Genomic DNA, 56073 nt, shown 5'->3' on the forward strand with positions numbered 1-56073 from the left:
CCGCGCATATCAGTCTGACAGCGCCGTCGACAATGACGCGCCGGCCCCCGGACCAGGCAGGAAACGGACACAAAAGAGCGGTCCAAGACAAACCAGCCTTGGACCGCTCACCCTTGCCCTCTTGACAAGCAACAACTACATATCAGCTGGGCCAGCCCTCCGGGCCGGGGGTCCCGGCAGGATATTCCTCCAGCGGGACGTTCCCGGCAGCCCAGGACTTCAGCACGGGATCCAGGATGCGCCAGCAGTCTTCCGCAGTATCCGCCCGCACGGACAGCAGCGGATCGCCGGTCAGTACCCCTTCCAGGACTTCGCCGTAGGGCAGGAGCTCGGAGGCGCTCAGCTCGGCCTTCAGAGTGGCCCGGTCCAGGCCCAGGACATTGCCCGGGCCGTTCACGTCGACGTCGAACTGCAGCGTGTCCGGGCCGAAGCCGATCTTGAGCTTGTTGGGGGAGTCCACCCCGGTGAACCCCTTCGGGAGGTGCGGCACGGGCCGGAAGGTCACAACGGCCTCCTTGCGCTTGCTGCCCAGCGCCTTGCCCGAGCGCAGGATGAACGGAACGCCCTGCCAGCGCCAGTTGTCGATGTCCACCTGCACCTCGGCCAGGGTCTCGGTTTCCCGGCCGGCATCAACGCCGTCCTCCTTGGCGTAGTCCGGTACCTTCCGGCCATCGATGGAACCTGCCGTGTACCGTGCGCGGCGGGTGCTCTTGCGGTACGGGGCCTTGATGCTGCTGGCGCGCAGGACAGTGGCCACGGCATCCCGGAGGTCCCGCTCGTCCACGGACGCCGGGGGCTCGATCGCCATCAGGGCCATGATCTCGAGCAGGTGGCTCTGGATCATGTCGCGGAGGGCGCCGGCGCCGTCGTAATAGCGGGCGCGTCCCTCCAAGGCGAGGTCCTCATCGAAGACGATCTCCACCTTTTCGATGTACTGCCGGTTCCACACCGGTTCCAGGAAGGTGTTCGCGAAGCGCAGTCCCAGGATGTTCAGGACGGTGGCCTTGCCCAGGAAATGGTCCACCCGGTGGATGTGGTCTTCGGGGACGAGCGCGCCCAGGGTCCGGTTCAGGTGGCGCGCGGACTCCTCGCCCGAGCCGAACGGCTTCTCCATCACCAGCCGGGTCCCGGCAGGCACCTCGTCCGGAGCCAGCGCCTCACACGCCAGCTGGCTGATGCGCGGCGGGAGCGCGAAGTAGACGGCCACGGGCCCCTCCAGCTGCGCCAGCAGGCCTGCGAGCTGGCCGGCGGCCGTAACGTCGAGCTGGTGGTAGCTCGTGGTCGCCCGGATCCGCTTCAGCTCCCGCTTGCCGTACGCGTCCGCCTGCGAGTTCTCGTCGGCAAAAGATTCCCCGATGCGCCCCAGCCACTGTTCCGGCGTCCAGAAGTCCGATCCCGCACCCACCAAGGTCAGGCCGTCGGCGCGCCCCCGGGCCACGAGCCGGGCCAGGCCGGGCAGCAGGAGCCTGCCGGTGAGGTCGCCTGAGGCGCCGAGGATGAGCAGGGTCTTTACAGTTGTTTGGCTGGTCACCTAAGCCAGCATGCCATCTTCAAGGCTCGTCTTGGTACCCTAGATAGTCGAGTCCCGTTGTCGAGGCGGTTCGTTCAGGCGAACATCAGCCGCGACGCTGGCGTGCCGGACCGGCCGCCATCTGTAGATCCACTGAAAGAAGTGCACGGCGCGTGTTCAATTCACTCTCTGACCGGTTGACAGCAACCTTCAAGAACCTCCGTGGCAAAGGCCGCCTGACCGAGGCCGACGTTGACGGCACGGTCCGCGAAATCCGGCGCGCCCTCCTGGACGCCGATGTCGCAGTCCCTGTCGTCCGGGAATTCACCGGGCGCGTGCGCGAGCGTGCCCTCGGCGCCGAGGTCAACGCCGCGCTAAACCCGGGCCAGCAGATCGTGAAGATCGTCAACGAGGAACTCGTCGAGATCCTCGGCGGCGAAACCCGCAGGATCCGCCTGGCCAAGACCGGCCCCACCATCATCATGCTCGCGGGCCTCCAGGGTGCCGGCAAGACCACCCTCGCCGGCAAGCTCGCCAAGTACCTCAAGGCCCAGGGCCACAGCCCCATGCTGGTCGCTTCGGACCTGCAGCGCCCCAACGCCGTCAACCAGCTGCAGATCGTCGGCCAGCGCGCGGGCGTGCCGGTGTTCGCCCCGCACCCGGGCGCAACGTCCGCCGAGCTTGAGCACCCCGCCGGCGACCCGGTCGCCGTCGCCCGCGACGGCGTCGAGGAAGCCCGCCGCACGCTGCACGACGTCGTGATCGTGGACACCGCCGGCCGTACCGGCATCGACGCCGAGATGATGGAGCAGGCCCGCCAGATCCGCCGGGCGATCGTCCCCAACGAAGTCCTCTTCGTCATCGACTCCATGATCGGCCAGGACGCCGTCAACACGGCGCTCGCTTTCGATGAAGGCGTCAACTTCACCGGCGTCGTGCTCTCCAAGCTCGACGGCGACGCCCGCGGCGGTGCCGCGCTCTCAGTCGCCTCTGTGACCGGCAAGCCCGTCATGTTCGCGTCCACCGGCGAAGGCCTCGACGACTTCGAGCTCTTCCACCCGGACCGCATGGCCTCCCGCATCCTTGACCTCGGCGACGTGCTCACCCTGATCGAGCAGGCCGAAAGATCCTGGGACAAGGACGAAGCCGCACGGATGGCGAAGAAGTTCGCCGACCAGGAAGACTTCACCCTGGACGACTTCCTGGCCCAGATGCAGCAGATCCGCAACATGGGCTCCATGAAGAAGATGCTCATGATGATGCCGGGCGCGCAGAACATCCGGCAGCAGCTTGAGCAGTTCGACGAACGCGAGATCGACCGCGTCGAGGCCATTGTCCGGTCCATGACGCCGCACGAGCGCGTCGCGCCCAAGATCATCAACGGCTCCCGCCGCGCCCGTATCGCCCGCGGCTCCGGCGTGCACGTCTCCGAGGTCAACGGCCTCCTGGAGCGCTTCGCCCAGGCCCAGAAGATGATGAAGAAGATGGCTGCCGGCGGCGGGATGCCCGGTATGCCGGGAATGCCCGGCATGGGCGGCGGAGGGGCGCGCAAGGGAGCCAAGAACGCCCCCAAGAAGAAGGCCCGCTCCGGCAACCCGGCCAAGGCCGCGCAGGAACTCCGTGACGCCGAGGCCCGGCGTGCGGCAGGGCCCAACACCGTGCCCACCGGCGCGTCCTTCGGGCAGCAGGGCGGGGACTTCGATCCCTCCCAGCTGAACCTGCCCAAGGGCTTCGATAAGTTCCTCGGCGGCAGCAAGTAACCGGCAGCCCGCAGCTATGTCGCAGGCCCCCTTGCGGGACCGGTGCCCTAGGGTTAGATCATGTTCAAGCAGCGCGTAGTCTTCGTCCACGGGGCAGGCAGCTTCGGGGCCTCCGCGTGGCCAAAGCAGCACGGGATGGCGCTGGGCTATGACGCCCTGTTCCTGCGCCGCCACGGCTTCGACGCCGTCGCTGAACCGCTCGAATCCGACTTCGCCGCCGACGCAGCCATCGTGCTGGGCGCGCTCGCCGACGACGGACGCGGCGCGGCCGGCGGCCACGTCGTGGCGCACTCCCAGGGCGCCATCTCCGCGATGATGGCCGCCGTCGAATGGCCAGACCTCGTCCAGTCCCTCACCCTGGTGGAACCGGGCTGCCTCTCCCTGACGGCGGAACTGCCGGCTACGGCCGCGCACCGGACCCTGATGCAGCCGCTGTTCGACGTCCGCCACCATCTGAGCGACGACGATTTCCACAGGGAACTTGTGCGCCGCGCGTTTTCGGCGGAGGCTCCCGGCGCCACCACCCCGGAGGCACGCCGCGCCGCCCGGCGGCTCAGGCTGCAGGCACCTGCCTGGGAGGCGCCCCTGCAGATCGTGCCCGGGGTCCCCACCCTGGTGCTCACCGGCGGCTGGGAACCGCTCTACGAGGAAATCGCAGGCTACCTGCGTGAAACCGGCGCCCTGCACCGCGTCGCCGCGGGAGGACACCGGCCCCAGGACTCAGCGGACGGAGACCGGATCATCCGCTCGTTCATTGCGGATGTCAGCCGGCGCCAGCACGCAGAAGCGTCGTAGCCGGGTACACCTAGGACGCCGGGGGTGCGCCGACGGCAGGCTCCGGCAGGTAGACCTTGCCGCCCGAGGCAAGGAACTCGTTGCTCTTGGCCTGCATTCCGGCCGCCAGCTGTGCCAGGGCGGCCTGGGAATCCGCTGATCCGTATTCGTCCCGGATGTCCTGGCTGATCCGCATGGAACAGAACTTCGGCCCGCACATCGAGCAGAAGTGCGCAGTCTTGGCCGGTTCGGCCGGCAACGTCTCGTCGTGGAAAGCCTCTGCGGTGACCGGATCCAGGGAAAGGGCGAACTGGTCCCGCCAGCGGAACTCGAACCGTGCCTTGGACAGGGCGTCATCGCGTTCGTGGGCGCCCGGGTGGCCCTTGGCCAGGTCGGCCGCGTGCGCTGCGATCTTGTACGTGATCACTCCCGTTTTGACGTCGTCCTTGTTCGGCAGCCCGAGGTGCTCCTTGGGTGTGACATAGCAGAGCATCGCGGTGCCGTACCGGGCGATCTCCGTGGCGCCGATGGCCGAGGTGATGTGGTCATAGCCCGGCGCGATATCCGTGACCAGCGGCCCGAGCGTGTAGAACGGTGCGCCCTGGCAGAGCTCCTGCTGGCGCTCCACGTTTTCACGGACCAGATGGAACGGCACATGGCCCGGCCCCTCCACCATGACCTGGACATCGAACTCCCAGGCACGCTTCGTCAGCTCGGCCAGGGTATCCAGCTCGGCGAACTGCGCGGCGTCGTTGGCGTCCGCCGTCGCGCCGGGCCGCAGTCCGTCGCCCAGCGAGAACGCGACATCGTATTTGGCGAAGATCGCGCAGAGCTCGTCAAAGTGCGTGTAGAGGAAGTTTTCCTGGTGGTGCGCGAGGCACCAGCCGGCCATGATCGACCCTCCGCGCGAGACGATGCCCGTGACCCGGTTGGCGGTCAGCGGCACATAGCGCAGCAGCACTCCGGCGTGGATGGTCATGTAGTCGACCCCCTGCTCGCACTGCTCGATCACGGTGTCCCGGAAGATTTCCCAGGTCAGGGCGTTCGCCTCGCCGTTGACTTTTTCGAGCGCCTGGTAGATCGGAACCGTGCCGATCGGGACGGGGGAGTTGCGGATGATCCACTCGCGGGTGGTGTGGATGTCATCGCCGGTGGAGAGGTCCATGACAGTGTCGGCACCCCACTGCGTGGCCCACTGCAGTTTGTCCACCTCCTCCGCGATGGAGCTGGTCACGGCAGAGTTGCCGATGTTGGCATTGATCTTCACCAGGAAGGCCTTGCCGATGATCATGGGCTCGGATTCGGGGTGGTTGATGTTGTTCGGGATGATGGCCCGGCCTGCCGCCACCTCGCTGCGGACCAGTTCGACGCCGCAGTTTTCGCGCAAGGCGACGAACCGCATCTCCGGCGTGATCACACCTTGCCGTGCGTAGTGCATCTGGGTCACCGTCCGGCCGGCGACGGCGCGGCGGGGCACAGGCCGGGCGCCTTTCCACTCGGCGGACGCGGCACCGCGGCGCACGGCCGACCTGCCGTCGTCGAGCAGGTTCCGTTCCCGCCCGCTGTACGGCTCGGTATCGGCCCTGGCCGCAATCCACGGTGCGCGGAGCGGTTCCAGCCCCAGGACCGGGTCGCTGCCCGGCCCGGCCGTGCGGTAGACCCGGAACGGGGCGTTGGCGGCGCCGCCCGGAGAGGCCGCCAGCGCAATCTCGGTCACCGGAACGCGGATGCCGTGCTCCGGATCCGTGGCGAACGCCAGGGAACGGGACTTCAGCGACTGTGTGGGGACCGCGGGCTGGTTTTGGCCGGGCTGGTCTTGGTTGGTCCGGTCTTGTCCGGCCCGGTTTTGGACAGGGCTGTGCTGCGCAGATTGGGTGCTCACGGAAATACTCACTTCCTTCGCCGGCATTACCCGGACAGGTTCAACGGTCGCAGGCTGCGTCAGCCCGATCTCAGCCCCTGCAGAGGCACCCGTGTGGTCGTAGAAGAAGCTACCACAAGGGCCCCGAGGTCCACCCGAGTGTGACGGGACCCGGATCGTCGCGTGGATCCAGCCGCGGCGGCTGGCCCATTTGGAATAAATTGAAGCTTCAAGTAATTTTAACTATATGCAAAGGTCATCGAAGGTCGGTGGCCACTGAACCACCGGAGCGTTCAAATGACTGCCGAAGCCACCAGCCACGATCTTCTTCCCGCCGCACTCACCATGGGCACTGTGATGCTCAAAGTCGGCGACATGCGGCTCATGACGGACTACTACCAGCGTGCCCTGGGCCTTGACATTGTGGCCGAGCAGGACGGCGGGCTCTACCTCGGCCGCCGCCAGAAGCCGCTGGTCCACCTCGCCCCCGCCCCCGGGCTGAACATCCCCTCCCGCGGCGAGGCCGGCCTCTTCCACACGGCACTGCTCTTCGAGGACCAGCCTGCCCTGGCCGCCACGGTCGCCAGCGCGGCCCAGTTCGAGCCGCAGTCCTTCACGGGGAGCGCCGACCACCTGGTCAGCGAGGCGTTCTATTTCAACGACCCCGAAGGCAACGGGATCGAGCTCTACTACGACCGTCCGCGGGCCGCGTGGGCCTGGGAGGGCAAGAACGTCGTGATGGACAGTCTCGCCCTGCCGCCGCAGCGCTATCTGGAACAGTTCCTGACCGAAGAATCCGTGAGCGGCCAGCGCGAGGCCGATGCCGGCGTCGGGCACGTCCACCTGCAGGTGGGCGACGTCCAGTCGGCCCACGACTTCTACGTCGGGACCCTGGGCTTTGAGAAGACGGCGGGCTGGCACGGCCAGGCGCTGTTCGTCTCCGCCGGCGGCTACCACCACCACATGGCCATGAACGTCTGGAATAGCCGCGGCGCCGGGCCCCGCCGGGACACCCTCGGCCTGGGCGAAGTGCTGATTGAAGTGCCTTCGGGGGACGACGTCGGAGCCCTTGCCGACCGTCTCAAGGTTGCCGGTGTCCAGTCCCACCACACCGGGGCCGAGCTGCGGTTCGAGGATCCGTGGCGCAACCGCATCCGTGTCGCTGTCCGCTGAGCACCCGCTGAGTCCGGCGTGGTGGCCGGGCGCGTGAGCCGTCCGCGGACGCACCATGATGCGGTCACCCACAGCTGTCCGGGATTTATTTTCCACCGGTTTGCCATGCCCGGTCCGCCACGCCGCCCGTTGCCGGACACCGTTGCATAAGGCCTGGGATGCCTGCCTGCCTGCCGGACTGGTGATTGGGGAGTCCGCCGCCGCCTCCAAAGGCCTGCCGCTGCCAGTGCTGCGGCGGTGCGTAGGTTCTCCGCTGTCGCCTGGCACTGGACATGCCCAACGTTCAAGGGCAGGACCTCAGGGACATGTCCAACGCAGGCGGGCGGGAATGGACATAGTGCCAACATGTCCATTGGTCGCGGCCGGGGGAGGGCATGTCCACAGGCGAGGCTGGGTGGAAGAGTGTCGGCCACGGTCCAGGGGAGGGCATGTCCAGTTTTCGCTGACGCGACCGATGGGCATGTCCACCGTTCGCGGCCGGGAATGGACATGTTGCCAGCATGTCCATTGGCCGCGGTCAGGGGAGGGCATGTCCGGTCCGGGCGCGGCCGGGCTCGAGCGGCTAGGCTGAAACAACAATCCGGCCGCGACTCATGAGGAGTGTTTCCTTGGGATTCACCGAAATCTTTGTTTCCACCCACAACGCAGCCCTCAAGCGTGCCGGGGCCTTGGACGGCGGTGCGCCTGCCGCCCCGGGCGCCGTACGGATCCCGGACATCAGCGACTTCGAAGTCGAACGGCTCGGGGACCTGGCCGGCACCGCCGTCCACGCCGCCGGCGCCGACTATGAGCTGGCCATGGTGGATGTGGCCAGCGACTCCCTGCTCGGCGTTCCGCATGCCATGGTCCGGGCCCTCGCCGAGTTGCTCAGCTACGAGACCGAAGACGGAGGCAACGTACTGGAAGACGTGGCGGCGAGCTGGGCTGCCGAGGAGGACATGCCCTTTGGTGCGGACCAGGCCGCAGTCTACGTCCGGCAGCTCGCCGAAGTCGCGGCCGGCATCGACCCGGCCACGAAGTCGGAGCTCTACGTCTGGACCTCCTGACTGGGACCGCGAGTGCCTTCCGGGGGCGGAATCAGCCGCTGCATGGGTGTCAAGTCGAAATCCCGGCGCTGATCTGGCACAATGAACAGGTACTTGATCTGCGTGGCCCCTCTCTCCGCGTCCGGATCTTGTCCTTTTAGAACCCCCTAGTATGGCCCGCCCCACGGGTGCAGAACGCCGGGCTCGACCCCGTTTCAGAAACAGGAGTGACCACAAAAGTGGCCGTAAAGATTCGCCTTAAGCGCTTCGGCAAGATGCGCGCACCGTACTACCGCATCGTCGTCATGGACGCACGCTCCAAGCGTGATGGCCGTGCCATCGAAGAGATCGGCAAGTACCACCCGACCGAAGAGCCCTCGTACATCGAGGTCGACACGGACCGTGCCCAGTACTGGCTCGGCGTCGGCGCACAGCCGTCCGAGCAGGTTGCCGCGATCCTCAAGATCACCGGAGACTGGCAGAAGTTCAAGGGTCTCCCCGGCCAGGAGGGCACCTTGAAGACCAAGGCTCCCAAGGCTGCCTTCGTTACCCCGGAAAAGGGTTCCGTGATCATTCCGGAAGCCATCACCAAGAAGGCCAAGAAGGACGAAGCAGCCGAGGCCCCCGCCGACGCAGCAGCAGAGACCACCGAGGCTGAGTAACTTGTTGGCCGAAGCGCTCGAACACCTCGTCCGCGGGATCGTTGACACTCCTGAGGATGTCAAGGTCAGTGCGAAGAACAACCGCCGCGGGGACACCCTTGAGGTGCGCGTTCACCAGGACGACCTCGGACGGGTGATCGGCCGACAGGGCCGCACCGCACGCGCATTGCGCACTGTGGTTGCGGCGCTGGCGGACGGCGAGCCGGTCAGGGTCGACGTCGTCGACACGGACCGCCGCCGGTAACGCTTTCAGCAACACTTGTCTTGAGCCCGGCCCCTTCACCAGATAATGGTGGAGGGGCCGGACTGTTTTCCGCGGCAGTGCGGACCGAGCGGCAAGAGCCGAGCGGTAAGAACCGAGCGGCAAGAGCCGAGCGGCAAGAACCGAGCGGCAAGAGCCGAGCGGTAAGAACCGCGCGGCAAGACCCAAGAAGTAAGAATCCAGCAGTACGACTCCGGAACAGAGGAACAGATGCAGCTCCAGGTGGCACGAATCGGCAAACCCCACGGCATCCGCGGCGAAGTGACCGTCCAGGTGCTGACGGACGCTCCCGGTGACCGCTTCGTGCCGGGCACGCAGTTCATTGTGGAGCCCGCATCGGCCGGCCCGCTGACTGTACTGAGCGCCCGCTGGAACAAGGACATCCTTCTGCTCGCCTTCGAGGAGATCGAGACGCGTAATGAGGCGGAAACCGTTCGGGGCGCCAAGCTGTTTGTCGAGACCGAAGAAATCGACGAGGACGAGGACGAGGGCTGGTACGAGCACGAACTGGTGGGCCTGGACGTCCGTGTGGGCGATCAGGTGGTCGGGAAGGTCTCCGGTCTGCACACCCTGCCCGTCCAGGACCTGCTGGTTGTCACCGCGACGGACGGCAAGGAAGTCCTGATCCCGTTCGTGGAGCAGATCGTCCCCGAGGTCAACGTCGGCGAAGGATTTGTCCTCGTCACCCCGCCGGCCGGACTTTTTGAGGTCAATACCGAGACCGCGGCGATCCCCGACGACGGCGGTTCCGACGCCGACGCGGACCGCGCCTGACATGCGGATCGACGTCGTCAGCATCTTCCCGGAGTACCTGGCCCCCCTGGAACTCTCGCTGATCGGGAAGGCCCGCCAGGACGGACTCCTGGACCTGAGGGTCCATGACCTGCGCGACTTCACCACGGACCGGCACCGGAGCGTGGATGACACCCCGTACGGCGGCGGCGCCGGCATGGTCATGAACCCCGAGCCCTGGGCGCAGGCGCTGGCCGCGGTGGCCGCCGCCGGTCCGGGGACGGCCGTCCCGGCGGACACCAGTGCCGTCACCGGCCCGGCGGACACCAGCCCGGCGGACACCGGTCTGGAGGACACTCACCATTCGGACGCGGCAGCCAAACCGGTCCTGATCGTCCCGTCCCCGGCGGGGGAGCGGTTTACGCAGGCCACAGCCCACGAGCTCGCTGCCGAGAAGCAACTCGTTTTCGCCTGCGGCCGCTACGAGGGCATCGACGAACGCGTCATGGAATGGGCCGCCGAACACTTCACCGTGCGCCCCATGAGCCTGGGCGACTACGTCCTCAACGGCGGCGAGGTGGCCGTGCTGGCCATGGTGGAGGCCATCGGACGGCTCCTCCCCGGGGTGGTCGGCAACCCCGAGTCCCTCGTCGAGGAATCCCACGCGGACGGGCTGCTGGAATACCCCGTCTACACGAAGCCCTCCCGCTGGCGGGACCGCGAGGTGCCGGCGGTGCTGCTGAGCGGCAACCACGGCAAGATCGCCCAGTGGCGCCGGCACGAGCAGTACCGGCGTACAGCCGAACGCCGCCCCGACCTGCTCGAGGAATTCGACGCCGCCAAGCTGCCCCGCGCGGACCGTACGGCCTTCGCGGACCTCGGCTACGACGTTGTCGACGGCCGCCTCCGGCGCCGCCCCGACGCGGGGGTTGGTCACTCCTAGCGTCCGTGTCGCCCGGGATTGGCCGGAAGGCCCCGGATGTGGCAAAATTAGTCCTTGTGCCTGCTGGGTTGCGAACCTGCCATAGGGGGAGCGCTGCCAACAGCCGGGCACCCCGGCCCTGTCAATTCGTGACGGAGCCGGATCGACAAACTTTCGACGGGAATTTCCGGCCGCATTTGCGCCCGGAGCTTGGCCGCCGTGACCCAACGTGAATGACCTGTGGCGTTCACCAGGAGTGAATCAATGCATATTCTCGATTCCGTAGATGCAGCTTCGCTGCGCACCGATGTTCCGACGTTCCGCGCGGGTGACACCCTCAAGGTTCACGTGAACATCATCGAAGGCAAGAACTCCCGTGTCCAGGTTTTCCAGGGCTTCGTCCTGGGCCGCCACGGCGACGGCCTGCGCGAAACCTTCACCATCCGCAAGGTCTCCTTCGGCGTTGGCGTGGAGCGTACCTTCCCGGTGCACTCCCCGATCATCGACAAGATCGAGCTCGTCTCCAAGGGTGACGTGCGCCGCGCCAAGCTCTACTACATGCGTGAACTGCGCGGCAAGGCTGCGAAGATCAAGGAAAAGCGCGACTTCCAGACCGGCAAGTAAGACTTCCCGGACTTCCGAGGCAGTCTTCCACCGCGGGTCCACGGACCGTACCCGGTGCGTTAGCTAGTGCGGCGCCGGAGCTATCCGCAACAGCGCCAGTTACTTCAGAAAAGCGCCAGGGGATACGGATCATGGAACAGACAAAACGCCAGCCCAGGAAACCGGGCTGGCGTTTTGCGTTGTTGGCCCTGGTCCTGGCCGTGGCCATCAGCGCCGTGGTCCGCTCACTCTGGGTGGACGTTTACTTCATTCCCTCCGCCTCCATGGAACCCCTTCTGCGCTCCGGGGACCGGATCCTTGTTTCCCACACCGACTTCCAGGCCGGACCGGTGCGCCGCGGCGACGTCGTGGTGTTCGACGGCCGCGGCTCGTTCGCCCCGCTGAACAGCGGCCACGGTCCCGTGGCGGACCTCGTGTCCGAAGCCGGCGGCTGGCTGGGGCTGACAGGGAGCGACACCACGTACGTCAAGCGCGTAATCGGGCTGCCGGGCGACCGCGTGGTGTGTTGTGACGCCGGAGGCCGGCTCACAGTCAACGGCCAGCAAGTTGCGGAACCCTACTTGTACCCGGGCGATGAGCCCAGCCAGCTGAAGTTCACCGTGGAGGTGCCGGCCGGGCGGCTCTGGCTGATGGGGGACCACCGCTCCATGTCGGCCGATTCCCGGAGCCTTCTCGGCGCCCCGGGAGGCGGCATGGTTCCCCTGGAACGCGTGATCGGCCGGCCGGTACAGATTATCTGGCCACTTGATAGATTTGCAGCAGTAGCGCGGCCCGATCAGGCCGCCAACACGACGACGAACGGACAGTAGATGCCCGAGACCGAACCCCGGACTCCTGATCCGCGGGGGCACGACCAGCCCCCGGTTACCTCCTCAGCGATCCCCGCCTCCGAGCACCAGTCCGGATCCGATCACCCCACCACCGTGCTGCCGCAGGCGCGGGTTGCGGGTGCCGGGACCTCCGCAGTCGCAGGCGGTGCACCCGCACCCGCGCCCGCACCCGCGTCCGCGCCGGACGAGGCTTCCGGCTACGGGCACGCAGAGACAGCGGCCCCGACCCCCATGCCCGACGACGCCGCGTCCGCCGGGCCGGCGCATGCCGGCGCGTCCTCACGGCGCGCCAGGAAGGCCAAGGCCCGTGAAGGCCGCAGCCCCCTCTTCCTGTGGCTCAAGGAAGTCGCCACGGTCGTCGTCGTGGCCATCGTGCTGTCGTTCCTGATCAAGACATTCCTCTTCCGGGCGTTCTATATTCCGTCCGAATCCATGATGAACACCCTGGATGTGAACGACCGCATCTTCGTCAACCTCCTTGTTCCGACGCCCATCGCCCTCGAACGCGGCGACGTCGTCGTCTTCAAGGACACCAAGGGCTGGCTGGTCCCCGCGGCCGGGACAGCAAAGGGACCTTTCACCTGGGTGCAGGACGGATTGACCTTCGTCGGCCTGCTCCCGGACAACTCCGAGCAGCACCTGGTCAAACGGGTCATCGGACTGCCCGGGGATCACGTCGTCTGCTGCGACGCCGGAGGCCGGCTCACGGTCAACGGTGTGCCCCTGGACGAGAAGTACATCAACGCCGCCGAAGTGCCGCAGGTCCGCGACTTCGACGTCGTGGTGCCGGCCGGCAAGGTCTGGGTCATGGGGGACAACCGCAACCACTCGGCGGATTCGCGCGCCCACATGGACACCAACGGCGGCTTCGTGGACGAGCCGGATATCGAGGGCAGGGCGGCTGTGATCGCCTGGCCGTTGAACAGGATTTCGGGCTTGGACAACTACCCCGACGTCTTCCATAGCGTGCCGGCCCCGGCTGGAAAGTAGGGCCCGCCGCCATGTCCGAAGCGCCCACCCTCGACTACGAACGCCGCTTCCGCAGCTCCGGCGCCCGGCTCGTCGCCGGCGTCGATGAGGTGGGCCGCGGAGCCCTCGCGGGTCCCGTCAGTGTGGGGATTGCCGTCGTTGATTTGCAGGAGCAGCGGCTCCTCGCGGACGTGCGGGACAGCAAACTGCTCAAGGTGGCCGACCGCGAACGTCTCGTGCCGCTGGTGAGCGCTTGGTCCGTGGCCTCTGCCGTCGGACACGCCTCGGCCAAGGAGATCGATGCCGTCGGCATTGTGGGGGCGCTCCGGCTCGCGGGGACCCGCGCCTGGCTGGCGGTACTCGCCGCGGGGGTCACGCCCGACGTCGTGCTGCTGGACGGCAGCCACAACTGGCTCTCTCCCGGGACCCAGGCGTCGCTGTTCGACGTCGAACCGGCGGAGCCCGGGTGCGACGCGCCGGTGCACACCCTCGTCAAGGCGGACATGCAGTGCCTGAGCGTAGCCGCGGCCAGCATCCTGGCCAAGGTCGAACGCGACCACATGATGTGCGAACTGCACAGCGAATACCCGGCGTTCGGCTGGGACGAGAACAAGGGGTACGGGACCGCCGCGCACAAGGACGCGCTCCGCGCTGCGGGACCGACGCCGTACCATCGGGTCAGCTGGCAGCTGCTGTAGGCCTCTGCGCACCTGGTGCAGGCGCACCGGGCGCAGGCGCGGGGTGGCGCGCGGCCGGCGCCGGATGGTGCAAGATGGAACCATGAGTGCCGAGGACCTTGAAAACTATGAGACCGACATGGAGCTGCAGCTCTACCGCGAATACCGCGACGTCGTCGGGCTGTTCAGCTATGTGGTCGAGACCGAGCGGCGTTTCTACCTTGCCAACCACGTCGACCTGCAGGCCCGCAGCGCTGACGGCGAGGTTTATTTCGACCTGACGCTGCAGGACGCCTGGGTGTGGGACGTCTACCGCTCGGCCCGGTTCGTCAAGAGCGTCCGCGTCATCACCTTCAAGGACGTCAACGTCGAAGAACTGCCGCGCAGCGAGGAGCTCGCCCTGCCCAAGGTGGAGGATCTGGGCAACTGAGCCTCGTTCCCCAGCCCCCTGGCCCCTGCTCCCTTAGTCCCTTAGTGGCGCCGGGCTGACTGGCCCCTGCTCCCTTAGTCCCTTAGTGGCGCCGGGCTGACTGGCGCAGGATTCCCATTCCGGTCCGGAGTGATGCCCTGCTGCCGCAGCAGCAGCAGGGCCAGTACACTCTCCGGAGAAGAGCCGCAGCCATCCGGGTTTGCGGATCCCCGCTCGGCCGCGTGGTCGGACGCCGTGTCGCCGATACCGATGGTTGCGACGGCCGCCTTCCACCCGCCGAGCCCCTCGATCTGCTTGGGAACCCAGACGTTGGCCGCGCCGTTGACGTAGTCCCATACTTGGGGATGGACACCCGGGCCGAGATAGATGCCACCGTCCGGCGCCCGGGTGACGAGTGTGGGCAGTGGCAGGACTCCCATCAGTTGCGCGGCCTGGTACTCGGACGTGCTCCACGGCGGTTCGTCGAAGTAGTACCAGCTCGCGGCACAGATGCCGTACAGCGTCGGACCGAGCTGCGCGAAGTTCAGATAAAGCTTCATAATCCGTTGATGGGACAGGGTGAGGCTGAACGCGTCCCCATCTGCTGGTCCTCGTGGGCGACGGCCGAGCGGCTGATGTGGTTCAGGGACACGTACTGGTAGGCGATGGGGCCGCCGGTCTCCAGCATGAAGGCAGTACGCGGGGGAGTGACCCAGATGAACGAGACGGCGGCCAGTTCCGTGAGGACCGCCATGGCGAGGGCGACCTTGGGGACCCTGGCGAGGAATCGCCGCAGCCGGTGCTTGCGCTTCCTGGCCCGATCCGCCGGCTCGCGCTCTTGGGCTATCACAGGTTCGCGTTCGGACTCAAGCCCAGGTGCGGGAGCGGGTGTCGGTCGGGGCGCCGGTGCCGGTCCGGGCGCCGGCGCTGGCGCAGGCCGATGGGGTGCAACCTGTCCCTCCGGCCCGCGCATCCGAACCGGTTCTGCGGGCTGCTGCGTTCCCAGCGGCCGGGCCTCCGCCGGCGACGGAGCCGCGCGTTGTTCCATACGCCGATCCTTTGGAAAAAATGCGGGCGCCCCCTCGGAATGTGTGGGGGTTGGGAAAAGCCTAAGCGGGCCATGCGGGCAATGGCTACGTTTCGTCGACTGACAACCGCCTCGACACGTCCTGTCAACATCTCCCGCCACGACCGCCACGGCTCTGATGGCCGGCGACGCGTGCAGCGGATCCGCCCGGACCACGGGCCGCCGGCAGGGCAATCCGGCGAAGTTTCCCACATAGCGCACCAGCCGTCTGGGAAGACTTGGCGTGACTGCGCATTCTGGTGTCATGAGAGCCAAGGATCTGCTGGGCCGGCGCGGGGAGGAACTCGCCGCCGGGTATCTTGAATCGCTCGGTATGCGCGTAGTCGACCGCAATTGGCGCTGTCCCGAGGGCGAAATCGACATTGTGGCGCTCGATGGCGACGCCTTGGTTATTGCCGAGGTCAAGACGCGGACGTCGCTCGCCTACGGCCACCCCTTTGAAGCCGTGGGCGTGGAGAAACTGGCGCGGCTCCATCGGCTCGCGTCGGCGTGGTGCCGGGACCATGAGTTGCGGATGCCCCTGCGCCGTGTGGACGTCATCGCCGTGCTCGACGACGGCATAGGGGAGCCCGCCGTCGAGCACCTCAAGGGGGTGGGGTAGATGGCTCTGGGCCGAACCTACTCCGTGGCACTGGTCGGGCTCAACGGCTACATCGTCGAGGTCGAGGCTGACATCGGCCAGACATTGCCCGCTTTTGTGATCCTGGGCCTGCCGGACGCGTCGCTCAATGAAGCGAAAGAGCGGATCCGCTCCGCCGCGCAGAACTCAGGCATTCCGCTCAGCCGCCGGAAAATCACAGCCAATCTCATTCCGGCGTCCCTGCCGAAACGCGGTTCCGGCTTCGACCTCGCCATCGCCATGGCAGTGCTGCTGGCAGCCGACGACATCCGTCCCACCGGTCGGTCGGTCTTCATCGCCGAACTTGGCCTTGACGGGAGGCTGCGGCCCGTGCGGGGCATTCTCCCCGCGGTCATGGCGGCCGTACGGTGCGGTTATCCCGACGTCGTCGTGGCGCACGCCAACGTCGCAGAGGCCGAGCTTGTGCCCGGCGCACGGGTCCAGGGCTACCGGACGCTGGCACGACTGGCGTTCGACTGCGGCGCCGATCCCCAGAATCTGGCCCTGGACTTCGAGCCCTGGCCTGAGGACACGGAGGGCGACGACGCCGAAGCTGGCCCCGCCCGGGCCGCCATGCCGGACATGCGCGACGTTTCAGGCCAGGCCGAGGCCCGGCGCGCCTTGGAGGTGGCGGCAGCCGGCGCCCATCACCTCCTGATGACCGGTCCTCCCGGCGCAGGGAAGACCATGCTGGCGGAGCGACTGCCGGGGCTCCTGCCGGACCTGGGCGACACCGAAGCCATGGAAGTCACTGCGATCCATTCCTTGTGTACCCTAACCTCTGCTTCCGTGCAGTTGCTGCGCCGCCCGCCCTATGAAAACCCGCACCATACCGCGACGTCAGCAGCCATTATTGGCGGTGGCTCGGGGCTGCCGCGGCCTGGAGCGGCGTCCCGGGCCCACCGGGGCGTGCTGTTCCTTGACGAGGCGCCGGAGTACGAGCGCCGGGTCCTCGATGCCCTCCGGCAGCCGCTGGAAAGCGGCGAGCTGGTCATCCACCGTTCGGCGGGCACGGCGGCCTACCCTGCGCGGTTCCAGCTGGTCCTTGCGGCGAATCCGTGTCCCTGTGGCAAGGCATCGGGCAAGGGCGTCGACTGCACCTGCACACCCACGATGAGGCGGCGCTATCTGGCCCGCATGTCCGGGCCGTTGCTGGACCGGGTCGATATCCAGCTGCAGGTTGAACGGGTATCGCTGGCCGATTTCGGGCGGCCCGGCGCTGAGGAGGACAGCGCCACCATCGCAGAGCGCGTCCGGGCGGCGCGCCGGCGACAGCTGGAGCGGCTGCGGCCGCTCGGGATGGAGACCAACTCACAAGTGCCCGGGCGGATGCTGCGGGGCGAGCTGCGGCTCGCGGCACCCACCACGCGAATCCTGGACCGTGCACTCGAACGCGGTGTCCTGACAGCCCGCGGCTACGACCGCGTGCTGCGTCTCGCCTGGACCCTGGCGGATCTTTCCGGCCGGGAGAGCCCGGATCCGGACGACGTCGGGCAGGCCCTGGGCCTCCGCCAGGCCGCCGTCGCCAGTGGGTGACGCCGCCAGGGCACCGTTTGAACCATCAGCCATACCAAAGGAGAGCACTATGTCGATCGAGGAGAGGACCGCACGGGCGGCGCTGTCCCGTCTGTTCGAGCCGCAGGATGCCGCCGCCCTCGCGCTGGTCCACGTGGCCGGCGCGGAAGACGCCCTGCGCATCGCCACGGGCCAGCTCGCGGCCGGTCCGGGGCTTGAGCAGGACATTTCCGGCGTCCTGGCCGACAACGGCTCCCGGGGAGGCTGGGCTGGCCTGGGCGAGGCCCTGAAGCGATGGGCGCCACGCGTGCCGGATCTGGCACCGGCCCGCGACCTCAACACCATGCAGCGGCTCGGCGGACGCCTGATCATTCCCTCCGACGAGCTGTGGCCACGCCAGCTCGCGGACCTCGGCCTCCAGGAGCCGTTGTGCCTGTGGTGGCGGGGAATCGAACAGGAACTGCCTCCGGCCGCCCGGTCCATCGCCCTCGTGGGCTCGCGGGACAGCACCTCGTATGGCGCTTCCGTGACCGGGGACCTTGCATACTCCTTGGCGCAGCGCGGCTTCACCATCATCTCCGGCGGCGCCTACGGAATCGATGCCCACGCCCACAGGGCAGCCCTCGCAGGCAGCGCCGGCAGCATGCCTACGATCGCTGTCATGGCCGGGGGAGTGGACCGCTTCTACCCCTCCGGGAACGAGGACCTGCTGAGGGCTGTCGCGAACCAGGGCGCGGTCCTCGCGGAAGTCCCGCCAGGGTCAGCTCCCACCCGGTACCGTTTCCTGCAACGGAACCGCCTCATTGCGGCGCTGGCATCGGTTACGGTGGTGGTCGAGGCACGGTGGAGGTCGGGGGCGCTTAACACGGCCCACCATGCCGAAAGCCTGGGCCGGGCCGTGGGGGCTGTGCCCGGTTCCGTTCACAGCGCCAATTCCGCCGGGTGCCACCGGCTCCTCCGCGAAGGCGGGGCGGTCTGCGTCACCGATGCCGGAGAGATTGCCGAGCTCGCCTCCCCAAGCGGCGACTGCCTGTCCGAGGACAAAGCCGGGCGGGAAGAAGCGCACGACGGACTGACCCTTGAGGACCTGATCCTGCTGGACGCGCTGCCCCTCCGGAACGCCAGTTCGGTTGAGAAGCTTGCCACCGTAGCGGGGCTTGGCCCGGACTCAGTCAGGGCGGGCCTCGGACGGCTCGGGCTGCTGGGACTGGCCGAGCAGGACCGGGCCGGCTGGAAGCGATCCGGACGATCGGGCTGACACGCCGCGGTTCGTCATCGCTTTCCTCGAATGCCCGGCGAGTACTGCGAGAGTAGGAGGATGTCTACACAGGAGTTTCCCGCCGCACTGGCCGCTGCCGCCCACCGGTTCGGCCGCTACCTGGAGGCGGAGCGGGGACGGTCGGCGCACACAGTGCGCGCCTACCTCTCGGATGTCGAAAGTTTGCTGGCCCATGCGGCCTCTGAGGGGGTCGAGGACCTGGACGGGCTGGAACTGGGGAGCCTCCGGCGATGGCTCGGCGCGCAGAGTGAGGCCGGAATGTCCCGTGCCACCTTGGCCCGCCGTTCGGCCACCGCCCGCGCCTTCACCGCCTGGGCCGTGCGGGAGGAGCTGATCACGGCCGACCCCGCGCTGCGGCTCAAGGCCCCGAAGCGGGAGAAATCGCTTCCCGGCGTCCTGCACCAGCAGCAGGTGCGCAGGCTTGTCGAGGGTGCGGAGTCCGCTGCGTCCGAGGGGGTGCCGCTGGCCCTGCGCAACAGGGCCATGGTCGAACTGCTCTACGCCACCGGTGTCCGGGTCGGCGAACTGGCCGGTATGGACGTGGACGATCTCGATCCGGACCGCAGGACCCTGAGGGTGGTCGGCAAGGGCAACAAAGAGCGGACGGTGCCCTACGGGCTGCCCGCGGCGCTCGCGGTGGACGACTGGCTCCGGCGCGGCCGCCCTGCCCTGGCCAGTGAGGCGAGCGGCCCGGCGCTGTTCCTGGGCGTCCGCGGCAAGAGGGTCGACCAGCGCCAGGTCCGAAGTGTGGTCAAGGGCATGCTCGAGGCGCTCGGCGACACCGCTGCGACGGGACCCCACGCCCTGCGGCACTCGGCGGCCACCCACTTGCTCGACGGAGGCGCGGACCTGCGGGCGGTGCAGGAAATTCTGGGGCACAGCAGCCTGGCCACGACCCAGATTTATACGCATGTCTCTGTGGAGAGGCTCCGGCAGAGCTACCAGCAAGCCCATCCCCGGGCCTGAAATCACGCACCAGCGGTGACGTACTGCCGGGTTGGGAAATCCGCTCGGCGCGCCGGGAAAGACGCGCCGAATTTCACTAGCGTAATTAGGAGGCGTGCGGCAGAATAAGACTCACGTCCGGGAGTTTCAAGTTGAGCTTGAAGCTAGAGTGCTTTGCGCCCCAGCTTGAAATCCGGCTGTATATTAGGAGTTTGGCAGGAGCTCCGTTACTGATTCGGATCCGCGCAACAGACAGACATCCAGGCAGAGGTCGTTGGGGAAGACGTACCTACAGCTATGGAGGATGGAATGTCTGTTGCACTGACCCGCGGTGTGTTGTTTGTTCACTCGGCCCCGACCGCCCTGTGCCCCCACGTTGAGTGGGCCATAGGCTCTGTCGTGGACAAGCGGACGGACCTGGAGTGGACTGCGCAGCCTGCTGCGCCCGGAATGTTCCGGGCTGAGCTGTCGTGGACCGGAACCCCGGGCACGGGGGCTCAATTGGCGTCCGCTCTTCGCGGCTGGGCCCATTTGCGCTACGAAGTCACGGAAGAGCCCAGCCAGGGCGTGGACGGCGGCCGCTGGTCCCACACGCCTGAACTCGGCATCTTCCACGCCACTACCGACGTGCACGGCAACATCATGGTCTCCGAGGACCGCATCCGGTACGCCTACGAATCCGGGGCGGGCGACCCCTCTGCCGTCTACCATGAGCTTTCCCTCGCCCTCGGCGAAGCCTGGGACGAGGAACTCGAACCGTTCCGGCACGCGGCCGAAGGCGCCCCCGTCCGCTGGCTGCACCAGGTCGGCTGAAGGCTGCGGGTAGCCTTTAGCCGAAGCAACTCCATAGTTTCGCCCCAAACGACAGATGGCGGCAATGTTCACCAAGGAACGTTGCCGCCATCTGTCATTTTCCGCGGGACGAGCCGCAGGACGAGGCGCTAGATGCTGCGCACCGCGATGACGGCGTTGTGGCCGCCGAAACCGAAGGAGTTGCTGAGTGCCGCGATGCTCCCCGCAGGCAGGTCGCGGGCGGACGTGACGACGTCGAGCGGGATCTCCGGATCCTGGTTCTCCAGGTTGATGGTCAGCGGTGCCTTGCGTTCGTAGACGGCCAGGACGGTAAGGACGGCTTCCACCGCACCGGAGGCGCCGAGCAGGTGCCCCATCTGCGACTTGGTGGCCGAGACGGCGACGTTGTCCACGTGCTTGCCGAGGGCGGCTTTGAGGGCCGCGTACTCCGGCTTGTCGCCGACCGGGGTGGAGGTGGCGTGCGCGTTGACGTGCACCACATCCTCGGGCTGGATGCGGCCGTCGAACATGGCAGCCTTCAGCGCGCGGGTCGCGCCGAGGCCCTCAGGGTCCGGGGCGGTGATGTGGTAAGCGTCGGCGGTGACTGAGGTGCCGGCCAGTTCGGCGTAGATCCGGGCGCCGCGGGCCAGGGCATGTTCCTCGGCTTCGAGGACCAGGGCGCCGGCGCCTTCGCCCATGACGAAGCCGTCGCGGTCGCGGTCGTAGGGGCGGGAGGCGTGCTCGGGATCATCGTTGCGGCGCGAAAGGGCCTGCATGGAGGCAAACGCGGCGATCGGCATCGGGTGGATGGCGGCTTCGGCGCCGCCGCAGACGACGACGTCGGCCTTGCCGGAGCGGATCAGTTCGAGGCCCATGTGCACGGCCTCGGTGCCGGAGGCGCAGGCGGAAACGGGGGTGTGGGCGCCGGCGCGGGCTCCCAGGTCCAGGCTGACCGCTGCCGCCGGGCCGTTGGGCATCAGCATGGGCACGGTCATGGGCAGGACGCGGCGGGGGCCCTTTTCGCGCAGGGTGTCCCAGGCGTCCAGGAGGGTCCAGACTCCGCCGATGCCGGTGGCGAAGGCCACGGCGAGGCGGTCGTGGTCGATCTCGGTGATGCCGGAGTCGGCCCACGCCTCGCGGGAGGCGACCACGGCGAACTGCGTGGACGGGTCCATCCGCTTGGCCTCGACCCGGCTCAGGACCTCAGTCGCGGGGGTGGAAGCGCGTGCGGCGAAGTGCACGGGCAGCTCGTACTTGGCCACCCAGTCGTCCTCGAGCGTGTGCGCGCCGGAGACGCCCTTCAGCGCGTTCTTCCACATCGTGGGGACATCGCCGCCGATGGGTGTGGTGGCACCCAGACCGGTAATGACTACTTTGCGTGCCATGGCATCACTCTCTGTCGGTGCGCCTGCCGTGTCCGGGCCCGGGGAAAGGGGTGGCCGGGGCCTGCGTTTGGAAAACTCTGTGGTCTTGCACTCTTGGTCTTGCAAATGGCGCGGTCCGGGGCGCGGTTGCGCCCCGGACCGGCATGGGCCGAAACTAGGCGGCCTGCGCGCTGGCGATGAAGCTGACGGCGTCGCCGACGGTCTTAAGGTTCTTGACCTCTTCGTCCGGGATGCGGACGCCGAACTTTTCTTCAGCGTTGACCACGATCGTCATCATCGAGATGGAGTCGATGTCCAGGTCCTCAGTGAAGGACTTGTCCAGCTCAACAGCCTCCGGTGCCAGACCGGTTTCTTCGTTGACGATTTCAGCCAAGCCGGCCAGGATCTCTTCGTTGCTAGCCATTGACGGCTCCTTTTCTAGTTGGTGCCTCAGGCTGCCGGCGGAGCCGGCCGCCTCGGGCGGAAATGGTTCAAGCCGAGGGTTCGGCTTGGTGCGGGAATGCGTGCTGGGTAGAACGTATTCAGTTCGGGGGTGCTACGGGAGCACGATCACCTGGGCGCCGAAGACCAGTCCGGCTCCGAAGCCGATCTGCAGTGCGAGTCCGCCGCTGAGCTCGGGGTTCTCCAAGAGCAGGCGGTGGGTGGCCAGGGGGATCGAGGCCGCCGAGGTGTTGCCGGCCTCCGCGATGTCGCGGGCGACCTTGACGGTCTCCGGCAGCTTCAGCTTCTTGGCCATCTCATCGATGATGCGCATGTTGGCCTGGTGCGGGATGAAGGCGGCGAGGTCCTCGGCCTTGATCCCGGCCGCGTCGAGGGCCTGCTGGGCCACCTTGGCCATTTCCCAGACCGCCCAGCGGAAGACCGTCTGGCCGTCCTGGCGGAGCGTGGGCCACAGTGACGCATCGGTCACGGCGGCTTCCTCGTCACTGACGGCCTTGCCGTGCTTGCCGGACAGTGCGAGTTCGCGGATATCCAGCATCGAGTGCGTCATGCCGATCGCATCCCATTTGCTGCCGTCCGAACCCCACACGGAGGGGCCGATCCCGGGGGTGGCGGAGGGGCCGATCACGACGGCGCCGGCGCCGTCGCCCAGCAGGAAGGAGATGGTGCGCTCGGTGTTGTCGATGACGTCGGACAGCTTTTCCGCACCGACCACGAGGACGTAGTCGGCCGCACCGGACCGTACAAGGGCGTCGCCCTGGGCGATGCCGTAGCAGTAGCCCGCGCAGGCGGCCGAAATGTCGAACGCCGGTGCCGGCGTCGCGCCCAAACGGTCGGCCAGGCTCGCGGCAGCGGAGGGTGTCGCGTACGGGTGGGTGACCGTGGAGACAATGACGGCGCCGAGCTGGGACGCGTCGATGCCGGCCTTCTGCAGGGCCTCGCGGGCGGCGCCTTCGGCCATGTCGATCACGCTGACGTCGGCGGGGGCGCGGTGCCGGGTGATGATGCCCGTGCGCTGGCGGATCCACTCATCAGAGGAATCGATCCACTGGCACACGTCTTCGTTGGTGACGATGACGCTCGGCCGGTAGGCGCCGACACCCATGATGCGGGTGTTCTCGTGCACGGGCGACTGCTTAAGAGTGGGAACGCTCATGCCCCTCCTTCCAGTTCTGCGAATAGGGCCAGGGCCGCGGAGAGGTCGTCCGGGGTCTTGACAGTGACGGTCTTGACGCCGGGCATGCCGCGCTTGGCGAGGCCCGCGAGGGTTCCGGCCGGAGCCAGTTCGATCACGCCGGTCACTCCGCGCCGCACCATGGTCTCCATGCAGAGGTCCCAGCGGACCGGACGGGAAACCTGGGCGATCAAACTCTCGACGGCGGCCGGGCCGTCGGTGACTTCGGCGCCGTCGAAGTTGGACAGCAGCGGAACCTGCGGGTTCCGCGGGTGCAGGGAGGGCCGCAGAGCCTGCAGTGCCGCGACGGCGGGGGACATGTGCGAAGTGTGGAAGGCGCCCGCAACCTTCAGCGGAATCACCCGGGCCTTGGCCGGGGGGTTCTCCGCCAGCGCTTTGAGCTGTTCCAGGGTGCCGGCGGCAACTGTCTGGCCTGCGCCGTTGACGTTCGCGGCGGTGGCTCCGCAGGCTTCAATGGCCGCCAGGACCTCGGCGGGGTCTCCGCCGACCACGGCGCTCATGCCGGTCGGGATGGCCGCTGCGGCCGCGGCCATGCCGTTCGCGCGTTCCCTGACAAACGTCATGGCTTCGGTTTCTGTCAGCACGCCGGCCAGGGCCGAGGCCGTGATTTCGCCGACGGAGTGTCCGGCGAGAATCACCGGAAGGGTTCCGAGTTCGACGTCGAACAAGGACGTTGCGGCCACCAGCCCGGCGGCGACGATCAAAGGCTGCGCGACGGCCGTGTCCTTGATCGTCTCCTCATCGGAGGTGGTGCCGTGGGCGGTGAGGTCGATACCTGCGATTTCGCTGAGGGAGGCCAAATGGCCTGCGACGGGAGGCAGTTCTAGCCACGGGGCCAGAAAACCTGGGGTCTGGGAGCCCTGTCCGGGGCAAACGATTGCAAGCACGTAACCAGCTTTCCAAATTACCGCGTGATTATCGGTGTATTCATACACCAAGCTCACTGGGTCAGTTTGTAGGAAGTCTACAACCGATCAGGAGTTGTTGCGGGACGGCTGACGTTCCGTGGCGGGCTTCGGCGGGGCCGAGAGACGCCCCACCACCAGGGCTGTCTGGAGCACGAACGCCTCCCGCGGCAGGAGCGGATCCCAGCCTGTCACGTCGCAGACGCGCTTGAGCCGGTAGCGCACCGTGTTGGCGTGGACGAAGAGCTCCCGGGCTGTCGCCTCGAGGGAATGGCCCAGTTCCAGGTAGGTGCCCAGGGTTTCCACGAGGCCGTTGGACGCGGCCAGGAGGGGCCGGTAGATGTTCTTGACCAGGGAGCGACGGGCGGCGTCGTCCCCTGAGATGACCCGTTCGGGCAGCAGATCGTCGGCCGCCACGGGGCGCGGCGCCGAGGGCCAGGCGCGGGCCGCCGTCAGCCCCGCGAAGGCGGACTGGGCGGAGCTGCTGGCCTCGAGCAGTGAGCCTGCCTCCGGTCCGTAGACGACAGGACCCGGGGCGAAGAGCTCGCTGAGCTTGAGGTAGGCCGTCTCGCGGTCCTGGAGCCCGCCAAGGATGAGGATGAGCCTGTCGCCCTGGATGCCCACGAGGGCGTCCTCGGCGAAGCGGCCGGCGGTGCGGCGCAGCTCGCTGACGTAGCTGGCGCTCGGTTCGGACGGCGAATTGCCCACCATGACCGTGAAGCGCTCCTGCGCCTTCCAGCCCAGGGCCGCGATCCGGGACCGCAGCGCGTCCGTGTTTTCGCCCCGCAGGATTGCGTCGACAATGAGTGCCTCGAGCCGCGTGTCCCAGGATCCCCGGGACTCGGCGGCCCGGGCGTATACATCCGCGGCAGCAAAGGCGACCTCCCGCGAGTAGCGCAAGACAGCTTCGCGCAGGGCGGACTGGTCCGCTTCGGGCGCGATCACGGGGACCTGGTCCTCGACCACCTCCACGACGATCCGGATGAGCTGGAGGGCTTTCTGCAGGCTGATGGAGCGCGTGAGTTCGGTCGGCGCGGTGCCGAAGACGTCGGACAGGATCCACGACGGCGAGCTGGGACGTTCGTACCACGTGACGAATGCGGCGATGCCGTTCTGGGCCACCATGCCCAGCGCCGAGCGCTCGTCCGAGTTCAGCCGGCTGTACCAGGGCAGGGATTTCTCCAGCTGGCGGAGGGTCGTCGTGGACAGCTGGCCCACGCTCGCGCGGAGCTTCTTGAGGGTTTCGGCTTTCTCCGGAGTCATCGCCCGTGAGCTTGGCGTGCGTTTTGCGGGGGTGGTGGTCGGCTCTGCCATGCATTGAGCATACGGGGCGGGCCGCCCAAGCTCCATTTGTGCAAAGGCTACAAGTGCCTTTGTCCTGGATCACAGCCGAGAATGACCGGCGTGCCGGGGCCGTGGAGCTCCGGGCACCGTGGTGACGGTGCTTAAACGCACGACGGCGGGTCCCACCTTCCGGTGGGGACCGCCGTCGTGCGCTGTTATCCGGGTGGGGTGGCCGGGTTAGGAGTCGCCGCCCGCGTTGCCGGTGGTGCCGGCATTGACGTTGTGCAGACGGTACTTCTCAATCGCCTGGGCCGGAGCCTGGGCATCCACTTCGCCCCGGCGGGCCAGCATCTGCAGGGAACGGACCACGATCGAGTGGATGTCGTTCTTGAAGAAGCGGCGCGCGGCGGCGCGGGTGTCGGAGAACCCGAAGCCGTCAGCACCGAGCGAGGCGAACTCGTTCGGCAGGAACTGGCGGATCTGGTCCGGCACGGCCTTCATGTAGTCGGTGACTGCCACGATCGGCCCGGTGGCACCGGCGAGCTGTTCGGTGACGAACGGAACACGGGCGGGCTGGCCCGGGTTGAGGAAAGCTTCCTCCTCGGCAGCCATGGCGTCGCGGCGCAGTTCTGTCCAGGACGTCACGGACCAGACATCCGCGGAGACGCCCCAGTCCTCGGCGAGGACCCGCTGGGCCTCAAGGGCCCAGGGGACGGACACACCGGAGGCGAGGATCTGCGTGCGCGGGCCGTCGATCTTGGCCGGTGCGAGCAGGTAGACGCCCTTGATGATGCCCTCGACGTCGATTTCCGCCGGTGCCGGCGGCTGCACGATCGGCTCGTTGTAGACCGTGATGTAGTACATCACGTTCCGCGACGGGTCGTTATCGGCAGGGCCGGGACCGTACATCCGGTTGAGGCCGTCGCGCATGATGACGCCGATCTCGTAGCCGTATGCCGGGTCGTAGGAGACGACCGCCGGGTTGGTGGCGGCGAGGATCGGCGAATGTCCGTCCGCGTGCTGCAGACCTTCGCCGGTCAGCGTGGTGCGGCCGGCGGTAGCGCCGATGACGAACCCGCGGGTCATCTGGTCTGCCGCGGCCCAGAAGGAATCACCTGTGCGCTGGAATCCGAACATCGAGTAGAAGACGTAGATCGGGATGAGCGGTTCGCCGTGGGTGGCGTAGGACGTTCCGGCCGCGGTGAAGGCTGCGACGGAACCCGCCTCGTTGATGCCGGCGTGCACGATCTGGCCGGAGATGGACTCCTTGTAGGCCAGGACGAGTTCGCGGTCGACAGAGAGGTAGTTCTGGCCGTTCGGGTTGTAGATCTTCGCGGTCGGGAAGAACGCGTCCATGCCGAACGTGCGGGCCTCATCCGGGATGATCGGCACAATCCGCTTGCCGAACTCCTTGTCCCGCATGAGGTCCTTGAGCAGGCGGACGAATGCCATGGTGGTGGCTGCCTGCTGCTTGCCGGAGCCGCGGTTGGCGACTTCGTAGACCTTGTCCTCCGGGAGCGTGACCTCGGAATGCTTGGAACGGCGTTCGGGGACGAAACCGCCCAGTTCCTTGCGGCGTCCCATCAGGTACTGGATCTCCGGGGAGTCCATGCCGGGGTGGTAGTACGGCGGCCGGTACAGGTCGGCTTCCAGCTGCTCGTCGGTGATCGGAATGCGCAGGTGGTCGCGGAAAGCCTTGAGGTCCGCCAGGGTGAGCTTCTTCATCTGGTGGGTCGCGTTGCGGCCCTCGAAGTGGGTGCCCAGGCCGTAGCCCTTGACCGTGTGCGCCAGGATGACGGTCGGCTTGCCCTTGAACTCCACGGCGGCCTTGTAAGCGGCGTAGACCTTGTTGTAGTCATGGCCGCCGCGCTTGAGGTTCCAGATCTCGTCGTCGGACAGGTCCTGGACCATTTCCTTGGTTTGCGGGGTCTGGCCGAAGAAGTGCTCGCGGACGAACGCGCCGGATTCGGCCTTGTACGTCTGGTAGTCGCCGTCGACCGTCTCGTTCATGATCTTCACGAGCGAGCCGTCCTCGTCCTTGGCCAGGAGCTTGTCCCACTCACGGCCCCAGACCACCTTGATGACGTTCCAGCCGGCACCGCGGAAGAAGGCTTCGAGTTCCTGCATGATCTTGCCGTTGCCGCGGACGGGTCCGTCGAGGCGCTGGAGGTTGCAGTTGATGACGAAGTTGAGGTTATCGAGCTTGTCGTTGGCTGCGAGCTGCAGCAGGCCGCGGGACTCGGGCTCGTCCATTTCGCCGTCGCCAAGGAACGCCCAGACCTGCTGGTCCGAGGTGTCCTTGATGCCGCGGTTTTCCAGGTAGCGGTTGGACTGCGCCTGGTAGATGGCGTTCATCGGGCCGATGCCCATGGAGACGGTGGGGAATTCCCAGAACTCCGGCATCAGGCGCGGGTGGGGGTAGCTCGAAAGGGCGTGCCCTTCCTTGGACTTCTCCTGGCGGAACCCGTCGAGGTCCTCCTCGGTGAGGCGGCCTTCCATGAAAGCGCGGGCGTACATGCCGGGGGAGGCGTGGCCCTGGAAGAAGACCTGGTCCCCGCCGCCCGGGTGGTCCTTGCCGCGGAAGAAGTGGTTGAAGCCGACTTCGTAAAGCGTCGCGGCTCCTGCGTAGGTGGAGATGTGACCGCCGACGCCGATATCCGCCCGCTGTGCGCGGTGCACCATGACAGCGGCGTTCCAGCGAAGCCACGCCCGGTACTTGCGCTCGATCTCCTCGTCGCCGGGGAACGGAGCTTCCTGGTCGACGGGAATCGTGTTGACGTAGTCCGTCGTGGTGACCATCGGTACACCCACGCTTTGCGCGCCGGCCCGCTGGAGCAGGCTGCGCATTATGTACTGGGCACGTTCGGTGCCCTGTTCCTGAATCAGGTTATCCAGGGACTCGATCCATTCGGCGGTCTCTTCTGGATCACGATCAGGCAGCTGGTTTGTCAACCCGCTGAGGATATGGGAGGTATCTTCTCCTGCAGCCACGTCCAACCTCTCTTTGAGCGCATTCATCGGCACCCTCAGCTCCGGCAGGGTAACTGCCTGGCGTGAACGCGACGTGTGCGACATATCGGTTACAACAGCCCGGTCGTGTGCGCCGGGCAAGGTCCATGCACGACTATGCCTGCCTGTATAAGCGGGGCGGTCGCCCTTGCAGGCGTAGTCGTCACCAGCCACTCTAGCTGTGACAGCTGGAGGATGCGTAGCCGTCGTATGGAGGCACTGTTGTATTTCCCGGGCATACTGGTTGTGTGACGAGAAGCCGCGATGCGGCGTTCGGATCGCGCTGTGTGACGCAGAATATGGCGGATCGCGGTGCCAACAGCTTGAAGCGCAGGCCCAAAGGGTGTTGGCTTGTAGTAATGGAAATCACTAGCGATATTGAAAACACCAAGCATAGGAGCAACACGTGAGCGAGGCCGACGCCGCCACTTCGGTAAATGTGGCGGAGAAACTGGGTTTCAAAGACGGGGACCTGATTCAGGAATTCGGTTATGACGACGACGTCGACTTCGACTTGCGTGACGACATCGAAGACCTCACGGGGTCGGAACTCTTTGATGAGGACGACCACGAAGTCGTCGATGCCGCAATTCTTTGGTGGCGCGCCGGCGACGGAGACCTCGTTGACACCCTTGTCGATTCGCTGACCACCCTGAGTGAAGGCGGCGTGGTCTGGGTCCTGACCCCGAAGTCCGGCCGTGTCGGCTACGTGTCGCCTGCGGACATCCAGGATGCCGCCCCCACCGCTGGTCTGCACTACACCACCTCCGCGGGCGTCTCCAAGGACTGGAGCGCCACCCGGCTGGTCACGCGGAAGAACAAGTGACGCAAGCGCTGGAGCAGGCCGGCGCACGGCCGTCCGCTCCAGCGACGGCGGTTCCCGCGACGGTATTTCCGGCGACGGCCGTTCCCGCGGTCGGCGAGCCCGCACCGGACTTCGAACTGGCAAACCAGTTCGGGGAGCCGGTGAGGCTCTCGGAATTCCGGGGCCGCAATGTGGTGATCGTTTTCTACCCGTTCGCTTTCTCCGGTATCTGCACGGGTGAACTGTGCGAAATCCGGGACAACCTGGCACTTTTCGAGGACGCCGACGCCGCCGTGCTGGCGGTCTCGGTGGACAGCAAGTTCGCCCAGCGGGCGTACGCGCAAAAGGAAGGGTACGGCTTCGACCTGCTGGCCGACTTCTGGCCGCATGGCGCCGTTGCCGAAACGTACGGCGTGTTTGATGCCGAGAACGGCATGGCCAAGCGCGGCACGTTCATCATCGATGCGGCCGGAATCGTGCGATACGTCGTGGTGAATCCCCGTGGCCAGGCGCGGGATCTTGCAAAATACCGCGCCGCGCTGGCGGGTCTCGGCGGGAACTGAACCCGTGAGGCAACGGCGCCCTGGAGTCGGCATGACTGGTTTTGCGAGTTTGCCGCCGGTTGCGGCCGCAGCGCCGGCCCGCGACGAGCTTGAGGTGCTGCAGGAAATCCGCGCCGTCCTCGCCGGCGAGCGTTTTGCCCTGCTGACCGGGGCAGGCCTGAGCACCGATTCCGGCATTCCAGACTACCGCGGACCCGGCGCCGCCCCGCGGGCCCCGATGACGTACCAGGAATTCATCGGCAGTCCGGGCAACCGGCAGCGCTACTGGGCCCGGAACCACATCGGATGGTCCCATCTGCGCCGGGCGGATCCCAACGACGGCCACGCCGCCGCGGCCCGCCTGGAACAGCGGGGGCTGCTCACCGGACTCATCACGCAAAACGTGGACCGCCTCCACGAGGATGCCGGCAGCGTCAACGTGGTGGACCTGCACGGCCGGTTCGACCAGGTCGTCTGCCTCGGATGCCAACGCCGCTACAGCCGCAGGCTGCTGGCGGGCGTGCTTGAGGAACTCAATCCCGGATTCCTGGAGCGTGCCCTGGCCGCGGGCGTGGTCGAGATGGCCCCCGACGCAGATGCCACGGTCGAGGACGCCGGGCTGATTGAAAGTTTCGTCTTGGCGCACTGTCCCGCGTGCGGCGGCACCCTGAAACCCGATTTCGTGTACTTCGGCGAGAACGTGCCGAAAGACCGCGTGGAACGTTCCTACTCCATGGTGGACGAGGCCGCTGCGCTCCTTGTCGCCGGGTCCTCGTTGACAGTGATGAGCGGCCTTCGTTTTGTCCGCCATGCGGCCAAGCAAGGCAAGGCCGTGGTCATCATCAACAGGGGCCAGACGAGAGGCGACGAGCTGGCCACTATCAAACTGGAAGCAGGCGTCAGCGGGGCCCTGACGTGGCTCGCGGCAGAACTTCCGGAACTGTAAGGCGCCGCGTCGGCCGACGGGCTCCGCGCCGGTGACGGGCGGGCGCGCCGCGATTAGCGTTCGGCCGGTCGCATCCGGTACAGTAGCTGTTCGTTGGTTGACGCGCGGAAGTGCGGAAATCACGGTTTGGGTCTTTAGCTCAGCTGGTAGAGCGCCACGTTTACACCGTGGATGTCATCGGTTCGATCCCGGTAGGACCCACCAAGGAAAACCCCGTCGTTGCAGGCCGAGAGGCCAGGAACGGCGGGGCTTTTGCGTTGTCCTGGCGAGTCTAGTTCCGTTGGATTACTTGGAGACTCTTCCGCAGGAGTCCGTAAAGTTACAGTGGGTGAAAGCGCTCTGCCGGTGCTGACCCTCCCTAAAACCTCCCTGGCTTTTCAGGAGGGCAGGAAGCCGGACAGCCTGTGAGCCCACCGGATTCCGCGCATATTTACGGGGCAACGCCGGTATTCTTCGATGTCCCACTCGGAGTCGTTGACGCGCCGGACGTTCCCGGCAGGGATCTATGCCCAATGCGAGTGCCCTTCATCATCGGCCCAGGAGACCAGGATGTGGGAGGGGTTCCAACGCTCGGCGACGGCGTACACGTCCTTGGTCCGGCCGCCAGCCAGGGGGAGTGTGGCCATGACCTTCGGGTAGGCGCCGTACGTCCACGAGTGTGTCTCTTCCGCGTGGCCTGGATCCGGCCTCAGATACTCGTAGGTTTCGCCGTCGAGCGTGAACGATGCCATGCCGACATCGTATTCGGAGGCACGAAAAGCCCCACCGGCCCGGAGGCTGGTGGGGGCAACTCATGGCGGCGGGAGAGCCGGGCTGTAGGCTGGCGGGACTATTCGACCGATTCGGGGGGATCGCATGAGCCACAAACCTGCAGCTGGCGTGTTTACTGCTGGCGTCATTTTGTCGCTGGGAGGCGCTGGCTTGGCATTGGCAGGGCATCAAGGCGCAACCTCTCCCGGGCGTTCGTTTTTCGGTGCCGCACCTGAGGTGGCAGGGGCGGCGGCGGCGTTCGGAATTGTGGCAGCGGTCCTGGGCGCGCTCCTGTTTCTAGTTGTAGTCCACCGGGCCTTGTTGAAGATTGACGCTTTGCCCATTCAACCGGGCGAATGCCATTGCCACCACGCGGCATGGCCGCCGTCCGCCGAACCTGACCCGATACTCGCGCCCACCGGCACTTAACCATCGTATCCGGACGCAAAAACGCCCCCGCCTGAGTCTGGTGAGGGACTCCTGCGGGGGCATTCTTGTGGTTCCGTTCCGTCGCGGCTGGGGGGATGCGACGGAACCCGTCCACCATACGCACGTAACAATCGTCGGTCAACGGCTCTCCGCTGTCCGAGACTGGGGTATTTGCCCGTCGGTGCCCGTGCCCGCTACTAGGCTGGCGCCATGGAATCGTTGCCCAGTGTGGGGCGGAGACTTTGCCGTCGTCGTTGCGACCCGGACGATCGTGGCCGTCCGCCTTTGGCTCGGCGGCGCTTTCGGATCGCTTTCTGGCCGCTGCGTTCGGGGGTTCACGGCCTGGATGCCCCGCCGACGCAGCAGTTCCCGGATCGCCTTGGAGGAATAGGTACCGGCACGGAGCATGCCGGCACAAGCTTGCTGTTGCTGGCGATGAAGTTGTTGACGGCATACTGGTTCGGTGATGTGGTGGACCGGAGTTTACATTTCGCGGGCCCAGCGTTCGAGTTCGGCAGCGATCTGGGGTTCCGAGGTGACGTTTTCGTAGCCGGAGTCCCCGAGTCGTACGACGACAGTGTCTGTGCTGGGGTCGACGACCATCACTTCTCCGTGGTAGCCGAGTGCCGCGTACGCGGGATGAGCCGTATCGTGAAGGATCCAGAGCCCGTTGCCGTAGCCCATGGGGACACTGCCGTAACCTGGCGGGGCACCCGACTCGTCTGATACGACGGGGGTGAGGACCGCAACTGCGCTACGGTGTGCGAAGTCGCTGTTTGGGTCGTCAAGGAGGAGTTCGCCGACCCGGGCGAAGTCGGCGGCCGTGGCCACGAAACCGGACTCGTGCCAGGGAAAGCCGTGACCGTCGACCAGCCACCAAGCCGGCTTCTGCGCGCCGATGTCCGCCCACAGGGCTGTAGCGCCTGGCCCAGCCATGAGGTTTCCGGTCGCGCGCTGGTAGGCGATCCCGAGCAGGTTTGGTGCCCAGTCGTTGTAGGTGAACACGCCAGGCGCGGAGCTTATGCGCGGGTCCTGGATAGTCGCACTCTGCAGATCGCTGGCGTAGTAGACGCGGGGAGCGCCCTGGTTGAACCACGGGAACCGGGTGACCACCTGGAACTCGATCCCAGAGCGCATGTCCACGAGATCAGCGAGCGTGATACGCGCGAATCGCGAATCCCGATCCCCGAGCTCGGGGATCCACTTCGTGATCGGGTCGTCCCACGACATCTTCCCGGCCGCAACAGCGCGCGAAAGCAGCAGAGCGGTGATCGTCTTGCTAATCGAGAACGCGGACCGCAGTTCGTCGATCGAGTGTCCCGGGGCCGCCCACTGGCAGACGAGCTGGCCATGCCGGATCACAACGAGCTGGGTCGCACCGCCAGCGAGCAGGACAGAATCGAGGTCACCCCCGGCCGCGCGCTGCACATCATTGCAACGATCCGTCCCCGGCCAGGACCGTGGGTCACCGGCGGCGATTGTCACGTGCCGCTTCCAATGCAGGTCGTTCGTACTGGACTCACCGCGACTGATGACTCGCCACGCGAAGGCGACATCGCCGCCGGAAAGGACAGCCACCCCTGCCACTACGCTCGCGATGACAGCGGCGAGGGACACCAGGCCGAATCTCATAACTCGCTTCATGCGGTAACTATATGTCATATAGTTATTGCGAAGGAGGTTCGCATGCCACGTCCGCCCCGGTTCACGCGTGATGACGTCATCGCCTGCGCGCTCGCGATCGCTGACGACCAAGGCCTAGAAGCGGTGACAATGTCGGCGGTGGCCGCGCTGGTCGGCGTCACGCCGATGGCGCTCTACCGACACGTCGACGACAAGGAGCACCTGCTCGATCTTTTGGTCGAAGCCGTGCTGCGTGAGCTTTCGGATCCAGACGATCGACTGTCCGGGTGGCCGCGGCTCGAAGCACTCGCGCGCGGACTGCGCGCGTCAGCGGCACGCCACCCAAACGTCTTCCCCCTGCTGCTTCAGCGACCTGCGATCACGAGCGGAAGCCTGGCACTACGCGCCCGGATCCGGGACGCCCTGCGGGACTGCGGCATTCCGGCGGAAGAACTGGATCGCGGTGAACGGCTCGTCTCCACTGTCGCCCTCGGATTCCTGGCCAGTGAAGCGGGCGGCAGATTCGTCGACGTCCCGCGCGACCAGCGCGACCTTGACTTCGAGATCCTGCTCGCGCTCGTACATCAGGGCTTGCCCGCGCTAGAGCGTGCCTCCTAATGCTGCGCTCCAGATGAGGACGGCCTGCAGGACGGCTGCCGCCCGAAAGGTGAGGGCGAGCTGACCGTCCGTTAGCCGGTCCTCTACCGGACGAAGAATTCCCCAACACTAGGAGCGCCATGAGCGTTCCAGTTGGAGAGCGTTAATTCGGCGGTCCCCGCCTCCGGCGATAGTCGTGCATGGAAGAATCGCATCATGGATGCGGAGCAGCGGAGGCATACTGAGTACAACCTCGGAATCCGGGACGGCCTCGTGAAGGCGATGGATCGGCGGAAGGATGTCTTCCAAGTGGTCGAGGATTCGGAGGACCCAGACGAAGCGATTCGTCGTCTGATGGAACTGTTGGAGCTGGACGAAATGTCCTGCTGGGTCATCCTGGATACGCAACTCAGAAGGTTCACTCGCGAACAGCGCCAGGCTATTGCTGATCAAGCGGAAGAACTCAGATCGATCCTGTCGTCTGGCGGGGAGCCATAGAGAGTTGACCATTCCCCGTGGCTCCCAGAGACAAATGGCCGCCCGGACTCTGTATTCCAGGCGGCCGTTCTCGTTCAGTGGAGGCTACGGTGCGGAGTTCACTACGGATGTCTGCACGGCGGTCCAGGCTGTGGCAGTTCCGGCGGGGAAATCAGCGGTGGCCTTCAGTGAAACGTCCCGTTCGCCGATCATCAGTCCGGTATCCGGATCGATGATGATTTCCTGCCGGGCGCCTCCGTCCGGTGACTGGATTCCTATGGCTACACCGGTTTTGCCGTTCAGTGTTGCCTGCTTGTCCACGACCGTGACACCAGGGATAAGGGCTGCCGCCTTGTAGAGGGCAGCACGCACATCGGCGGGGATGACCCCGGTGCGCAGGGTATCTGCGATCGTGATCAGTGCCTCCATTTCGGAGGAGGGGCCGGCGCCTTTGGTGCGCTCTCGAATGAAATTCAGGAGCGCCCGAGGGTCCTTCGGCAGGCTGGAAACCTTGGCAAGAGGGATGCCGTTGATGACCGTTTGTTCGCTCCCGTAGAAGGCGCCCCGCGGGGCACGCTGAATGCCGACCAGACTCGGGCCGGGGTCTTTCGCCAGCGATTCCTGCATCTTGGCTACCGCTGCCTTGGAGGCTTCGCTGAAGAAGGTCGTAGGCACGCGGTCTTCCCGGTTCCAGATCCACGTTCCGCTTCGATCTGCCGGCACGTAGACCTGGCCTCCGGTCTTGTCCAGCCACGCAGCTTGGGTTCCGTCGGCGGCGACTGAGCTAGCGCCATAGACGGCCGTGGTTTCGATTTTCAGGTACTGGCCCGGTCCCACTAACGGATCGGACGTCTGGATGGTGGCTGCCGCGGCGTTGTTGAGTACCTCGGCCGCTTCGGCGGTTGCTCCGGATTGGCCCGGCAGGACCACGTCGGCCGCTACGATGCCGCCCACGAGGAGGGCAGCGGCGGCCGAGGCCAGCAGGACACGGCGCCGGAAGCGGATGGGACTCACCGTGGCCGGAGCGTGCGTACTGGTCGTTGTCTCGGGACGGGAAGTCGAGCCGACCTTGGCCATGAGGTTGTTGCGGCCGCGGGCCAGGGTGGCCGGCGGGGCGGAGCCGATGTCACTACGCATTTCGCGGAGCAGCTGCAAGCCGTCCATGGTCGTTCTCCGTTTCATCAAGTAGTTCGAGGTTGAGCTGGGTTCGCAGGGTTCGGCGTGCGCGGTTCAGCCGGGACCGCACGGTTCCGACCGGTACTTCCATGGCGGAGGCGATGCCCTCGTAGGTCAAGTCGGCCCAGGCGTAGAGCAGCAGTGTTTCCCGATCGATGGCGGCCATAGCCTTCAGGCTGATGGCGATGCGCCCAGTCGCGACAACGGCGTCCACCTGGGCAGCAACCCGGTCTGAATCGTCAGCGACCGCCTCTCGCGAAGCCGATTTCGCTGCCGTTCTTAGCATTCTGGCTTCAGCGCGGTGATGTCGGCGGAGCAGATTGGTGGCGATGCCGAACAGCCAAGGCCGGGCATCATCCCGGGCAAGGTCGTAGGCCTCCAGTTGCTCCCAGGCCACCAGGAAAGTTTCCGACGTGACGTCATCGGCGGCGAAGTCGCCGGCCCGTCTGGCGGCGTATCTGTAGATGACTGAGGCGTGTCTGTCGTACAACTCCCCGAAAGCTGTGGGGCTGTCCCGGGACCGCCTGATGATGTCGCTGTCTGTGCTCACACTATGTATTGCCCGCTGGCCGCAAAAGGGTTCACGGAGCGTCCCCTTCTTCGTGCCAGTGGATCTCCGTCGAAGCGTACCGGTGGTCGATGGGCGGATAGCTCAGGAGGCCGTTCCGACTCTGGCCTCATGTTTATCCGGACTAGGTCAAAAACGACCCTTTATGCCTGTGTCGACATGGAAGTCCTGGACTGTGACTTTCGGCGGTAAATGGCGGTCTTTTTGCGGCGCTATTTGGCGCCGGGCGTGGCCCGCTAGGGGATCCCTCAACGTGCATTCTGCGCGCTGGCTGGTGTGAGCCAAGTGCGGGAGACCGCGGCGTGCGTCAGGGACGTTGGTGATTGCTGTCCGGAATCCCCAGCTTCAGGGTTAGGCTCGTGGAGGGAAGCTCCGGGGGCTTCATGCCGGTACAGGTGCCGCTCGGGTGAAAACATCAGCAGGCCAAATCCGAGGCAGAGACTGTGGACTCCATCTAGCACTTCCAATGGGGCGAAACTAGGGTTGCTCCTGCGCGCCACTTCCTGCGGAGTGCGGTGACCTCTTGCCGAGAGCCACCAGGATCATCCAGAGAGCCAAGGCGGCAGCGCCGACGAGTGTGAGGGCGCCGCTCACCTCGGCCATAGCAGACCCTGGCTCGTGGCGTCTCCACGCGAACCAGGAGACGCCCATGAAGCCAAGCCAATAAATCAGGAACGAAAACCCCAAGAGCGGCATGGCTGGTGCGGCGTCGCTCAATCCCTTGAGGTCGTTGCGCCTGAAGAGACTCAGAATCTTCCCGTAGTCGGAGTTGGGACCGGTCAGGGAGTTCACCGCGAAGATGAGTCCGAGGATAACGGAAGCCCCGAGTCCGAAGGCCAGCAGCCCGAGGAGCCCTGATGGTGGAGCCATGGCGGATAGGACCGCGGTGGCGCTGCTGGATAGCGCATCTGTGATGATCACACTCAGGATGGTCAGGTTGGCCGCGGCGCAGATGCCGACGGCGACCCGCCCGATCACCGGAGTTGCCCCGACGTCTGACTCTGAGTCCCCCATGGCTGAAAGTGTAGGCCTCTGCACCAGTATTGGTTGGGTTCTGCCAATTGAGGGACAGATTGCTGGTATCAACAGGACGGAAGCAGGGGTGCAGGCGGAGCTGATGCAATTTACTGCCGAGTTGCAATGTCCCCTCGGTCTTACTACCGCCAGTGCCCGCTCGTCGCGCCGGCTAACCCCGACGGCCCGTCAATCAGCTTCGTGTTGACGGTCGATCATCCAGGGACGGTGGTGCTCTCCTTGAGCGAACCCTAAATCGGACGGTCGGAACCGGCGGACGGGAACACGCTGAATGTTCCCACGGATCGATTGCGCGAAACGCTCATTCAACCTTCGCGCGGCGACGTTGTCGTCGAGAGTGGCCATCGCGATGTTGCGTTGGGGCTGCCGCACGGCGGCCGCACTGAGGAGCGCGAGTCCTACCCCTCGTTGCCGCGCGGCGGGAACTACGGCAACCAGCTGAATGAACAGCGGGTCCGAATTGGTTCGACCCGCAAGCACACAACAAAAACCCGACAGGATAATCCGCGATCTCTGCCAGCAAAACGAGCTCCTGCTCAATCTTCGACACATTGTACTCGACAGACTGAATATTGGTTGACTCGCAGTCTGCCTGCATCCATCGCATCCAGCGACCGTCCTGCGCCGTCTGCTCCGCCTCGCGGATCACGACCTCCGAAGATGGCAAAGCGCCTAGCCCTTGCTTCCATGCGCCGAACCCTGGTTCGTGGTACGGGGAGGAGGGATTGAACATACCCGAACACTATCAACGACGAATGGCCGCTCCGGGACCGGTCTGAGCTGATGGTGGTCTGGTCACCCCTCAGCTTGCGCCCGTAAGCCGGTCGATCACCGTGCCGCGGAGTCCGCCGCCACGTTCCGCGCGATTGCTGGCCTGGGCACTGTACGTAAGACCCGCACGATGAAATGCACGCTGATGGGGGGATTACTGCAACCTTGTTTGTTTGACTGGAATGAAGTTCGGCTATGCACGATAGTTGAGCATGAGACGTGTCCACCCGAGGTCGTGTCACTCGACGCCAGCGGTAAGTCGACATCGAGCGCTGGGGCGGCGCGATTCCGTGTCTCACGGCAATTAAGGACGAGCCGGCATTTTCCGAAGCTTTCTGCAGAGGTTAAAGTTGCCGTCCCCTGCGGTCCCAACCTTCCCTGCGGGCTTCTTCTTCGTTCCAGAACGGTGTGTCGTTGAGGCGAACGCGGAGCAGGTGGCCGAAGAAGATCACATTGACTGCCAAGAGCGCAGCCGCGATGAAAAAACCTAACGGCTCCCACTCCCTGCCCGACACGATGCCCAGATTCAGCAGCATGAGGATGGCGCTGAGGATGATTAGGACCATCACGCCCCCGAAAATGAATCTAAAGCTGCCGCGCGTCATTCGTGGTTCCAGCCGCTTGCGGCCTTCTGTTTCCGCCATATTCGGAGCCTACAACCGCGGGCCTTGCCCGGAATAGGGTCCCGATACGACAGCAGCCGGCTTACGGGGAATCGTGAGTGTCCCTGACAGGCGGGCGGGGTCCCAGCCGGGAGTGCCGTCAGCAACGGTGGATGAGGGTTTGGTGGGAGCGCCGTCAAAAGTGTCAGGGCCCAGCCCTACTGTGACGGGCATGGAACATGTGATGTTGAAGACGGGGCCCGACGGACGACCCCTGGCGGTGGTCCGCGGTGGCCGTGAATGGACCGTGGGGGCAGAGCCCGTCCGCTGGTTTGAGCGGGTGAGCTGGTGGGAAGCAGAGCGCAGGATGCCGAAAGGGCTCAGCCGGGTCGACGTTGAGGTCTGGCAGGTCCAGGCGAGGCTGGGCCGTAACCACGGATCGGCCCTGACCACTATGGAGCTCATCCGTGACGGCCTGGGCGGGGGCTGGCGGCTTCGCGAGGCCATCGCGGACGCCGCGTAGGCGGAGGAACGGCTTCCTGAAGGCGTGTTGCGACGCTCCTGGAGGGTTGACCGCGAAACAAAGCTCACGGCGGAACTGGCCGGACCCCGGCGCAGGAAATTGCACTGAGCGTCGGAACCGGCATGCAGGTGTGCGGCACGGTACGAGCCAACGGGACGGACGTGGCAAAAGCGACGAAAAGTCGGGGCATTGCGTCCGGGCATTGGAAAAGCCTTCCACCGCGACTATTGGGGGATGCCGCGGTGGAAGGCTTGTAACGAATATACCGTGAATATTAGGAAATGTGAAACACGCGGGCACCCGTTCTGGCCAGCAGAAATAGCCATTCGATGGCCTAATTGAGAGTGCTTGGAAGGCGCCGCGTCCAGACGTGGCTTGACCCAAAACTCTGGGCCGCCCCCGGGCAGAGTCTGCGGTTTGGCTTACATGCGTCCGGCAATCGAACGGATCCCTCCAGGGCTCGGGATGGCGGAACGGAGGTGCTCTCTGCCACGACGATTTCGGACTGGCGTGCGGGCCCGAAGCGCCAGCCGGACACATTCAGTTCCCGCCCCGGCCCGGCACCTAGGATGTCACCATGACCACAGCGAGTGCCCGCCGCATTGCCCGTGTCCGCCCCCTCTCCCCGGTTTCGGGGTCTGAGCAGTTCTTCGTCGCCAACGACGCCTTGGACTTCGGAAGTGACGCGGGGAAGTCGTGGACGGTGATCAACACGCCGTTCCCCGGTTCCTTGGCCAACGCCGGGAGCCCACCCCGCAGGGGTTGGGAGCTCGGGGCCGCGGTTGAAGAAAGTTCGTTCACGTTCCTGGCGCCGAGCGTCCCGGCCAATGTCCTGGGCATGGCGCACAACACCGGCAAAACGGGCCGCGATCTCCCTCCCCAGGCGTTCCACAAGGCGTCGACCAGCGTTGTCGGTCCGGGAGATGCCGTCGAACTCGGGGCAGGCGTAGGACGCGTCGAGCCGGAGGCGGAACTGACGATCGTCGTCGGGAGCCGGGCCCGGGGACTGACGTTGGGCAATGCACGGTCCGCGGTTCTCGGTTTCACCATAGGAAACGACGTCTCCGCCAGGGACTTGCAGAAGACCGACGAGTTGTGGATCAGCGCCAAGAGCCAGGATACGTTCACCCCGGTGGGGCCGTGGATCGTCACAGATCTGGATGGCGCCGACCTGGCGATCGGGATCACCCACAACGGCACGGAGCTCAAGGCGGCCAGCTCCGCTGACCTCGGGTGGGGAGTCGAGGAAATTCTGGTCTATGTGACGTCGTTCATGACGCTTCATCCGGGCGACCTGCTGCTCACCGGCTTCCCCGCCGAATGCGCCCGTATCGTTCCCGGCGACACCGTCACCTGCCACATTGAAGGCATTGGACAGCTTACGAATCCCGTGGTGGCCGCAGCCTCACGGCATCCGGCCGCAACCTGACGGCATCCGGCGGCATCGAGAGGCTGCGCGAAGTCGATGGCAGCCCTCCGGGCGCGGTTGGCGCTCCTAGACATTATGATGGTTACTGTTCAGCTGAATGAACGGCATTGAAATGTTGCCGGCGGCACGTGCGCGATACCTGAAGGAGAATCATGGCCGATTCCCGAGTTCCCCGAACCGCTGACGGGCTGGGGAGCGCCTCGCCCGCACCCGCGGTAACCCGCGCCGCGGCGGTGCTGGAGGCCCTTGCAGCCTCCGCGACCGGGCGCCTCACGCTGAGTGACCTCGCCAGGGAGCTGGGAATTCCAAAATCATCAACGTCCAACCTCCTGCTTGCGTTGGAGGAGGCCAGGCTCATCAAGCGCCACGGTGCCGAGTTCACGCTCGGACGCAAGTTGGTCGAGCTCGGCGCGGCCTACCTTAGCCGCCTTGACGAGGTCCAGGAGTTCTACCAGTTCTGCGAACAGGCGCCCACGCTCTCGGGCGAAACCGTCCGCATTGCCATGCTCGACGGAACAAACGTGATCTACCTGGCCCGCTATGAGGGTCACCCCGCCGTCCGCCTGACCTCCAACATCGGGGACAAGATGCCGGTGTCCCTCTGTGCCGTGGGCAAGGCGCTCATTGCGCGGCTGCACGACCACGACATCGCCGAGATGTTCCCGGACGATGCCCAACTTCCGGTGCTGACTCCGAAGTCGCTCCGGAGCGGAGCCGAGCTCAAGGCACAACTCGCCGTCATCCGGGAGCAGGGCTACGCCTTCGAGGATGAGGAATCGACCACGGGCGTCGTATGCCTGGCCGTCTCGGTACCAACGCACGGTGCGCACGGGCCCAGCCTGGGCCTGTCGGTTACCGCACTGAAGGCCACCTACGCGGAAGAGCAGGGAGCCCTGATGGTGAAGGAGCTCAAGGAACTGGCGCGTTCCCTCGGGAATCCCATGGGGTAGGGCTGGAGCCGTCAACCAGCCAGGCGCGTACGGAAATTCAAATCTGATAACACATTGGCTAACCGATCACTATGTTGTACGCTGTTCAGCATGGTGATCGGCCCCTCAGGGGTTGTTCCTATCCCACCAGGCCAACGGGGGTCTGGAGTGTTCTTGAGGGAGTGCTTGTGACAACTAGTACTAATAAGCCATTGACTGAAGCGGACGACGCCGTCGTCGATCCGGAACAGCTGCGGCGGGCAACTCTTGCCAGTTCAGTGGGCTCCGCACTGGAGTACTACGACTTCTACATCTACGGCCTGGCCTCGGCCCTGATCTTCGGCCCGCTGTTCTTCAAGCCGCTCGGTGAGGACGGAGCGCTGATCGCCTCGTTTGCCACGTACGGGGTGGGTTTCGCCGCGCGGCCGTTTGGCGGAGTGATCTTCGGCCACATCGGCGACAGGTTCGGCCGCAAAATGGTCCTCCTCCTCACCATCGGCCTGATGGGTACCGCAAGCTTCGCCATCGGCCTGCTGCCGACGTTCGAACAGGCAGGGATGCTGGGCGCAGTCCTCCTGGTGACCCTGCGCATCCTGCAGGGACTGGGTGCCGGCGCGGAGCAGGCGGGCGCCACCACGTTGATTTCCGAAGTCGCACCGCGCCGCCGTCGTGGCTTCTTCGCCTCGCTCCCGTTCGTCGGCATCCAGCTGGGCACCCTGCTCGGCGCCGGAACGTTTGCCCTCATCGCGATGGCTGACAAGGCCGTCCTCGAAGGCTGGCTGTGGCGCCTGCCGTTCCTGGCCAGCGTTATCCTGATAGCGGTGGCAATCTTCATCCGGCTGCGGCTGAAGGAAACGCCGGTCTTCCAGGAGCTCGAGAAGCACAAGAACGTGGTCAAAAACCCCATCGGCCAACTCTGGAAGCACTCCAAGAAGAACGTGCTGATCGGCATCGGCCTGCGCATGGGGGAGAACGGAAATTCCTCGATCTACTCCGCACTCCTCATCGCCTTTCTGGCGGCCAAGGATGGGGTATTCCCCGGCGACAAGTTCATCGGTCCTGTGGGCCTGCTCATAGCTGCCGGCTTCGCGGCCATCATGGTAGTCACGTTCGGTGCGTTGTCGGACAGGTTCGGCCGGGTGCCCGTCTATCGCTACGGCGCGCTCTTCCAGGCGCTCATCGCGTTTCCGGCGTTCTATCTCGTGACGCTGGGCAATGTGACGCTTGTCTGGACCGTCATGGTGGTGGGCATCGCCCTTGGGGTTCAGTCGATGCTCGGACCGCAGTGCCCGCTCCTGCCTGAACTTTTCGGCTCGCAGTACCGGTTCACCGGCGTCGCCATGAGCCGTGAACTCTCCGCGGTCCTGGCTGGGGGACTGGTTCCGCTCGTAGGCGCAGCGCTACTCGCTTCCACGAACTACTCCTGGCTGGTGCTCGCCGTGTACTCGGCGGTTCTTGCCCTCATCTCATTCGTCACTACGTTTTTCACGCCCGAGACAGTGGCACGCGACCTCCTCCTCACGGAGGACGCAAGCTAGTTGTTCAAGGCTGCTCGCCGGCCGGCCTGCGCAACCAAAGGCCGTGGCTGCTTCCGCTGAGGAAAGGGCCACGGCCTTTGTGCGCCACGGGAATTACCGGGCGACGCGCAAAATATCTGACATGCAGGGAATCCCTCTCTGTCAGCCTGTCGTGAGACAGATTGTTTTAGCGACAGGCAGGCGGGTTGGGCATGACGAAATCGACTGGGAAAGTTCCGTTCCGGACTCTTGAACAGAAGCTCTCGATCCTGGAGAAGTACGAGGCTGCCCCGCATGGTCAAAAGGGTGCGGTGTTGCGTGAGTATTTGGTTTCGGCGAATGCGGTCAGGATTTGGGCTTACGCTCGGGATCATGATGAGTTTGCTGCGACTCCGACGGGTAAGCGGTCCTCGCGTGATGGTGTCATGACGCCGAAGCGGCAGAGCGCCGAGATTGTGCGGTTGCGCCGGGAGCTGGCGAAGGCGCAAGCGGATCAGGAGATTCTGAAGGCGGCGTTGGAGTCCGCGGGAAAAGCGCACGCGCTCTTGGAGAAACTTGCCGAGGGCGCGGAGCCGGCCCCGCTGCAGACGCTATCCGGGAAGAAGCAGTCGCGGGCCTCGTCTCCGACGGATTGAGCGTGGTGTCCGCGTGCCAGATCATGGGTGTCTCCCGGCCCACCTGGTACCGGCACCGGGCGCCGCGGGCCGTGAAACCGGCACCGGTCCCGCAGAAAGAACGCGTGCAGCCAACGACGCTCACCGGTCAGGAACGTGCCCGGATCGAGGCATTCCTGATCGACGAGGAATCCGCGGATCTGAGCGTGTCCCAGGTGTTCTATCGGACCTTGGACCAGGGCATCTATGTTGCCTCGGAATCGTCCTGGCACCGGGTGGCACGGGCGAGGAAACTCAACGGTGACCGCAGGGTCACGGCCACCCATAAACCAAAGGTGATCCCGGAGCTCTGCGCGTCCCGCCCGAACCAGGTATGGTCCTGGGATATCACCGTCCTGCGGTCCGTGGACCGGGGCCGGAACTTCCGGCTGTACGTCATTTTGGACGTCTTCAGCCGCTACGTAGTGGGATGGCGGCTGGAGCCCTCCGAAAGGACACTGGAAGCCCTCGACATGATCACCGACGCCTTGTCGCGGGAGCACGCCAAACCCGAAGTCCTCCACGCTGACCGGGGCTCGGTGATGACCAGCATCGACATGGGTAACTACCTGGCCAAACTCGGCATCATCCAGTCCCATTCCAGGCCCCGGGTCTCCAATGACAACCCGTTCTCCGAGTCGCAGTTCAAGACCATGAAGTACGACCTTGACTACCCGCGGCACTTCGCAGATATAGAGCACGCCAGGGACTGGACCACCCGCTTCATCCACGCCTACAACACCGAACACCGCCATTCCGGGATCGGTTACTACACCCCGGAATCCGTACACGAAGGCACCTGGCCCGAGTGCCAACAAAGACGCCAGACGGCGCTGGACGCCTCGTGGGCAACGAACCCCCACAGGCACCACCAACGCCCCCGGGCACACACCGTCCACGCCGAAAGCTGGATCAACGACCCCAAGAAACGAACCCGCGAACCAGCGAGTCTGTCTCAAGGAGGTTGACAAGTTCCGGAATACCCGTAGCGGAGAGGCATATGCGCGTCGCCCGGCCCGGCAACGTAAAGGCGGCCCCTCCGTTTCCGGAGAAGCCGCCTTTGAAATGGTGCCGCGCTGCCGCCTTTGAAATGGTGCCGGGCTGATCCGCTGATGAACTCGTGCATCGGCGCGGTGCAGGCTGCGGGACCCGGTCGGGCCCTGTGGGGCCCTGCGGGACCCGGTCGGGCCTGGCAGGGGCCTAGTAGAAGTGGACCGTGTCAACCAGGTGCGGGAGTTCGCCGCCGTCGAGGAAGGTCCGCAGGTTGCTGCAGAAACGCTCGGCGATCAGCCGGTTCTCGGCTGCGCTGAGGGCCGAGGTGTGCGGGGACACCATTACGTTGGGATGGCTCCACAAGGGGCTGTCCTGGGGGAGCGGCTCCACGGCGAACACGTCGAGGCACGCGTACGAGACCTGGCCGTTCCCGAGGGCCTCCAGCAGGGCTTCCTCGTCCACCACGGTCCCGCGGCCCACGTTCACAAAGACCGTCCCCGGCTTCATGGCCGCGAATACTTCACGGTTGAACAGCCGCTCGGTGTACGGCGTGCCGGGAAGGGTATTGACGACGGCGTCTGCCGTGGCCAGCAGGCCTGCGAGGCCGTCGTTGTCCGCGACCTCCTCGATGCCGTCGATGGGCTCCACGGTCCTCTTGGTGCCGCTGACAGTCATGCCCAGGGCGCGGGCGATGCGTGCCGTCTCGAGCCCGATCTCACCCAGCCCGGTGATGACGAGGTGCGAGCCGTCGACCAGGCGCGTGGGAGTGCGGAGCTCGGGCCAGACTTTGGCCGCCTGGTCCTGCGCGAGCTCCGCGCTGCGCTTGAAGCCGTTGAGGATTCCCAGGGTGCCGAACTCCGCCAGTGGCAGAGCGTGAACGCCCGCCGAAGTGGTCACCTTGAACTTCTGCAGCGTTTCGGCATCCAGCCCCGACGCCTTCACGGCACCGCCGGCGCCGGCCGCCATGGCATGGATCCACTCAAGGTGCGGGTTGCTGCGAGCGATCCTGGCCAGGCCGGCGGGGCTTTCGTTGGGGAACCCGTAGATGATCTGGGCGCTGTTGAGCATGTCCCAGTAGCGCTCCTCCTGCTCCGGTGTCCGGCGGAAGCCCGGATCGCCCGAGTGGTCCGCGGGAAAGCGTTCCGGCGGCAGCAGCTCTGGGTCGTAAAGGACGGTAACGGAGGGATCTACGGCGCGGATGCGCTCCACAAGCTCTGCTTCGAGCGGGACGGCGACCGCGACGATGGTTTTATACGTCATAGTGTTCATCATACTGAATGGAGGTTAGGGTATTGAACAGATTCCAAAAAGATTAACCACGACGAAGTGAGGCAGCATGGATACGGACGGTAGGGAAGCCGGCTTTGTGGGCCTGGGGTTCATGGGTGCGCCGATGGCGGCTAACCTCCTCCGGGCGGGCTGGGCCGTCAGCGCCTGGAACCGTTCGCCGGCGCCCCTTGATGCGTTCGAGGCCCTTGGCGGGGGACGCGTGGCCGAGGTCGAAGACTTCCGGGACAAGCCGATCATCATCTTCATGCTTCCGGACATCTCCCACATCGAGGACTCAAGCGCGGCACTGCTGGCCAGCTGGTCCGCAAATCCACCGGCCGCGGGAACCGCCGTTCTTGTCATGAGCAGCGTCTCGCCGGCCGCGGTCAAGGACTTCGGGGCGCGGGTGGCCCGGGCAAGCGGCGGGAACGCCATCGTCGTCGATGCTCCCGTCAGCGGCGGCACACAGGGCGCCGAGGACGGGACCCTTGCCATCATGGCGGGCGCCACGGAAGAGGATTTCCGCAGGCTCCTGCCGATCTTCAGCGCGATGGGCTCTACGGTCCGCAGGCTGGGGCCGCTGGGTTCGGGATCGCTGGCCAAAGCCTGCAACCAGCTCATCGTGGGAACCACGACGGCGGCACTCGCCGAAGCCGCGGAGCTCGCCGAACGCTCGGGCATGGACGTTGCGGCACTCTACGAAGTGCTCGCCGGCGGCCTGGCCGGCAGCAGGGTCCTGGAGGTCGTGGGCCCTCGGCTCGCCGCCAAGGACTACAACCCCACCGGGCCCGCCAAGTTCATGCACAAGGACCTTTCCTTTGTGCTGGAAAGCGCCGCCGCCGTCAGCGCCGCCGTGCCGATGGCCCGCGCCGGCGTCGAACTGTACGCGGAATTGAAGCGACAGGGACTCGGAGACCGGGACCTCGCCGTCGTGCGCCAGACAATTTCGCATCTCAGCGGCATCACCAAATGCAGCACAACAGAAAAAACAACGGACAACCCGGCAGCAGAGACGAATTAAGGATCAGCGAACCATGAGTGGACTTTTTGACCTGACCGGCCGGACCGCGCTGGTCACCGGCTCCAGCCGCGGGATAGGCAACGCCTTGGCCCGGGCGCTGGCCGACGCCGGCGCCACGGTGGTGCTCAACGGCATCAACCCCGAACGGCTCAAAGACGCGGAATCGGCGATGGCCGCGGACTATCCGGCGGGGCGGGTCCACAGCTGCGCCTTCGACGTCACCCGCGACACCGAGGCGGCCCGCGGCATTGCCTGGGTGGAAGACAACGTCGGATCGCTTGAAATCCTGGTGAATAACGCCGGCATCCAGCATCGCGTCCCCATGCTGGAGCTGGACGTGGCCGACTGGGAACGAGTGATCTCGACGGACCTGACCAGTGCGTTCCTCGTGGGGCGGGAGGCGGCGCGGCGGATGATTCCGCGGGGCCGGGGCAAGATCATCAACATCTGTTCCGTCCAGACGGACCTGGCCCGGCCCACGATTGCCCCCTATGTCGCTGCCAAGGGCGGGCTCCGGAACCTGACCCGGGCCATGACTGCGGAATGGGCCGCGTCGGGGCTGCAGATCAACGGCATTGCCCCCGGTTACATCCACACCGAAATGACCCAGAACCTGGTCGATGATGAGGAGTTCAATTCGTGGATCCTGGGCCGGACCCCGGCGCACCGGTGGGGGACGGTGCAGGACCTGGCCGGCCCGGCGGTCTGGCTCGCGTCCGACGGCTCGAATTTCGTCAACGGCCAGACAATCTTTATCGACGGCGGAATGACGGTGGTGGTCTGATGCGCGGCGTTACAGGACTTCCGGCCACAGCGGCCGCGGTGGTGGCCCACGCAGCAGGGGACCTGCGGATCGAGCACGTTCCAGTGTCCGCCCCGGCGTCGGATGAAGCTGTAGTCGAAGTGGCGTTCGGCGGCATCTGCGGCTCCGACCTGCACTACTGGGTGCACGGTGCTGCGGGCGAATCCGTCCTCAAGGCTCCCATGATCCTGGGCCACGAAATCGTGGGGACCGTGCTCCTCGCGGCCGCCGACGGCACAGGTCCCGCGGCCGGCACGGCCGTCGCCGTGCATCCCGCCACACCGGGTCCGGGTGCCGCCCGTTATCCTGAGGACCGGCCGAACCTTTCACCAGGCTGCACCTATCTGGGCAGCGCCGCACGCTTCCCGCACACCGACGGGGCGTTCAGCCGGTATGCCACGCTGCCCGCCCGGATGCTCCGCCCCTTGCCCGCCGGCCTGGAGCTGCGGACCGCTGCTTTGGTGGAACCGGCCAGTGTCGCCTGGCACGCCGTTTCACGTGCCGGGGACGTGGCAGGAAAGACGGCCCTGGTAATCGGAAGCGGCCCCATCGGCGCGCTGGCAGTGGCTGTCCTGAAACGCTCGGGCGCACGGCGGATCGTGGCCGTGGACGTGCACGCCAGACCGCTGGAAATAGCCCTGGCCGTGGGCGCGGACCAGGTCCTCAACGGCGACGACGCAGAGGCCATCGCAGCGGTGGAGGCGGATGTTGTCATCGAGTCCTCCGGCAGCCATCACGGCCTGGCCTCGGCGATCAAGGGCGCTGTCCGCGGCGGCAAGGTGGTGATGGTGGGTCTCCTGCCTTCCGGCCCCCAGCCCGTCCTGATCTCGCTGGCGATTACCCGTGAGCTTGAGTTGCTGGGCTCTTTCCGCTTCAACGACGAAATCGACGACGTCATCGGCGCGCTGGCGGACGGGTCGTTGTTCGCCGACCCGGTGATCACCCACACCTTCGCACTGCGACACGGACTGGAGGCTTTCGAAGTTGCCAGGAATTCCGCCGAATCCGGAAAGGTGCTGCTGGACTTCAGCGCGGCTGCGGGGGAGTGACGAACACCCTGGGCTGGTTCTTCCACTCGGGCTCCATCTCCGCGATGGTTTCCCTCATGATCTTCTCCGAGGCCTCCCGCGCCGCGGGGGCGTTCCCGCCGGCAATTGCCTCGGCGACTTCCACATGCCACTGCAGCGCCGTTTCGCGCGGATGGTCCGGCATGAGGCCGTGCACGGTGCGCCCGGTCAGCGTCTCCGCGACCTGCCCCACCATATTGGCAAACATCTCGTTGCCGGATCCGGTCAGCAGCAGGGAGTGGAAGTGGATGTCCAGCTCCAGGAACCGGGGAACATCGCCGGCGTGGCCGGCGTCGCGCATTTCGTGGGAAATCTCCACGAGCTCGCGCCGGAGCTCCTCAGGAGCGTTCATAGCCGCAAGTTCCGCGGCGACGGGCTCGACGGCGGTCCGCAGCTCGGCGAGCGAGCGCAGCTGGGCTCCGCGGCCTGCGCCGGCCAGGCGCCAGCGGATCACCAGCGGATCGAAAGGGTTCCAGCGGCTGGCGGGCAGGACCCGGATGCCGACGCGCTTAATGGTTTCGACAAGGCCAAGGGACTGCAGGACACGGACGGCCTCGCGGACCACCGAGCGGGAGACCTTCAGCTCGTCCTCGAGGTGCTCGGCCAGCATGACGTGGCCCGCCGGGAGCTCGCCAGCGACGATGCGGGTCCCGAGGTGCTCAATGGCACGATGGTGGAGACTCGTTGACATAGTCGTAAGCATAGTGGCGCGGCACCGAAGGGGCCGGTACCGGCAGGCGGGTACGGGAAATCATAGACTGTTTATGACGCGCAGTATTCCGCCACGTGGGCGCTGCTTTCCCGTAGCCCGCGCAGATACATATGGTTTATTGACAGCCACTGATCCCAAAGAAGCGAGTTCCGCCGTCGTGCGGAACAAACTGCACTCGTTGCACAGAAATGAATTGGAGTTTTGATGTCAGCACACATCGGTGTCACCGGCCTTGCGGTGATGGGGGCCAACCTCGCCCGCAACCTGGCCCGGAACGGGTTCACCGTTGCCCTGCACAACCGGTCCGTTGAAAAGACCGACGCCCTGTTGGAGAAGCACGGCACAGACGGCGATTTCGTCCGCACGGAGTCGCTCCAGGAACTCGTTGACTCGCTGGAGAAGCCGCGCCGCGTGCTCATCATGGTCAAGGCCGGCAAACCGGTCGACTCCGTGATTGAACAGCTTGAGCCGCTCCTGGAGCCGGGCGACATCGTCATCGACGCCGGCAACTCACACTACGAGGACACCCGCCGCCGCGAGGCCGCGCTGGCCAAGAAGGATCTGCACTTTGTCGGCATCGGCGTCTCCGGTGGCGAGGAAGGTGCCCTGAACGGCCCCTCGATCATGCCTGGCGGCTCCAAAGAGTCCTACGACGCCCTCGGCCCGCTGCTGGAAAAGATCGCCGCCCACGTGGACGGCAAGCCCTGCTGCGCCTGGATCGGCACCGACGGCGCCGGCCACTTCGTCAAGATGGTGCACAACGGCATCGAATACGCGGACATGCAGGTCATCGGCGAGGCCTTCGACCTGCTGCGCTCAGGGGCCGGGATTGAACCGGCCGAGCAGGCCAAGATCTTCGCCGAATGGAACAAGGGCGATCTCGCCTCGTTCCTGATCGAAATCTCCGCCGAGGTCCTCGGCCACGTCGACGCGAAGACCGGCAAGCCGTTCGTCGACGTCGTGGTCGATGCCGCAGGCCAGAAGGGCACCGGCCGCTGGACGGTCATCTCCGCGCTCGAGCTGGGCTCCCCGACGTCGGGCATCGCGGAATCGGTGTTTGCCCGCGCCCTGTCCTCGCAGACCGAGCAGCGCCAGCTGGCCCAGGAACTCCTGGCCGGCGGAGAAGCCGCCGTCGAGGTCCCCGAGGGCTTCGTCGAGGACGTCCGCCAGGCGCTCTACGCGTCCAAGCTGGTCTCCTACGCCCAGGGACTGGACATGCTCAGCTCCGCAGCCAAGGAATACGGCTGGGACCTGAAGCTTGACGAGATCGCCTCGCTGTGGCGCGGCGGCTGCATCATCCGCGCGGAGCTGCTCAAGGAAATCACCAAGGCCTACGCCGCTGCGGAGAAGCCCGCCAACCTGCTCTTCGCCCCGGCGTTCACCAAGGCGATCGCCGAGGTCCTGCCGGCCTGGCGCCGCGTCGTCGCCACGGCGGTCCAGCTCGGCATCCCCGTTCCGGTGTTCTCCTCATCCCTGGCCTACTACGACGGCCTGCGCCGCAAGCGCCTGCCCGCCGCCGTGATCCAGGGCCAGCGTGACCTCTTCGGCGCCCACACCTACGGCCGCATCGATGCCGAGGGCACGTTCCACACCCTCTGGGGCGAAGACAAGTCCGAGATCGAGGCAGTGGACACCCACTAGGCGCTGCAACTCAAAGGGAAGCCGGGCTGGGAAACCACTCGGCCCTCCCGAACGGCCGGCACTTTCCAGATACTCTGGGGTGCCGGCCGTTCGTGTTGCACCGCAGCCCGGGCGGCTCGGGTCCATGCAGTCCCCGACACCAGGAGTCCGTCAGTGCCCCAGCCAGTAGCGTTTGTCACCGGTGCGTCCACCGGAATCGGTTTTGAGACCGCGAAAAAGCTTGCCGGGCACGGATTCACCGTCTATGCCGGTGCCCGCCGGGTGGAGAAGATGGAACCGCTGAAGGCCCACGGCGTCAACGTCGTGGCGCTGGACGTCACGGACGAGGAATCGATGGCAGCGGCCGTGGGCGACGTGTTGTCAGTCCACGGCCGGATCGATGTGCTCGTGAACAATGCCGGGTACGGTACGTACGGCTCGCTGGAGGAAGTGGAGCTCGCAGAAGGGCGGCGGCAGTTCGACGTCAACGTCTTCGGCCTGGCCCGGATGACGCAGCTCGTGATTCCCGGCATGCGGGCCGCCCGCGCCGGGCGGATCATCAACGTGTCCTCCATCGGCGGCAAGATGTACGAACCGCTCGGGGCCTGGTACCACGCCACCAAGTTCGCCGTGGAAGGGCTCAGCGATTCCCTCCGGATCGAGCTCAAGCCGCACGGCATCGGCGTGTCCATCATCGAACCGGCCGGAACCCACTCCGAGTGGGGCGCCATCTCCGCGCAGGGCCTGCTGGCAAGTTCCGCGGAGGGGCCCTACGCGGCCCAGGCCAAGGTGATGGCGGCGGCCCTGGCCACGACCGAGAAGGCGACAACGTCGACGAAGCCGGAAGTAGTAGCCGACGCGATAGTCCACGCCGCCACGGCGGCGCGGCCCAGGACGCGTTACGCGGTGGGCGGGAGCGCCAAGGCCATCCTGCTGCTGCGGCACCTACTGCCGGACCGGGTGTTCGACGTCGTGCTCTGGAGCATCTACAAGCGGTTTCCGGCTGCCTAGATCCGGTATTCGATGAGGTACTCGGCCGGGTCGACGGCGGGTTTGGTCTCGCGCTGCGCGTCGCGGTGACGCCAGGTTGCCGGCACGCCCGTGAGGATCGATTCGGCCGGGGCGTCCTTGACCACGACGGCGTTGGCGCCGATGGCGGAGTCCCGGCCGATCGTGATGGGTCCCAGGACCTTGGCCCCGGCTCCGATCACGACGCGGTCCTCGATGGTCGGGTGCCGCTTGATCTTGGCCAGGGAGCGTCCGCCCAGGGTCACGCCGTGATAGATCATGACGTCCTCGCCGATCTCGGCCGTCTCCCCGATGACGACTCCCATGCCGTGATCGATGAAGAACCGGCGGCCGATCGTCGCCCCGGGATGGATCTCGATTCCGGTGAGGAACCGGGCCAGCTGGGAAATCAGCCGCGCCGGGAACCGCAGTGCGGGGTTCTGCCAGAGCCGGTGCGTCACGCGGTGGAACCAGATCGCGTGCAGGCCGGAGTAAGCGAAGAAGTTCTCAAAAGAACCTCGAGCCGCCGGGTCGTGTGACCGGGCGGCATCGAGGTCTTCCTTAAGTCTTGCGAAGAAGCTCACAAAGACCTTTCTAGGGGAATCGTGGGACAGCGGGCTGGGACTCAGCCGCGGATGTCGTCATACAGCACGGTGGAGATGTAACGCTCACCGAAGTCGCAGACAACAGCAACAATGAGTTTACCGGCGTTCTCCGGGCGCTTGGCGAGTTCCAGGGCGGCCCACACGATCGCGCCGGAGGAGATGCCGCCCAGGATGCCTTCCTTGATGCCCAGATCGCGGGCGACCCGGACGGAGTCCTCGAGGGTGGCGTCGATGACCTCGTCGTAGACGTTGGTGTCCAGGATCTCCGGGACGAAGTTGGCGCCAAGGCCCTGGATCTTGTGCGGCCCCGGGGCGCCGCCGTTGAGGATGGCGGAGTCCTTGGGCTCGACGGCAATGATCTGGACGTCGGGCTTGCGCTCCTTGAGGACCTGGCCGACGCCGGTGACTGTGCCGCCGGTGCCGACGCCGGCGACGAAAATGTCCACCTTGCCGTCGGTGTCGGACCAGATTTCCTCGGCCGTGGTCTGGCGGTGGATCTCGGGGTTGGCCTCGTTGGCGAACTGCTGGGCCCAGATGGAGTTTTCCGTGTTGGCCACGATCTCCTGGGCCTTCTCGACGGCGCCCCGCATACCCTCGGAGCCGGGGGTCAGGACGATCTCGGCGCCGTAGGCGCGGAGCATGACACGGCGTTCGGTGGACATGGTTTCCGGCATGGTCAGGATGACTTTGTAGCCGCGGGCGGCGCCGACCATGGCAAGGGCTATGCCGGTGTTGCCGGACGTGCCTTCGACGATGGTGCCGCCGGGCTTGAGGGCACCGGACTTCTCGGCCGCGTCGACGATTGCGACGCCGATGCGGTCCTTGACGCTGTTGGCAGGGTTGTAGAACTCCAGCTTGACGGCCACCGTGGCATCCAGGCCTTCGGTCAGCCGGTTGAGCCGGACCAGCGGAGTGCCGCCAACCAGCTGGGTAACATCGTCATAGATCCGTGCCATGTATGTATGCCTGTCTGAAGAGGTGGGTTTGCTGAGGTCAGCCTAACGAGGGCGTGCAGACCCTAGCTAAGCATTAAGCCATGCAGAGTAATATTTCCTGGCCTTGGCAAGCTTGGGGTTGATGATCACCTGGCAATAGCCCTGCCCGGGGTACTTGCCGTAGAAGTCCTGGTGGAAATCCTCGGCCACATGGAACTTCGGCAGCCGGCTCACCTCGGTCACGATCGGGTTCGTCCACAGCGGCTGGTTCCGATCGATCGCCTCCTCGAACAGGATCTTCTCCTCGGTGGTCTCATAGAACATCGACGAACGGTACTGGGTGCCGACGTCGTAGCCCTGCCTGTTCAGCGTGGTGGGGTCGTGGAGTGCGAAGAACATGTCCAGGATGACCTCCACCGGGATGACGTCCTCATCGAATGTCACCGCGACCACTTCGGCGTGACCGGTGGTCCCGGAGCACACAGAGTAGTAGTCGGGGTTGCGGTCGTGGCCTCCGGTGTAGCCGGAAACAACCGAGCTGACACCTTTGGTTATCTGGTAGACGGCGTCAAGGCACCAGAAGCAGCCTCCGCCGAGGACAAAAGTTCTCATGCTCTCTTCAATGGTTGAACCGCCCCGATGATTCCCGGCCGGGCAGATCCGTGAAGTGGCGGGGTGGGGAAGTACCCCCGATAGGGTAAAAATGAGGGTATGGAACCTGTGAACACCGACGTTTCAGCTCATCCGGCCGAAGGCACAAACGGCGGCCCCAACAGCGGCACAAACGGCGGCCCCAACAGCGGCACCAGGACTGGCGCCAGCTCCGACGCCGGCACCGGTCCCGATGGGGACGCCGGCACTGAAGAGGCCGAAGGCGCCGCCACGCTGGGCATTATCCTCCTGGCGGTGGAGGAACTCTGGCCCGAATCACTCGCCGAGGACTGGGACGAGGTGGGCCTCGTGGCGGGCCGTCCGAACGCGGAGGTGCACAGGATTCTCTTCGCCGTCGACCCGACGCTCGACGTGATCGAGGAAGCCATCGACGCCGGCGCCGAACTGCTCATCACGCATCATCCGCTGCTGCTCAAAGGCGTGACGTCTGTCGCCGCGAATACGGCCAAGGGCAAGGCCATCCACCGCCTGATCGAGTCCGGGACCGCGCTGCTGACCGTGCATACCAACGGTGACTCCGCCGTCGGGGGCGTCTCGGACGTCCTGGCCGATGCGCTGGGCCTGCAGAACGTGGCTCCGCTGACCCCCGCCACGAACGGGCTCCCGGAGGAGGGAATCGGCCGGGTCGGGGATCTCGGGGAGGCGCTGACGCTGGGCGACTTCGCAGCGCGCGTGTTCGGCATATTGCCGTCCGTGGCCGGCGGCGTCCGGGTGGCCGGGGACCGGGACGGCCTGGTGCGGCGGGTCGCCGTGTGCGGCGGGGCGGGTGACTCGCTGTTTGGTGAGGTTCGCGCCAGCAACGCGGACGTGTACCTGACGGCGGACCTGCGGCACCATCCGGCGTCGGAGGCCCGCGAGGCTGCCGTCAACGACAGGCCCTACCTGATAGACGTGTCACACTTCGCCAGCGAATGGCTGTGGCTCCCCGCCGCCGCCGAAGCGCTCGGCAACGTGCTCAGCGACCAGGGGCACGACGTCGAGATCAGGGTCAGCACCACCAACAGCGATCCATGGGACTTCATTCTGACTCCGGGCTAAGCCTGGCGTGCGAGGGGCCCCGGGTGAGCGTAGCGAGGCCGGGGAGCACGCTAGGCGCTAGAGTCTAGGGAGCGCCGGTACGGTGCCCGGCTCCGGCCGGTAGGAACAAGCGGAGGTAATAGTGGCCAAGGCAGCACCGGCGGAACAGTTGAAGTTGCTCGAATTGCAGGGACTCGATGCCAAGCTCAAGTCCTTGTCCAACCGCCGCCGAAGCCTTGAAAGCGATTCCCGGATCACCGATCTCGAAGCGGCCCTCAGCGTGGCCAACGGCGAGCTCGGTGCGGCCAAGGTGGCCGTCCACGACGCCGAACTG

Annotated in this window: 58 protein-coding genes, 1 tRNA gene and 1 riboswitch (1 of these 60 only partly in view); of the genes, 37 read left to right on the forward strand and 22 right to left on the reverse strand. The window is 66.0% G+C overall.

The genetic code is table 11. The features are described 5' to 3' along the window. Positions 1-142: 142 nt before the first annotated feature. Positions 143-1531: a glucose-6-phosphate dehydrogenase gene (locus tag AC1DES_RS10375; RefSeq protein ID WP_476895621.1), complete on the reverse strand. Its 1389-nt coding sequence runs from the start codon at positions 1529-1531 to the stop codon at positions 143-145. A 152-nt stretch (positions 1532-1683) separates the two neighbouring features. Here AC1DES_RS10375 and ffh point away from each other — a divergent pair, with 152 nt between their 5' ends. Both ffh and AC1DES_RS10385 read left to right on the forward strand, forming a co-directional pair. Next, positions 1684-3270, forward strand: coding sequence for a signal recognition particle protein (gene ffh / locus AC1DES_RS10380; RefSeq protein ID WP_476895622.1), 1587 nt, complete (start codon positions 1684-1686; stop codon positions 3268-3270). Between the two features lie 60 nt (positions 3271-3330). Continuing rightward, entirely contained in the window at positions 3331-4065 is a 735-nt protein-coding gene (locus AC1DES_RS10385; protein ID WP_476895623.1) for an alpha/beta fold hydrolase, read from the forward strand. A 10-nt stretch (positions 4066-4075) separates the two neighbouring features. On the opposite strand, the gene thiC is transcribed toward AC1DES_RS10385, so the two are convergent. After that, positions 4076-5926 (reverse strand): phosphomethylpyrimidine synthase ThiC, encoded by a 1851-nt coding sequence (gene thiC, locus AC1DES_RS10390; RefSeq protein ID WP_476895624.1) that lies wholly within the window; start codon positions 5924-5926, stop codon positions 4076-4078. Next, positions 5922-6029: riboswitch (TPP riboswitch) on the reverse strand. (Overlaps the previous gene by 5 nt.) A gap of 173 nt (positions 6030-6202) precedes the next feature. Between thiC and AC1DES_RS10395 the strand changes: the two genes are divergently transcribed. The 11 genes from AC1DES_RS10395 (at position 6203) to AC1DES_RS10445 (ending at position 14211) form a co-directional block, all read left to right on the forward strand. Continuing rightward, positions 6203-7078, forward strand: a complete 876-nt coding sequence (locus AC1DES_RS10395) for a VOC family protein (protein ID WP_476895625.1) — start codon at positions 6203-6205, stop codon at positions 7076-7078. A 608-nt stretch (positions 7079-7686) separates the two neighbouring features. Next, positions 7687-8124, forward strand: coding sequence for a hypothetical protein (locus AC1DES_RS10400; protein ID WP_476895626.1), 438 nt, complete (start codon positions 7687-7689; stop codon positions 8122-8124). Between the two features lie 218 nt (positions 8125-8342). Further along, positions 8343-8765: a 30S ribosomal protein S16 gene (rpsP, locus tag AC1DES_RS10405; RefSeq protein WP_476895627.1), complete on the forward strand. Its 423-nt coding sequence runs from the start codon at positions 8343-8345 to the stop codon at positions 8763-8765. Position 8766: 1 nt separating this feature from the next. Beyond that, positions 8767-9009: an RNA-binding protein gene (locus AC1DES_RS10410; RefSeq protein WP_211881261.1), complete on the forward strand. Its 243-nt coding sequence runs from the start codon at positions 8767-8769 to the stop codon at positions 9007-9009. Positions 9010-9237: 228 nt separating this feature from the next. Further along, positions 9238-9801 (forward strand): ribosome maturation factor RimM, encoded by a 564-nt coding sequence (gene rimM, locus AC1DES_RS10415; RefSeq protein WP_476895628.1) that lies wholly within the window; start codon positions 9238-9240, stop codon positions 9799-9801. A 1-nt stretch (position 9802) separates the two neighbouring features. Continuing rightward, entirely contained in the window at positions 9803-10702 is a 900-nt protein-coding gene (trmD, locus tag AC1DES_RS10420) for a tRNA (guanosine(37)-N1)-methyltransferase TrmD (RefSeq protein ID WP_476895629.1), read from the forward strand. 243 nt (positions 10703-10945) lie between these two features. Further along, entirely contained in the window at positions 10946-11305 is a 360-nt protein-coding gene (gene rplS, locus AC1DES_RS10425; protein WP_476895630.1) for a 50S ribosomal protein L19, read from the forward strand. A 131-nt stretch (positions 11306-11436) separates the two neighbouring features. Beyond that, entirely contained in the window at positions 11437-12114 is a 678-nt protein-coding gene (gene lepB / locus AC1DES_RS10430; RefSeq protein WP_476895631.1) for a signal peptidase I, read from the forward strand. Further along, positions 12115-13125: a signal peptidase I gene (gene lepB, locus AC1DES_RS10435; RefSeq protein ID WP_476895632.1), complete on the forward strand. Its 1011-nt coding sequence runs from the start codon at positions 12115-12117 to the stop codon at positions 13123-13125. Between the two features lie 11 nt (positions 13126-13136). Beyond that, a complete protein-coding gene (locus AC1DES_RS10440) occupies positions 13137-13802 on the forward strand; it encodes a ribonuclease HII (protein ID WP_476895633.1) in 666 nt (221 codons plus the stop codon). 82 nt (positions 13803-13884) lie between these two features. After that, positions 13885-14211: a DUF2469 domain-containing protein gene (locus AC1DES_RS10445; RefSeq protein WP_018773443.1), complete on the forward strand. Its 327-nt coding sequence runs from the start codon at positions 13885-13887 to the stop codon at positions 14209-14211. Positions 14212-14285: 74 nt separating this feature from the next. Here the strand turns inward: AC1DES_RS10445 and AC1DES_RS10450 are convergent, their stop codons facing one another. Both AC1DES_RS10450 and AC1DES_RS10455 read right to left on the reverse strand, forming a co-directional pair. Then, positions 14286-14750 carry a transglycosylase domain-containing protein gene (locus tag AC1DES_RS10450; protein ID WP_476895634.1) on the reverse strand — a complete coding sequence of 155 codons (465 nt, stop codon included), beginning with the start codon at positions 14748-14750 and terminating at the stop codon, positions 14286-14288. Then, entirely contained in the window at positions 14747-15040 is a 294-nt protein-coding gene (locus tag AC1DES_RS10455; RefSeq protein ID WP_476895635.1) for a hypothetical protein, read from the reverse strand. Before AC1DES_RS10455 ends, AC1DES_RS10450 begins: the two co-directional genes overlap by 4 nt. 481 nt (positions 15041-15521) lie before the next feature. On the opposite strand from AC1DES_RS10455, the gene AC1DES_RS10460 reads away from it, so the two are divergent. From AC1DES_RS10460 to AC1DES_RS10480, 5 genes are all read left to right on the forward strand, one after another. After that, positions 15522-15878: a YraN family protein gene (locus AC1DES_RS10460; protein ID WP_476895636.1), complete on the forward strand. Its 357-nt coding sequence runs from the start codon at positions 15522-15524 to the stop codon at positions 15876-15878. Continuing rightward, the gene (locus AC1DES_RS10465; protein WP_476895637.1) at positions 15879-17432 is read left to right on the forward strand and encodes a YifB family Mg chelatase-like AAA ATPase; all 1554 of its coding nucleotides are present in this window, start codon (positions 15879-15881) and stop codon (positions 17430-17432) included. Positions 17433-17481: 49 nt separating this feature from the next. Beyond that, complete coding sequence (gene dprA, locus AC1DES_RS10470) at positions 17482-18669, forward strand: DNA-processing protein DprA (RefSeq protein WP_476895638.1); 1188 nt, start codon at positions 17482-17484, stop codon at positions 18667-18669. Between the two features lie 60 nt (positions 18670-18729). Next, on the forward strand, positions 18730-19656 hold the full coding sequence (locus tag AC1DES_RS10475; RefSeq protein ID WP_476895639.1) for a tyrosine recombinase XerC: 927 nt from the start codon (positions 18730-18732) through the stop codon (positions 19654-19656). Positions 19657-19944: 288 nt separating this feature from the next. Further along, the gene (locus AC1DES_RS10480; RefSeq protein ID WP_026266435.1) at positions 19945-20448 is read left to right on the forward strand and encodes a DUF3145 domain-containing protein; all 504 of its coding nucleotides are present in this window, start codon (positions 19945-19947) and stop codon (positions 20446-20448) included. 128 nt (positions 20449-20576) lie between these two features. Here the strand turns inward: AC1DES_RS10480 and fabF are convergent, their stop codons facing one another. The 6 genes from fabF to aceE form a co-directional block, all read right to left on the reverse strand. Beyond that, positions 20577-21812, reverse strand: coding sequence for a beta-ketoacyl-ACP synthase II (gene fabF / locus AC1DES_RS10485; RefSeq protein WP_476895640.1), 1236 nt, complete (start codon positions 21810-21812; stop codon positions 20577-20579). Positions 21813-21966: 154 nt separating this feature from the next. Continuing rightward, entirely contained in the window at positions 21967-22215 is a 249-nt protein-coding gene (locus AC1DES_RS10490; RefSeq protein WP_476895641.1) for an acyl carrier protein, read from the reverse strand. A 132-nt stretch (positions 22216-22347) separates the two neighbouring features. Further along, positions 22348-23409, reverse strand: a complete 1062-nt coding sequence (locus tag AC1DES_RS10495) for a beta-ketoacyl-ACP synthase III (protein ID WP_476895642.1) — start codon at positions 23407-23409, stop codon at positions 22348-22350. Then, entirely contained in the window at positions 23406-24335 is a 930-nt protein-coding gene (locus AC1DES_RS10500) for an ACP S-malonyltransferase (protein ID WP_476895643.1), read from the reverse strand. Before AC1DES_RS10500 ends, AC1DES_RS10495 begins: the two co-directional genes overlap by 4 nt. 87 nt (positions 24336-24422) lie before the next feature. Continuing rightward, positions 24423-25667 carry a PucR family transcriptional regulator gene (locus AC1DES_RS10505; RefSeq protein ID WP_476895644.1) on the reverse strand — a complete coding sequence of 415 codons (1245 nt, stop codon included), beginning with the start codon at positions 25665-25667 and terminating at the stop codon, positions 24423-24425. Between the two features lie 207 nt (positions 25668-25874). Next, the gene (gene aceE, locus AC1DES_RS10510; protein ID WP_476895645.1) at positions 25875-28655 is read right to left on the reverse strand and encodes a pyruvate dehydrogenase (acetyl-transferring), homodimeric type; all 2781 of its coding nucleotides are present in this window, start codon (positions 28653-28655) and stop codon (positions 25875-25877) included. Positions 28656-29052: 397 nt separating this feature from the next. Here aceE and AC1DES_RS10515 point away from each other — a divergent pair, with 397 nt between their 5' ends. The 4 genes from AC1DES_RS10515 (at position 29053) to AC1DES_RS10530 (ending at position 31143) form a co-directional block, all read left to right on the forward strand. Beyond that, complete coding sequence (locus tag AC1DES_RS10515; protein WP_476895646.1) at positions 29053-29472, forward strand: DUF3052 domain-containing protein; 420 nt, start codon at positions 29053-29055, stop codon at positions 29470-29472. Then, positions 29469-30014, forward strand: coding sequence for a peroxiredoxin (locus AC1DES_RS10520; protein ID WP_476895647.1), 546 nt, complete (start codon positions 29469-29471; stop codon positions 30012-30014). Before AC1DES_RS10515 ends, AC1DES_RS10520 begins: the two co-directional genes overlap by 4 nt. Before the next feature lie 31 nt (positions 30015-30045). Beyond that, positions 30046-30939, forward strand: a complete 894-nt coding sequence (locus AC1DES_RS10525) for an NAD-dependent protein deacetylase (protein ID WP_476895648.1) — start codon at positions 30046-30048, stop codon at positions 30937-30939. Positions 30940-31067: 128 nt separating this feature from the next. Next, positions 31068-31143: transfer RNA gene (locus AC1DES_RS10530), tRNA-Val, on the forward strand. Positions 31144-31442: 299 nt separating this feature from the next. Here AC1DES_RS10530 and AC1DES_RS10535 read toward each other — a convergent pair. Both AC1DES_RS10535 and AC1DES_RS10540 read right to left on the reverse strand, forming a co-directional pair. Continuing rightward, a complete protein-coding gene (locus AC1DES_RS10535; RefSeq protein WP_476895649.1) occupies positions 31443-31670 on the reverse strand; it encodes a hypothetical protein in 228 nt (75 codons plus the stop codon). Positions 31671-32601: 931 nt separating this feature from the next. Beyond that, on the reverse strand, positions 32602-33762 hold the full coding sequence (locus tag AC1DES_RS10540; RefSeq protein ID WP_476895650.1) for a serine hydrolase domain-containing protein: 1161 nt from the start codon (positions 33760-33762) through the stop codon (positions 32602-32604). A 42-nt stretch (positions 33763-33804) separates the two neighbouring features. Here AC1DES_RS10540 and AC1DES_RS10545 point away from each other — a divergent pair, with 42 nt between their 5' ends. After that, positions 33805-34359 carry a TetR/AcrR family transcriptional regulator gene (locus AC1DES_RS10545; protein WP_476895651.1) on the forward strand — a complete coding sequence of 185 codons (555 nt, stop codon included), beginning with the start codon at positions 33805-33807 and terminating at the stop codon, positions 34357-34359. 195 nt (positions 34360-34554) lie between these two features. After that, positions 34555-34836, forward strand: a complete 282-nt coding sequence (locus tag AC1DES_RS10550; protein WP_476895652.1) for a DNA gyrase subunit A — start codon at positions 34555-34557, stop codon at positions 34834-34836. A gap of 84 nt (positions 34837-34920) precedes the next feature. Here AC1DES_RS10550 and AC1DES_RS10555 read toward each other — a convergent pair whose 3' ends face one another. The 5 genes from AC1DES_RS10555 to AC1DES_RS10575 all read right to left on the reverse strand — a co-directional run bounded on the left by AC1DES_RS10555 (position 34921) and on the right by AC1DES_RS10575 (position 39009). Then, entirely contained in the window at positions 34921-35979 is a 1059-nt protein-coding gene (locus AC1DES_RS10555) for a CU044_5270 family protein (protein WP_476895653.1), read from the reverse strand. Continuing rightward, a complete protein-coding gene (locus AC1DES_RS10560; protein WP_476895654.1) occupies positions 35945-36541 on the reverse strand; it encodes an RNA polymerase sigma factor in 597 nt (198 codons plus the stop codon). Before AC1DES_RS10560 ends, AC1DES_RS10555 begins: the two co-directional genes overlap by 35 nt. A gap of 495 nt (positions 36542-37036) precedes the next feature. After that, the gene (locus AC1DES_RS10565; RefSeq protein ID WP_476895655.1) at positions 37037-37573 is read right to left on the reverse strand and encodes a hypothetical protein; all 537 of its coding nucleotides are present in this window, start codon (positions 37571-37573) and stop codon (positions 37037-37039) included. 189 nt (positions 37574-37762) lie between these two features. Further along, on the reverse strand, positions 37763-38146 hold the full coding sequence (locus tag AC1DES_RS10570; protein WP_476895656.1) for a GNAT family N-acetyltransferase: 384 nt from the start codon (positions 38144-38146) through the stop codon (positions 37763-37765). 563 nt (positions 38147-38709) lie between these two features. Further along, on the reverse strand, positions 38710-39009 hold the full coding sequence (locus AC1DES_RS10575; RefSeq protein WP_476895657.1) for a hypothetical protein: 300 nt from the start codon (positions 39007-39009) through the stop codon (positions 38710-38712). A gap of 190 nt (positions 39010-39199) precedes the next feature. Between AC1DES_RS10575 and AC1DES_RS10580 the strand changes: the two genes are divergently transcribed. The 6 genes from AC1DES_RS10580 to AC1DES_RS10605 all read left to right on the forward strand — a co-directional run bounded on the left by AC1DES_RS10580 (position 39200) and on the right by AC1DES_RS10605 (position 44986). Further along, the gene (locus AC1DES_RS10580; RefSeq protein WP_476895658.1) at positions 39200-39490 is read left to right on the forward strand and encodes a hypothetical protein; all 291 of its coding nucleotides are present in this window, start codon (positions 39200-39202) and stop codon (positions 39488-39490) included. A 577-nt stretch (positions 39491-40067) separates the two neighbouring features. Further along, entirely contained in the window at positions 40068-40919 is an 852-nt protein-coding gene (locus AC1DES_RS10585) for a fumarylacetoacetate hydrolase family protein (protein ID WP_476895659.1), read from the forward strand. A gap of 152 nt (positions 40920-41071) precedes the next feature. Beyond that, positions 41072-41869 (forward strand): IclR family transcriptional regulator, encoded by a 798-nt coding sequence (locus AC1DES_RS10590; RefSeq protein WP_476895660.1) that lies wholly within the window; start codon positions 41072-41074, stop codon positions 41867-41869. A gap of 167 nt (positions 41870-42036) precedes the next feature. Next, positions 42037-43386 carry an MFS transporter gene (locus tag AC1DES_RS10595; RefSeq protein WP_476895661.1) on the forward strand — a complete coding sequence of 450 codons (1350 nt, stop codon included), beginning with the start codon at positions 42037-42039 and terminating at the stop codon, positions 43384-43386. Between the two features lie 191 nt (positions 43387-43577). Further along, positions 43578-44000 (forward strand): hypothetical protein, encoded by a 423-nt coding sequence (locus tag AC1DES_RS10600; protein WP_476895662.1) that lies wholly within the window; start codon positions 43578-43580, stop codon positions 43998-44000. A 23-nt stretch (positions 44001-44023) separates the two neighbouring features. Beyond that, positions 44024-44986, forward strand: a complete 963-nt coding sequence (locus tag AC1DES_RS10605; RefSeq protein WP_476895755.1) for an IS3 family transposase — start codon at positions 44024-44026, stop codon at positions 44984-44986. A 232-nt stretch (positions 44987-45218) separates the two neighbouring features. Here the strand turns inward: AC1DES_RS10605 and AC1DES_RS10610 are convergent, their stop codons facing one another. Then, positions 45219-46283, reverse strand: coding sequence for a D-2-hydroxyacid dehydrogenase (locus tag AC1DES_RS10610; protein WP_476895663.1), 1065 nt, complete (start codon positions 46281-46283; stop codon positions 45219-45221). A 64-nt stretch (positions 46284-46347) separates the two neighbouring features. Between AC1DES_RS10610 and AC1DES_RS10615 the strand changes: the two genes are divergently transcribed. From AC1DES_RS10615 to AC1DES_RS10625, 3 genes are read left to right on the forward strand one after another with little or no spacing between them, the layout of a single operon-like run. Next, positions 46348-47301: an NAD(P)-dependent oxidoreductase gene (locus AC1DES_RS10615; protein WP_476895664.1), complete on the forward strand. Its 954-nt coding sequence runs from the start codon at positions 46348-46350 to the stop codon at positions 47299-47301. A gap of 13 nt (positions 47302-47314) precedes the next feature. Beyond that, on the forward strand, positions 47315-48085 hold the full coding sequence (locus tag AC1DES_RS10620; RefSeq protein WP_476895665.1) for an SDR family oxidoreductase: 771 nt from the start codon (positions 47315-47317) through the stop codon (positions 48083-48085). Continuing rightward, positions 48085-49152, forward strand: a complete 1068-nt coding sequence (locus AC1DES_RS10625) for an L-idonate 5-dehydrogenase (protein ID WP_476895666.1) — start codon at positions 48085-48087, stop codon at positions 49150-49152. The genes AC1DES_RS10620 and AC1DES_RS10625 overlap by 1 nt, the downstream gene beginning before the upstream one ends. On the opposite strand, the gene AC1DES_RS10630 is transcribed toward AC1DES_RS10625, so the two are convergent. After that, positions 49130-49861, reverse strand: a complete 732-nt coding sequence (locus AC1DES_RS10630) for a FadR/GntR family transcriptional regulator (protein WP_476895667.1) — start codon at positions 49859-49861, stop codon at positions 49130-49132. The genes AC1DES_RS10625 and AC1DES_RS10630 overlap by 23 nt on opposite strands. 225 nt (positions 49862-50086) lie before the next feature. Between AC1DES_RS10630 and gndA the strand changes: the two genes are divergently transcribed. Both gndA and AC1DES_RS10640 read left to right on the forward strand, forming a co-directional pair. After that, positions 50087-51523 (forward strand): NADP-dependent phosphogluconate dehydrogenase, encoded by a 1437-nt coding sequence (gndA, locus tag AC1DES_RS10635; protein WP_476895668.1) that lies wholly within the window; start codon positions 50087-50089, stop codon positions 51521-51523. Between the two features lie 153 nt (positions 51524-51676). Continuing rightward, entirely contained in the window at positions 51677-52513 is an 837-nt protein-coding gene (locus AC1DES_RS10640; protein ID WP_476895669.1) for an oxidoreductase, read from the forward strand. On the opposite strand, the gene epsC is transcribed toward AC1DES_RS10640, so the two are convergent. From epsC to msrA, 3 genes are all read right to left on the reverse strand, one after another. Further along, positions 52510-53094 carry a serine O-acetyltransferase EpsC gene (gene epsC / locus AC1DES_RS10645; protein ID WP_476895670.1) on the reverse strand — a complete coding sequence of 195 codons (585 nt, stop codon included), beginning with the start codon at positions 53092-53094 and terminating at the stop codon, positions 52510-52512. The two genes, AC1DES_RS10640 and epsC, sit on opposite strands and share 4 nt — an antisense overlap. Positions 53095-53135: 41 nt before the next feature. After that, on the reverse strand, positions 53136-54071 hold the full coding sequence (gene cysK / locus AC1DES_RS10650; protein ID WP_476895671.1) for a cysteine synthase A: 936 nt from the start codon (positions 54069-54071) through the stop codon (positions 53136-53138). Between the two features lie 66 nt (positions 54072-54137). Beyond that, positions 54138-54662, reverse strand: a complete 525-nt coding sequence (msrA, locus tag AC1DES_RS10655) for a peptide-methionine (S)-S-oxide reductase MsrA (RefSeq protein ID WP_476895672.1) — start codon at positions 54660-54662, stop codon at positions 54138-54140. Between the two features lie 99 nt (positions 54663-54761). On the opposite strand from msrA, the gene AC1DES_RS10660 reads away from it, so the two are divergent. Further along, positions 54762-55760, forward strand: coding sequence for a Nif3-like dinuclear metal center hexameric protein (locus AC1DES_RS10660; protein ID WP_476895673.1), 999 nt, complete (start codon positions 54762-54764; stop codon positions 55758-55760). Positions 55761-55881: 121 nt separating this feature from the next. Beyond that, positions 55882-56073: the 5' end (the start) of a zinc ribbon domain-containing protein gene (locus AC1DES_RS10665; RefSeq protein WP_476895674.1), read on the forward strand. The gene runs 546 nt beyond the window's last position; the window shows 192 of its 738 coding nt (coding positions 1-192); the start codon lies at positions 55882-55884; the stop codon falls past the right edge of the window.

This window comes from Arthrobacter sp. 05T442 (assembly GCF_056395945.1).

Excerpts from the sequence above, each read along its gene's own strand:
- AC1DES_RS10385 (WP_476895623.1), top strand. The coding sequence starts at position 3,331 with ATGTTCAAGCAGCGCGTAGTCTTCGTCCACGGGGCAGGCAGCTTCGGG.
- dprA (WP_476895638.1), top strand. The coding sequence starts at position 17,482 with ATGTCGATCGAGGAGAGGACCGCACGGGCGGCGCTGTCCCGTCTGTTC.
- AC1DES_RS10630 (WP_476895667.1), bottom strand. The coding sequence starts at position 49,861 with ATGTCAACGAGTCTCCACCATCGTGCCATTGAGCACCTCGGGACCCGC.
- AC1DES_RS10465 (WP_476895637.1), top strand. The coding sequence starts at position 15,879 with ATGGCTCTGGGCCGAACCTACTCCGTGGCACTGGTCGGGCTCAACGGC.
- AC1DES_RS10660 (WP_476895673.1), top strand. The coding sequence starts at position 54,762 with ATGGAACCTGTGAACACCGACGTTTCAGCTCATCCGGCCGAAGGCACA.
- AC1DES_RS10550 (WP_476895652.1), top strand. The coding sequence starts at position 34,555 with ATGGATGCGGAGCAGCGGAGGCATACTGAGTACAACCTCGGAATCCGG.
- AC1DES_RS10590 (WP_476895660.1), top strand. The coding sequence starts at position 41,072 with ATGGCCGATTCCCGAGTTCCCCGAACCGCTGACGGGCTGGGGAGCGCC.
- AC1DES_RS10620 (WP_476895665.1), top strand. The coding sequence starts at position 47,315 with ATGAGTGGACTTTTTGACCTGACCGGCCGGACCGCGCTGGTCACCGGC.
- AC1DES_RS10585 (WP_476895659.1), top strand. The coding sequence starts at position 40,068 with ATGACCACAGCGAGTGCCCGCCGCATTGCCCGTGTCCGCCCCCTCTCC.
- AC1DES_RS10605 (WP_476895755.1), top strand. The coding sequence starts at position 44,024 with ATGGGTGTCTCCCGGCCCACCTGGTACCGGCACCGGGCGCCGCGGGCC.
- msrA (WP_476895672.1), bottom strand. The coding sequence starts at position 54,662 with ATGAGAACTTTTGTCCTCGGCGGAGGCTGCTTCTGGTGCCTTGACGCC.
- AC1DES_RS10535 (WP_476895649.1), bottom strand. The coding sequence starts at position 31,670 with ATGGCATCGTTCACGCTCGACGGCGAAACCTACGAGTATCTGAGGCCG.
- AC1DES_RS10540 (WP_476895650.1), bottom strand. The coding sequence starts at position 33,762 with ATGAAGCGAGTTATGAGATTCGGCCTGGTGTCCCTCGCCGCTGTCATC.
- AC1DES_RS10575 (WP_476895657.1), bottom strand. The coding sequence starts at position 39,009 with ATGGCGGAAACAGAAGGCCGCAAGCGGCTGGAACCACGAATGACGCGC.
- AC1DES_RS10460 (WP_476895636.1), top strand. The coding sequence starts at position 15,522 with ATGAGAGCCAAGGATCTGCTGGGCCGGCGCGGGGAGGAACTCGCCGCC.
- AC1DES_RS10480 (WP_026266435.1), top strand. The coding sequence starts at position 19,945 with ATGTCTGTTGCACTGACCCGCGGTGTGTTGTTTGTTCACTCGGCCCCG.
- rimM (WP_476895628.1), top strand. The coding sequence starts at position 9,238 with ATGCAGCTCCAGGTGGCACGAATCGGCAAACCCCACGGCATCCGCGGC.
- AC1DES_RS10445 (WP_018773443.1), top strand. The coding sequence starts at position 13,885 with ATGAGTGCCGAGGACCTTGAAAACTATGAGACCGACATGGAGCTGCAG.
- cysK (WP_476895671.1), bottom strand. The coding sequence starts at position 54,071 with ATGGCACGGATCTATGACGATGTTACCCAGCTGGTTGGCGGCACTCCG.
- AC1DES_RS10545 (WP_476895651.1), top strand. The coding sequence starts at position 33,805 with ATGCCACGTCCGCCCCGGTTCACGCGTGATGACGTCATCGCCTGCGCG.
- fabF (WP_476895640.1), bottom strand. The coding sequence starts at position 21,812 with ATGGCACGCAAAGTAGTCATTACCGGTCTGGGTGCCACCACACCCATC.
- AC1DES_RS10440 (WP_476895633.1), top strand. The coding sequence starts at position 13,137 with ATGTCCGAAGCGCCCACCCTCGACTACGAACGCCGCTTCCGCAGCTCC.
- trmD (WP_476895629.1), top strand. The coding sequence starts at position 9,803 with ATGCGGATCGACGTCGTCAGCATCTTCCCGGAGTACCTGGCCCCCCTG.
- gndA (WP_476895668.1), top strand. The coding sequence starts at position 50,087 with ATGTCAGCACACATCGGTGTCACCGGCCTTGCGGTGATGGGGGCCAAC.
- aceE (WP_476895645.1), bottom strand. The coding sequence starts at position 28,655 with ATGAATGCGCTCAAAGAGAGGTTGGACGTGGCTGCAGGAGAAGATACC.
- lepB (WP_476895631.1), top strand. The coding sequence starts at position 11,437 with ATGGAACAGACAAAACGCCAGCCCAGGAAACCGGGCTGGCGTTTTGCG.
- AC1DES_RS10505 (WP_476895644.1), bottom strand. The coding sequence starts at position 25,667 with ATGGCAGAGCCGACCACCACCCCCGCAAAACGCACGCCAAGCTCACGG.
- AC1DES_RS10580 (WP_476895658.1), top strand. The coding sequence starts at position 39,200 with ATGGAACATGTGATGTTGAAGACGGGGCCCGACGGACGACCCCTGGCG.
- AC1DES_RS10565 (WP_476895655.1), bottom strand. The coding sequence starts at position 37,573 with ATGGGGGACTCAGAGTCAGACGTCGGGGCAACTCCGGTGATCGGGCGG.
- AC1DES_RS10610 (WP_476895663.1), bottom strand. The coding sequence starts at position 46,283 with ATGATGAACACTATGACGTATAAAACCATCGTCGCGGTCGCCGTCCCG.
- AC1DES_RS10600 (WP_476895662.1), top strand. The coding sequence starts at position 43,578 with ATGACGAAATCGACTGGGAAAGTTCCGTTCCGGACTCTTGAACAGAAG.
- AC1DES_RS10570 (WP_476895656.1), bottom strand. The coding sequence starts at position 38,146 with ATGTGTCGAAGATTGAGCAGGAGCTCGTTTTGCTGGCAGAGATCGCGG.
- AC1DES_RS10615 (WP_476895664.1), top strand. The coding sequence starts at position 46,348 with ATGGATACGGACGGTAGGGAAGCCGGCTTTGTGGGCCTGGGGTTCATG.
- AC1DES_RS10495 (WP_476895642.1), bottom strand. The coding sequence starts at position 23,409 with ATGAGCGTTCCCACTCTTAAGCAGTCGCCCGTGCACGAGAACACCCGC.
- AC1DES_RS10475 (WP_476895639.1), top strand. The coding sequence starts at position 18,730 with ATGTCTACACAGGAGTTTCCCGCCGCACTGGCCGCTGCCGCCCACCGG.
- lepB (WP_476895632.1), top strand. The coding sequence starts at position 12,115 with ATGCCCGAGACCGAACCCCGGACTCCTGATCCGCGGGGGCACGACCAG.
- AC1DES_RS10450 (WP_476895634.1), bottom strand. The coding sequence starts at position 14,750 with ATGAAGCTTTATCTGAACTTCGCGCAGCTCGGTCCGACGCTGTACGGC.
- AC1DES_RS10555 (WP_476895653.1), bottom strand. The coding sequence starts at position 35,979 with ATGGACGGCTTGCAGCTGCTCCGCGAAATGCGTAGTGACATCGGCTCC.
- AC1DES_RS10525 (WP_476895648.1), top strand. The coding sequence starts at position 30,046 with ATGACTGGTTTTGCGAGTTTGCCGCCGGTTGCGGCCGCAGCGCCGGCC.
- rplS (WP_476895630.1), top strand. The coding sequence starts at position 10,946 with ATGCATATTCTCGATTCCGTAGATGCAGCTTCGCTGCGCACCGATGTT.
- AC1DES_RS10395 (WP_476895625.1), top strand. The coding sequence starts at position 6,203 with ATGACTGCCGAAGCCACCAGCCACGATCTTCTTCCCGCCGCACTCACC.
- AC1DES_RS10490 (WP_476895641.1), bottom strand. The coding sequence starts at position 22,215 with ATGGCTAGCAACGAAGAGATCCTGGCCGGCTTGGCTGAAATCGTCAAC.
- AC1DES_RS10625 (WP_476895666.1), top strand. The coding sequence starts at position 48,085 with ATGCGCGGCGTTACAGGACTTCCGGCCACAGCGGCCGCGGTGGTGGCC.